This window comes from Nocardioides sp. zg-1230, assembly GCF_013155335.1.
Classification (GTDB): domain Bacteria; phylum Actinomycetota; class Actinomycetes; order Propionibacteriales; family Nocardioidaceae; genus Nocardioides.
Map to the genome: position 1 here is coordinate 397,885 of NZ_JABJQZ010000004.1, position 57,005 is coordinate 454,889.

Annotated in this window: 54 protein-coding genes (2 of these 54 only partly in view); 33 read left to right on the forward strand and 21 right to left on the reverse strand. The window is 72.8% G+C overall.

Features of this window, described 5'->3' with window-relative positions:
• Positions 1-833: the 3' portion of an ROK family protein gene (locus HOO61_RS13800; protein ID WP_367650172.1), read on the forward strand. The gene continues 121 nt to the left of window position 1, outside the view; the window shows 833 of its 954 coding nt (coding positions 122-954); the start codon falls outside the window, past its left edge; it ends in the stop codon at positions 831-833.
• Here the strand turns inward: HOO61_RS13800 and HOO61_RS13805 are convergent.
• From HOO61_RS13805 to HOO61_RS13815, 3 genes are all read right to left on the reverse strand, one after another.
• Positions 826-2,205 (reverse strand): hypothetical protein, encoded by a 1,380-nt coding sequence (locus HOO61_RS13805; protein ID WP_172259314.1) that lies wholly within the window; start codon positions 2,203-2,205, stop codon positions 826-828. The two genes, HOO61_RS13800 and HOO61_RS13805, sit on opposite strands and share 8 nt — an antisense overlap.
• 88 nt (positions 2,206-2,293) lie before the next feature.
• The gene (locus tag HOO61_RS13810) at positions 2,294-3,526 is read right to left on the reverse strand and encodes a TIGR00300 family protein (protein ID WP_172259316.1); all 1,233 of its coding nucleotides are present in this window, start codon (positions 3,524-3,526) and stop codon (positions 2,294-2,296) included.
• 39 nt (positions 3,527-3,565) lie between these two features.
• Positions 3,566-4,039 (reverse strand): hypothetical protein, encoded by a 474-nt coding sequence (locus HOO61_RS13815; RefSeq protein WP_172259318.1) that lies wholly within the window; start codon positions 4,037-4,039, stop codon positions 3,566-3,568.
• Between the two features lie 80 nt (positions 4,040-4,119).
• On the opposite strand from HOO61_RS13815, the gene HOO61_RS13820 reads away from it, so the two are divergent.
• Genes HOO61_RS13820 through HOO61_RS13840 form a run of 5 tightly spaced genes read left to right on the forward strand, consistent with a single transcriptional unit; the run spans position 4,120 to position 8,070 of the window.
• Positions 4,120-4,932, forward strand: coding sequence for an alpha/beta hydrolase (locus tag HOO61_RS13820; protein WP_367650173.1), 813 nt, complete (start codon positions 4,120-4,122; stop codon positions 4,930-4,932).
• A 9-nt stretch (positions 4,933-4,941) separates the two neighbouring features.
• Positions 4,942-5,724 (forward strand): lysophospholipid acyltransferase family protein, encoded by a 783-nt coding sequence (locus tag HOO61_RS13825; RefSeq protein ID WP_172259320.1) that lies wholly within the window; start codon positions 4,942-4,944, stop codon positions 5,722-5,724.
• Positions 5,725-5,729: 5 nt separating this feature from the next.
• A complete protein-coding gene (locus HOO61_RS13830) occupies positions 5,730-6,875 on the forward strand; it encodes a MacS family sensor histidine kinase (RefSeq protein ID WP_301539058.1) in 1,146 nt (381 codons plus the stop codon).
• Between the two features lie 4 nt (positions 6,876-6,879).
• The gene (locus tag HOO61_RS13835) at positions 6,880-7,386 is read left to right on the forward strand and encodes a flavin reductase family protein (RefSeq protein ID WP_172259322.1); all 507 of its coding nucleotides are present in this window, start codon (positions 6,880-6,882) and stop codon (positions 7,384-7,386) included.
• Positions 7,387-7,425: 39 nt separating this feature from the next.
• Entirely contained in the window at positions 7,426-8,070 is a 645-nt protein-coding gene (locus HOO61_RS13840; RefSeq protein ID WP_172259324.1) for a response regulator transcription factor, read from the forward strand.
• A 9-nt stretch (positions 8,071-8,079) separates the two neighbouring features.
• Here HOO61_RS13840 and HOO61_RS13845 read toward each other — a convergent pair whose 3' ends face one another.
• The 3 genes from HOO61_RS13845 to HOO61_RS13855 all read right to left on the reverse strand — a co-directional run bounded on the left by HOO61_RS13845 (position 8,080) and on the right by HOO61_RS13855 (position 10,603).
• Positions 8,080-8,610, reverse strand: a complete 531-nt coding sequence (locus tag HOO61_RS13845; protein WP_172259326.1) for a hypothetical protein — start codon at positions 8,608-8,610, stop codon at positions 8,080-8,082.
• 464 nt (positions 8,611-9,074) lie between these two features.
• Complete coding sequence (locus HOO61_RS13850) at positions 9,075-9,740, reverse strand: class F sortase (protein ID WP_172259328.1); 666 nt, start codon at positions 9,738-9,740, stop codon at positions 9,075-9,077.
• Entirely contained in the window at positions 9,737-10,603 is an 867-nt protein-coding gene (locus tag HOO61_RS13855; protein ID WP_172259330.1) for a DUF4397 domain-containing protein, read from the reverse strand. The genes HOO61_RS13850 and HOO61_RS13855 overlap by 4 nt, the downstream gene beginning before the upstream one ends.
• Before the next feature lie 155 nt (positions 10,604-10,758).
• Between HOO61_RS13855 and HOO61_RS13860 the strand changes: the two genes are divergently transcribed.
• On the forward strand, positions 10,759-11,208 hold the full coding sequence (locus tag HOO61_RS13860) for a GNAT family N-acetyltransferase (protein ID WP_172259332.1): 450 nt from the start codon (positions 10,759-10,761) through the stop codon (positions 11,206-11,208).
• A 9-nt stretch (positions 11,209-11,217) separates the two neighbouring features.
• Positions 11,218-12,117 (forward strand): hypothetical protein, encoded by a 900-nt coding sequence (locus HOO61_RS13865; RefSeq protein ID WP_172259334.1) that lies wholly within the window; start codon positions 11,218-11,220, stop codon positions 12,115-12,117.
• Here HOO61_RS13865 and glpK read toward each other — a convergent pair.
• Positions 12,114-13,592: a glycerol kinase GlpK gene (glpK, locus tag HOO61_RS13870; protein ID WP_172259336.1), complete on the reverse strand. Its 1,479-nt coding sequence runs from the start codon at positions 13,590-13,592 to the stop codon at positions 12,114-12,116. The genes HOO61_RS13865 and glpK overlap by 4 nt on opposite strands.
• Complete coding sequence (locus HOO61_RS13875) at positions 13,589-14,428, reverse strand: DUF1028 domain-containing protein (RefSeq protein ID WP_172259338.1); 840 nt, start codon at positions 14,426-14,428, stop codon at positions 13,589-13,591. The genes glpK and HOO61_RS13875 overlap by 4 nt, the downstream gene beginning before the upstream one ends.
• A gap of 54 nt (positions 14,429-14,482) precedes the next feature.
• Here HOO61_RS13875 and HOO61_RS13880 point away from each other — a divergent pair, with 54 nt between their 5' ends.
• Entirely contained in the window at positions 14,483-15,733 is a 1,251-nt protein-coding gene (locus tag HOO61_RS13880; RefSeq protein WP_216658898.1) for an MFS transporter, read from the forward strand.
• 3 nt (positions 15,734-15,736) lie between these two features.
• Here HOO61_RS13880 and HOO61_RS13885 read toward each other — a convergent pair whose 3' ends face one another.
• The gene (locus tag HOO61_RS13885) at positions 15,737-16,945 is read right to left on the reverse strand and encodes a pyrophosphate--fructose-6-phosphate 1-phosphotransferase (RefSeq protein WP_172259340.1); all 1,209 of its coding nucleotides are present in this window, start codon (positions 16,943-16,945) and stop codon (positions 15,737-15,739) included.
• A gap of 196 nt (positions 16,946-17,141) precedes the next feature.
• Here HOO61_RS13885 and HOO61_RS13890 point away from each other — a divergent pair, with 196 nt between their 5' ends.
• The 4 genes from HOO61_RS13890 to HOO61_RS13905 all read left to right on the forward strand — a co-directional run bounded on the left by HOO61_RS13890 (position 17,142) and on the right by HOO61_RS13905 (position 22,739).
• The gene (locus HOO61_RS13890; protein ID WP_172259342.1) at positions 17,142-18,590 is read left to right on the forward strand and encodes an APC family permease; all 1,449 of its coding nucleotides are present in this window, start codon (positions 17,142-17,144) and stop codon (positions 18,588-18,590) included.
• 67 nt (positions 18,591-18,657) lie between these two features.
• Positions 18,658-20,043 (forward strand): metallophosphoesterase, encoded by a 1,386-nt coding sequence (locus HOO61_RS13895; protein ID WP_172259344.1) that lies wholly within the window; start codon positions 18,658-18,660, stop codon positions 20,041-20,043.
• Positions 20,044-20,139: 96 nt separating this feature from the next.
• Positions 20,140-21,477, forward strand: a complete 1,338-nt coding sequence (locus HOO61_RS13900) for a class II 3-deoxy-7-phosphoheptulonate synthase (protein WP_172259346.1) — start codon at positions 20,140-20,142, stop codon at positions 21,475-21,477.
• A gap of 260 nt (positions 21,478-21,737) precedes the next feature.
• Positions 21,738-22,739, forward strand: coding sequence for a GntG family PLP-dependent aldolase (locus HOO61_RS13905; RefSeq protein WP_172259348.1), 1,002 nt, complete (start codon positions 21,738-21,740; stop codon positions 22,737-22,739).
• Here the strand turns inward: HOO61_RS13905 and HOO61_RS13910 are convergent.
• The 5 genes from HOO61_RS13910 to HOO61_RS13930 all read right to left on the reverse strand — a co-directional run bounded on the left by HOO61_RS13910 (position 22,717) and on the right by HOO61_RS13930 (position 28,799).
• Positions 22,717-23,805 carry a discoidin domain-containing protein gene (locus tag HOO61_RS13910; protein WP_172259350.1) on the reverse strand — a complete coding sequence of 363 codons (1,089 nt, stop codon included), beginning with the start codon at positions 23,803-23,805 and terminating at the stop codon, positions 22,717-22,719. The genes HOO61_RS13905 and HOO61_RS13910 overlap by 23 nt on opposite strands.
• 60 nt (positions 23,806-23,865) lie before the next feature.
• Positions 23,866-24,765, reverse strand: a complete 900-nt coding sequence (locus HOO61_RS13915; RefSeq protein WP_367650175.1) for a DMT family transporter — start codon at positions 24,763-24,765, stop codon at positions 23,866-23,868.
• A gap of 18 nt (positions 24,766-24,783) precedes the next feature.
• On the reverse strand, positions 24,784-26,940 hold the full coding sequence (gene pknB / locus HOO61_RS13920; protein WP_367650176.1) for a Stk1 family PASTA domain-containing Ser/Thr kinase: 2,157 nt from the start codon (positions 26,938-26,940) through the stop codon (positions 24,784-24,786).
• A 107-nt stretch (positions 26,941-27,047) separates the two neighbouring features.
• Positions 27,048-27,815 (reverse strand): transglycosylase SLT domain-containing protein, encoded by a 768-nt coding sequence (locus tag HOO61_RS13925; protein ID WP_172259352.1) that lies wholly within the window; start codon positions 27,813-27,815, stop codon positions 27,048-27,050.
• A gap of 183 nt (positions 27,816-27,998) precedes the next feature.
• Entirely contained in the window at positions 27,999-28,799 is an 801-nt protein-coding gene (locus HOO61_RS13930; protein ID WP_172259355.1) for a family 16 glycosylhydrolase, read from the reverse strand.
• 72 nt (positions 28,800-28,871) lie between these two features.
• Here HOO61_RS13930 and HOO61_RS13935 point away from each other — a divergent pair, with 72 nt between their 5' ends.
• Genes HOO61_RS13935 through HOO61_RS13945 form a run of 3 tightly spaced genes read left to right on the forward strand, consistent with a single transcriptional unit; the run spans position 28,872 to position 30,163 of the window.
• Entirely contained in the window at positions 28,872-29,243 is a 372-nt protein-coding gene (locus tag HOO61_RS13935; protein ID WP_172259357.1) for an Rv2175c family DNA-binding protein, read from the forward strand.
• Positions 29,243-29,722 carry a ribonuclease domain-containing protein gene (locus tag HOO61_RS13940; protein WP_172259359.1) on the forward strand — a complete coding sequence of 160 codons (480 nt, stop codon included), beginning with the start codon at positions 29,243-29,245 and terminating at the stop codon, positions 29,720-29,722. The genes HOO61_RS13935 and HOO61_RS13940 overlap by 1 nt, the downstream gene beginning before the upstream one ends.
• Positions 29,723-29,728: 6 nt before the next feature.
• Positions 29,729-30,163, forward strand: a complete 435-nt coding sequence (locus HOO61_RS13945; RefSeq protein ID WP_172259361.1) for a barstar family protein — start codon at positions 29,729-29,731, stop codon at positions 30,161-30,163.
• Positions 30,164-30,431: 268 nt separating this feature from the next.
• Here HOO61_RS13945 and HOO61_RS13950 read toward each other — a convergent pair whose 3' ends face one another.
• A complete protein-coding gene (locus HOO61_RS13950) occupies positions 30,432-31,496 on the reverse strand; it encodes a polyprenyl synthetase family protein (RefSeq protein WP_172259363.1) in 1,065 nt (354 codons plus the stop codon).
• A 63-nt stretch (positions 31,497-31,559) separates the two neighbouring features.
• Between HOO61_RS13950 and metF the strand changes: the two genes are divergently transcribed.
• Both metF and HOO61_RS13960 read left to right on the forward strand, forming a co-directional pair.
• Entirely contained in the window at positions 31,560-32,450 is an 891-nt protein-coding gene (gene metF, locus HOO61_RS13955) for a methylenetetrahydrofolate reductase [NAD(P)H] (RefSeq protein WP_172259365.1), read from the forward strand.
• A 7-nt stretch (positions 32,451-32,457) separates the two neighbouring features.
• Positions 32,458-33,066: an SIMPL domain-containing protein gene (locus tag HOO61_RS13960; protein WP_172259367.1), complete on the forward strand. Its 609-nt coding sequence runs from the start codon at positions 32,458-32,460 to the stop codon at positions 33,064-33,066.
• On the opposite strand, the gene HOO61_RS13965 is transcribed toward HOO61_RS13960, so the two are convergent.
• The 3 genes from HOO61_RS13965 to HOO61_RS13975 are packed head-to-tail and all read right to left on the reverse strand — an operon-like array spanning position 33,060 to position 35,495.
• Positions 33,060-34,382 (reverse strand): FAD-dependent oxidoreductase, encoded by a 1,323-nt coding sequence (locus HOO61_RS13965; RefSeq protein WP_172259369.1) that lies wholly within the window; start codon positions 34,380-34,382, stop codon positions 33,060-33,062. The two genes, HOO61_RS13960 and HOO61_RS13965, sit on opposite strands and share 7 nt — an antisense overlap.
• A gap of 20 nt (positions 34,383-34,402) precedes the next feature.
• Positions 34,403-35,008: a DUF4126 domain-containing protein gene (locus tag HOO61_RS13970; RefSeq protein ID WP_172259371.1), complete on the reverse strand. Its 606-nt coding sequence runs from the start codon at positions 35,006-35,008 to the stop codon at positions 34,403-34,405.
• Positions 35,009-35,021: 13 nt separating this feature from the next.
• Entirely contained in the window at positions 35,022-35,495 is a 474-nt protein-coding gene (locus HOO61_RS13975) for a YbaK/EbsC family protein (RefSeq protein ID WP_172259373.1), read from the reverse strand.
• Positions 35,496-35,541: 46 nt separating this feature from the next.
• Here HOO61_RS13975 and HOO61_RS13980 point away from each other — a divergent pair, with 46 nt between their 5' ends.
• From HOO61_RS13980 to HOO61_RS14010, 7 genes are all read left to right on the forward strand, one after another.
• Positions 35,542-36,009 carry a hypothetical protein gene (locus tag HOO61_RS13980; protein ID WP_172259375.1) on the forward strand — a complete coding sequence of 156 codons (468 nt, stop codon included), beginning with the start codon at positions 35,542-35,544 and terminating at the stop codon, positions 36,007-36,009.
• 200 nt (positions 36,010-36,209) lie between these two features.
• A complete protein-coding gene (locus HOO61_RS13985; RefSeq protein ID WP_172259377.1) occupies positions 36,210-36,518 on the forward strand; it encodes a DUF6504 family protein in 309 nt (102 codons plus the stop codon).
• An 11-nt stretch (positions 36,519-36,529) separates the two neighbouring features.
• Positions 36,530-36,970: an SAV_6107 family HEPN domain-containing protein gene (locus HOO61_RS13990; protein ID WP_172259379.1), complete on the forward strand. Its 441-nt coding sequence runs from the start codon at positions 36,530-36,532 to the stop codon at positions 36,968-36,970.
• 8 nt (positions 36,971-36,978) lie between these two features.
• Positions 36,979-40,875, forward strand: coding sequence for a DNA polymerase III subunit alpha (locus tag HOO61_RS13995; RefSeq protein WP_216658899.1), 3,897 nt, complete (start codon positions 36,979-36,981; stop codon positions 40,873-40,875).
• A 76-nt stretch (positions 40,876-40,951) separates the two neighbouring features.
• A complete protein-coding gene (locus tag HOO61_RS14000; protein ID WP_172259381.1) occupies positions 40,952-41,725 on the forward strand; it encodes a methyltransferase domain-containing protein in 774 nt (257 codons plus the stop codon).
• Between the two features lie 24 nt (positions 41,726-41,749).
• Positions 41,750-42,919: a DNA polymerase IV gene (gene dinB, locus HOO61_RS14005; protein WP_172259383.1), complete on the forward strand. Its 1,170-nt coding sequence runs from the start codon at positions 41,750-41,752 to the stop codon at positions 42,917-42,919.
• A gap of 94 nt (positions 42,920-43,013) precedes the next feature.
• A complete protein-coding gene (locus HOO61_RS14010; RefSeq protein ID WP_172259385.1) occupies positions 43,014-43,451 on the forward strand; it encodes a DUF3040 domain-containing protein in 438 nt (145 codons plus the stop codon).
• Positions 43,452-43,680: 229 nt separating this feature from the next.
• On the opposite strand, the gene HOO61_RS14015 is transcribed toward HOO61_RS14010, so the two are convergent.
• The 3 genes from HOO61_RS14015 to HOO61_RS14025 are packed head-to-tail and all read right to left on the reverse strand — an operon-like array spanning position 43,681 to position 48,309.
• Positions 43,681-46,044 carry a DUF3488 and transglutaminase-like domain-containing protein gene (locus HOO61_RS14015; RefSeq protein WP_172259387.1) on the reverse strand — a complete coding sequence of 788 codons (2,364 nt, stop codon included), beginning with the start codon at positions 46,042-46,044 and terminating at the stop codon, positions 43,681-43,683.
• On the reverse strand, positions 46,041-47,309 hold the full coding sequence (locus HOO61_RS14020) for a DUF58 domain-containing protein (protein WP_172259389.1): 1,269 nt from the start codon (positions 47,307-47,309) through the stop codon (positions 46,041-46,043). Before HOO61_RS14020 ends, HOO61_RS14015 begins: the two co-directional genes overlap by 4 nt.
• Positions 47,302-48,309, reverse strand: coding sequence for an AAA family ATPase (locus HOO61_RS14025; protein ID WP_367650177.1), 1,008 nt, complete (start codon positions 48,307-48,309; stop codon positions 47,302-47,304). The genes HOO61_RS14020 and HOO61_RS14025 overlap by 8 nt, the downstream gene beginning before the upstream one ends.
• 379 nt (positions 48,310-48,688) lie before the next feature.
• Here HOO61_RS14025 and mraZ point away from each other — a divergent pair, with 379 nt between their 5' ends.
• The 8 genes from mraZ to mraY form a co-directional block, all read left to right on the forward strand.
• Positions 48,689-49,117 carry a division/cell wall cluster transcriptional repressor MraZ gene (gene mraZ / locus HOO61_RS14030; RefSeq protein WP_056607086.1) on the forward strand — a complete coding sequence of 143 codons (429 nt, stop codon included), beginning with the start codon at positions 48,689-48,691 and terminating at the stop codon, positions 49,115-49,117.
• 264 nt (positions 49,118-49,381) lie between these two features.
• Entirely contained in the window at positions 49,382-49,543 is a 162-nt protein-coding gene (locus HOO61_RS14035; protein WP_172259393.1) for a hypothetical protein, read from the forward strand.
• A 4-nt stretch (positions 49,544-49,547) separates the two neighbouring features.
• Positions 49,548-50,525: a 16S rRNA (cytosine(1402)-N(4))-methyltransferase RsmH gene (gene rsmH, locus HOO61_RS14040; protein WP_172259395.1), complete on the forward strand. Its 978-nt coding sequence runs from the start codon at positions 49,548-49,550 to the stop codon at positions 50,523-50,525.
• The gene (locus HOO61_RS14045; protein ID WP_172259397.1) at positions 50,522-51,082 is read left to right on the forward strand and encodes a hypothetical protein; all 561 of its coding nucleotides are present in this window, start codon (positions 50,522-50,524) and stop codon (positions 51,080-51,082) included. Before rsmH ends, HOO61_RS14045 begins: the two co-directional genes overlap by 4 nt.
• A 92-nt stretch (positions 51,083-51,174) precedes the next feature.
• Positions 51,175-52,953, forward strand: coding sequence for a peptidoglycan D,D-transpeptidase FtsI family protein (locus tag HOO61_RS14050; protein WP_367650178.1), 1,779 nt, complete (start codon positions 51,175-51,177; stop codon positions 52,951-52,953).
• Positions 52,954-52,970: 17 nt separating this feature from the next.
• Positions 52,971-54,524: a UDP-N-acetylmuramoyl-L-alanyl-D-glutamate--2,6-diaminopimelate ligase gene (locus HOO61_RS14055; RefSeq protein WP_367650179.1), complete on the forward strand. Its 1,554-nt coding sequence runs from the start codon at positions 52,971-52,973 to the stop codon at positions 54,522-54,524.
• On the forward strand, positions 54,521-55,921 hold the full coding sequence (gene murF, locus HOO61_RS14060) for a UDP-N-acetylmuramoyl-tripeptide--D-alanyl-D-alanine ligase (protein ID WP_172259399.1): 1,401 nt from the start codon (positions 54,521-54,523) through the stop codon (positions 55,919-55,921). Before HOO61_RS14055 ends, murF begins: the two co-directional genes overlap by 4 nt.
• On the forward strand, positions 55,918-57,005 hold the 5' portion of the coding sequence (mraY, locus tag HOO61_RS14065; RefSeq protein WP_172259401.1) for a phospho-N-acetylmuramoyl-pentapeptide-transferase. The gene runs 25 nt beyond the window's last position; the window shows 1,088 of its 1,113 coding nt (coding positions 1-1,088); its start codon is at positions 55,918-55,920; the stop codon falls past the right edge of the window. The genes murF and mraY overlap by 4 nt, the downstream gene beginning before the upstream one ends.

Below are 57,005 nucleotides of genomic sequence, written 5' to 3' on the forward strand. Positions count from 1 at the left end.
TGACGAGCCAGGTCGAGGACGCGCTGGTGGCAGCCGTCCATGAGGTCGCGGATGGCCGGAGCCTTGCCGGCGTCGGCGTTGCAGCGGCGGGCTTCGTCGACCTTGCCAGCGAGCGCGTGATGTTCGCTCCTCACCTGCCGTGGCAGGGAGAGCCTCTGCGCGACCTCCTTGCCCAGCGGCTCGGTTGTCCTGTCGGCCTCGACAACGACGCCAACTGCGCTGCTCTGGCGGAGGCCCGTTACGGCGCAGCCAGCGGCGCGTCATCGGCGCTCATGATCACCATGGGCACCGGGATCGGGGGCGCCGTGCTCCTGAACGGCGGGGTCGTCCGCGGCGCCAACGGGATGGCGGGTGAGTTCGGGCACATGCAGGTCGTGCCCGACGGCGAGGCGTGCGAGTGCGGCCAGCGTGGGTGCTGGGAGCAGTACTCGTCTGGCAACGCCCTCGTCCGCAACGCACGCGCCCTCATGGCCGGTCAGCCATCCGTGCTGGTGGAGATGAGCGGCGGATCACCGGATCGGGTGACTGGTCCGATGGTCACCTCCGCCGCGGAGCAGGGTGACCTCGTGGCGAGACAGGCCTTCGCCATGGTGGGTGGCTGGCTCGGCGTCGGCACGGCCAACCTGGTAGCAGCGTTCGATCCCGAGATCGTCGTCATCGGTGGCGGACTGTCGGCGGCGGGTGACGGCCTGCTCCATCCAGCGCGTGCCGCCCTACGCCGCGCTGTCGTGGGGGCAGAGCACCGAGCCCTCCCCGACGTGGTCGCTGCTCGGCTGGGACCGCTCGCCGGGTTGGTGGGCGCCGCGCTGATCGCCCGCCAGCCCGTCAGCTGATCGAGCAGAAGGGCTTGTCGCCGAGGGGAATCGGCCTGAAGTGAAGAAGCTTGTACTGCCAGTAGGGCAGGGGTGCCAGATCGACTTGTCCCTCGCCTGGCCCGAACTCGACGGGTCGTCCTTCGACGATGCCGGCGACCGTGAGGTCGGGGTCGTCCTGAGCCATGCGCCGCAGCGCCAGCAGGGGGATCGCAAGGTCGTACTTCGTCGCGCCAGCCAGCACCGGATCGTTGGATCCCCGGATGGTCACGAGCTCCTCCTGCCACGTGGTGAGGTGTGACGTCGGCAGCAGGAGGTGGTTGGCCTGCTGGCCCTCGGTCTGCACGCCCGAGAACATGGTGAACACCCCGGTCGTGCGCAGCCCGAGGTACGGGCTCAGCCCCCACAGCACGGCCAGGACCAGGACGGGGACGTGCACCAGCATCGGCCGTCCGAACGGTCGACGCTGCGCAGGTCGCCGCCACGTCCAGAGTGCGGCGATGAGCACTGCGAGGAGGTAGAGCTGTGCGGCAACGAACACGAGGGCGGCCGCAAGGATCGGACTGGCGTAGCCGATGAATCCGAACACCGCGAACGCGAGGAATGCCGTGACCGGGGGCATGCGCCTCGCATCGCGTGCGATGGCCGACCTGGAAGCCACGGCGCGGAACACGGCGAGAACGCGATCCACCTCCTCGTCGGAGAGGAAGAGGACGAAGATCGCGAAGAGCGCGCTGGTGAAGTCGACGACCGAGAAGGCCGGACTGATGCTGAGGGTGAAGTGGAAGAGCATCGCCACTCGCACCCAGTGGCGCCGGGTGAGAGGCAGGGCCAGGAGCAGGGGGACGGACGTCTCCATCAGCAGGCTGGCGACCGGGAGCAGCAGCGTGTCCTGGACAGGGGCGGTCAGGCCGTAGCTCGCCCGGCCCGCGATGGCGTTGGCGCAGCTCGTGACGGGGTCCAAGAAGTGGGTGTTGTACTTCGAGAGCGCTGCGAAGCCGTATACGACGAGAGCGATCGCCCGTACTCCGGGGAAGGCTGCGGCGACTGCCTGAGGTCCGGTCGAGCGCCTGACGAGCATCGTGAGCCCGATGGCAAGGTTGACGAGGAGGATGAACGCCCAATGGTCCGGGCTGCCTGGCATCTCCGCGACGTAGTCAGCGGCCTGCGCGACCATCATCGCCAGGAAGAGTCGACCGTCCGGTCGCAGGACGACCACCACCGCAAGGCCGACCGTCGCGATGCTCCACGGCGTCGCGAGGGCGGAAGCATCGGCCGCCACGAGGTGGATGACGTGCGCGATGGCCCACATCCGCATGAAGAGCACAGTCGCCGTCGTGCCGGCCGGCGTGGCGACATCCGCCGCCGCGGGTCGCTCGAGCTTACTGGTCATCGTGTTCCGGTCCTGTCCGCGCGCACGGTCCCCTTAAGCGCGCGCCAGCGAGCGTAGGTCAGTCCGGTCCATCCGCGTGGCCGATTGCTCAACCTCGGCGGTAGTCGGCCACCAGCTCGAGCGCGAGCTGCTCGAGGAAGAGCCCGACGTCGGTGACGATGCCGCGGCCCTGACCGGTGCCTCGGTCGGCGAGTCGGGTGACGATGGCCGGGTTGAGGTCGACGCAGATCAGCGGCACGGACGCCGGCAGGAGGCTGCCGGTGGCGACGGCGTACAGCTGCGTCGCCATCATAAGGCAGTAGCCGATGTCGTGGATCTCGGCCCGCATCGCCCGCTGGCCCTCGACCACGTCGGTGTGCACCTCGGGGAGGGGTCCGTCGTCGCGGACCGACCCGACCAGGACGAACCGCTTGCGCTCGGTGACGAGCGCGCGCATCACACCGCTGGGAACGATGCCGCCGCGGACTGCGCGCTCGATCGAGCCGGCGCGACGGACGGCGTTGACCGCCCGGACCCGGTGCTCGTGACCGTGCTCGTGGCCCGGAGGTGCGCTGTCCGGGGTCGGGCCGTAGATCGCGGTCTCGATGTCGAGCGCGGCCATCGCGTTGCCGGCGAAGAGGACGTCGACCCACCCCGCTCGGACGAGGGCCACCATGGCCGGTACGCCGCCCGCGTGCACCACGCCCGGACCGGCCACCCACAGCAGCCGTCCGCCCGCGTCCCGGGCTTGCCGCATCCCGTCGGCCACCTGCCGGACCAGCACCGTCTGCGGACGCTCGGGTCCGTGCTCGCCCTCGAACGAGGCGACGGCCTCGGCCGCGGGGGCTGGGTTGGGCACGGTCACCTGGATCCCCGTCGCTCCCACCACCACGCGCATGCCGCGCACGACGTCCGACAGGGGAACCGTCCGCACCCGCAGGCCACCCGGCGCCGACCCCTCGACGACGAGCCCGCAGTCCATCTCGGGATGGTCGACGACGTACCACCGTCCACCGAGGCGTACCTGCGTCTCGAGGTTGGTGGTGGCGTAGAACCCGTCCGGCAGCACGCCGTCCTGGTCGGCGGTCGCAACCGCGGCGTCGCCCTGGGAGAGCTGGTTGACGCCGCGGGTCTGCAGGCGCATGAGAAGGCGCTGCAGCGACTCGTCGTCGGGAGCCTCGACGGTGATGCGGGCGCTGCTGGGGTCGTGGGCCTCGCGGCCGACGTCGAACTCCTCGATGACGAAGTCACCGCCGTACTCGCGGATGTCGTCGAGGACGCGCGACAGGATGCCGCTGTCCATGAGGTGGCCCGTCACCTCGACCGTCTCGCGTGCCCCCACCCGGCTGACACTACGCCTGCGAGCTGGCCGTCGGGCGGGTCAGATCCGGGAGCCGTCGTCCCAGGGGTCGCGGGGCGCCTTGGGCATCACGAACACGAGGTAGGCGAACCCGCCGACGAACCATCCGACGAGGGCCCAGCCGACGAGCGGGTGGACGTAGATCGAGAGCAGCCCGATGACGAGGGCGATCACCGGCGCCACGAAGATGCCGGCCCAGGCCAGGCCGCGCTCCCACGTGCGGGGGACCGGGAACGGGGGCGCCGGCGGCGGCTTGAAGCGCTCGGACTCGGCGATCGCCTGCTCGCGCCGCTCGACCTCGTCGTCGTCGCGGAGGTGCTCCGGCAGGTCGGTCGAGGAAGAGGCGGAAGGAGCGGCAGGCGGGGCGTCCTCGGCGGCGGTCGCCGACTCCCCTGAGGAGGTCGGTGCGTCGTCGAGGACCGGGCGCTCGCCGTAGTTCTCGACGATCTCGCGCCACGCGAGCTCGGTGCGGCTCTCGTCCTCCGGGCGACTCACGCAGACCACGGTAGCCGCAGGACGTGAACGGGGTCTCGTGGCGGCGGCCCAGGCGGCGGGTCCTGGTGCACACTGTGCCCGTGAGGATCCCGTTCCGCGGCGCGCAGGCCGCCCCCCTCGACCCGACGCTGGTCGCACCGATGTCCACGCCCGCGCGGCCCGAGCTGACCGACGGGCGGCGCATCGGCGTACTCGTCGTGCACGGCTTCACCGGTAGCCCCGCCTCGATGAGGCCGTGGGCCGAGGACCTGGCGGCGCGCGGGTACGCCGTCGAGATGCCGCTGCTGCCCGGCCACGGCACCCGCTGGCAGGACATGAACAAGGTGACCTGGGCAGACTGGACGGCGACCGTCGATGGCGCCTTCGACAAGCTGGCCGCGGAGAACGACGTGGTCGTCGCGGCCGGGTTGTCGATGGGGGCGTCGCTGTGTCTTCGTCTTGCCGCTGACCGTGGCGAGGAGCTCGCCGGTCTCGTCCTGGTCAATGCGGCCGTCGACACGCTTCGCAAGGACGCCGTACTGCTGCCGGCGCTGCAGCGGGTCGTTCCGGCGTTCCCCGGCATCCGCAACGACATCAAGAAGCCCGGAATGGACGAGATCGCCTACCCCGTCATGCCGCTGAAGGCCGCACACTCGATGTCCCGTGGCTGGGCCGAGCTGCGCCGCGACCTGCCTCGGATCACGATCCCGGTGCTCTACTTCCGCTCGGAGGAGGACCACGTCGCCGACATCTCGACGTCGAAGGCGCTCAACGCGGGCCTGTCCTCGAAGGACTTCGAGGAGCGGGTCCTGAAGGACAGCTACCACGTCGCCTGCCTGGACAACGACGCCCCGCGGATCTTCGCCGAGTCCGCCGAGTTCATCGAGCGGGTCACCGCCCAGCAGCAGGGATAGTCTCGGACCGTGCTCTATTGGTTCCTGAAGTGGATCGCCCTCGGGCCCGTCCTGCGACTCGTCTTCCGGCCCAAGGCCTACGGCATCGACCACGTGCCGGAGGAGGGTCCCGCGATCCTCGCCAGCAACCACCTGTCGTACGCCGACTGGCTGTTCATGCCGCTCACCCTCACCCGGCGCGTCACCTTCGTCGCCAAGGCGGAGTACTTCACGTCCCCCGGCATCAAGGGTTGGTTCCAGAAGAAGTTCTTCACCGGCGCCGGGCAGGTCCCGATCGACCGGTCGGGTGCCAACGCCGCCGAGGGCGCGATGAAGTCCGCGATGAAGATCCTCAGTGAGGGCGACCTCTTCGGCATCTACCCCGAGGGCACCCGCTCGCACGACGGCAAGCTCTACCGCGGCAAGACCGGCGTGGCCCGGCTCGCGCTGGAGAGCGGTGCCCCGGTGATCCCCTGCGCGGTCGTCGGCACCGACGTCGTCGCGCCCACCGGCAAGGTCTACGGCACGTGGACGCGTCCCGTCGTGCGCTTCGGCAAGCCGCTCGACTTCTCCCGCTACGCCGGCATGGAGAACGACCGCTACATCCTGCGCTCGATCACCGACGAGATCATGTACGAGATCATGCGGCTCTCCGGCCAGGAGTACGTCGACCTCTACGCCAGCAAGGCCAAGGAGCTCGCCAAGGAGAAGGCCCGCCAGGACGAGCGCGAGAAGGCCGAGCGGGAGAAGGCCGTGCGCGAGCAGGCGGCGCGCGACCAGGCCGGGGACGGGCCGGAGCAGAAGGCGTCCTGAACGCCCTGACGGACCCGCGGGCGCAGCACCCGCGGACCGACTCCGCCCTCGCCGTCGAGGACCGGCTCTACTCGGCGCTGGCCCTCGTGCGGGTGGTCGTCACGGTCAACATGGTGGGCCTCAACGCCTACCGGCGCGACAGCTACGCGCACCCGGATCTCGCGCTCGCGATCGTACTCGCGCTCGTGGTCTGGACCGGTGTCGCGATCTGGCTCTACAGCCGACGCTCGAGGCGCACGCCCGCCTTGCTCGTCGCCGACCTGCTGATCGCCGTCGCGGCGATCGCTGTCACCCCGTGGCTGAAGTCGGAAGACTTCCAGGCCACGCTTCCCGGCTTCTGGGTGATGGGCGCGCTGCTTGCCTGGGCGATCCACTGGCACTGGAAGGGCGGCCTCGTGGCCGCCGTCGCCCTGTCGTTGGCGGACCTCCTGCCGCGCCAGGAGATCGACCAGGGCAACTACGGCAACGTCTTCCTCGTGCTCATCGGGGGCCCGATCGTCGGCTTCATGTGCGAGTCGCTCCAGCGGATGGCGCGCGAGCGCGACGCGGCGGAGCGCGCGGCGGCGGCAGCCGAGGAGCGGACCCGGCTCGCCCGGGCCGTGCACGACGGTGTGCTGCAGGTGCTGGCCATGGTCCAGCGGCAGGGTGCCGCCGCGGGCGGCGAGTGGGCCGAGCTGGGCCGGCTGGCTGGCGAGCAGGAGCGCGGACTGCGCTCGCTGATCCGCCAGCAGGACACCGTGCCGACCGGATCCGGTGGCCGGGTCGATCTCGCCGGCGCGCTGGAAGCGATGGCGACCGCGCACCCAGTGCGCGTGGAGGTCGCGACACCCGGCGGTGCCGTCCTGGTGGACGAGCACGTGGCCACCGAGACGGTCGCCGCGGTCAGGGCCTGCCTCGACAACGTGCTCGCTCACGTGGGCCTCGGCGCCACCGCGTGGATCCTGGCCGAGGCTGCCCCCGACGCGATCACGGTCTCGGTGCGCGACGACGGCTCCGGCATGGCGGCGGGCCGGCTCGAGGAAGCCGCGGCACAGGGCCGTCTCGGCGTCGCGTCCTCGATCCGCGGACGCATCGAGGACCTGGGCGGCACCGCCACCGTCCAGAGCGGCGAGTGGGGCACCGAGTGGGAGCTGTCGGTGCCGATAGCGTGACCGCGTGACCATCCACAGCGGCCATCCGTTCCCGACGCCGGACGACCCCGTGCGCCGTCTGCGTGGGCGCGTCGGCGGGACGGTGTCGCTCTGGACGGCGGGCGACGAAGCGGAGCGGGCGGGGCTCACGGTCACGTCGTGGTTGGTGGCGGGGGGCGAGCCGGGCCGGGTGCTCGCGCTGCTCGACCCCGATGCCGACCTGACCGAGCTGCTGCTCGAGACCGGCCGCGGCGTCGTACAGCTGCTCTCGTGGACCGACCGAGACCTCGCGGACGCCTTCGCCGGCACCACCCCTGCCCCGGGCGGCCCGTGGCGGATGGCCGGGTGGGACGAGACGGCGTACGGCCCGCGGCTCGCAACGGCTGCCACGTGGGCTCTGGTGAGCGTCGAGACGTCCGTCGAGGTCGGCTGGTCACGGCTGGTGACGTGCACGCTCGACGAGCTCGTCGTGGGAGACGACCCCGAACCGCTCGTCCACCGCCGGGGGCGTTACGTCCCGCCGGGCGGCTGATCCGTCTACGCTGCGGTCCAACCTTGGGAGGGGAACCGCATGGTGAGGGTGATGGTGGTCGACGACCACCCGATGTGGCGTGACGCGGTCGAGCGCGACCTGCAGGCGGCCGGGCACGAGGTCGTGGCGGTGGCGTCCAACGGGCGCGAGGCGATGGCGCGCTTCCCGGCGGCGGCCCCGCAGGTGGTCGTGCTGGACCTCCAGCTGCCGGACAGCACGGGTGTGCAGGTCACCAGCATGATGCTGGAGCACGACCCGACCGCGCGCGTGCTGATCCTGTCGGCGAGCGGGGAGCAGGACGACGTCCTGGAGGCGATCAAGGCCGGCGCCACCGGCTACCTGGTGAAGTCGGCTTCCAGCGCCGAGCTCATCGACGCCGTGACGCGCGTGGCCGACGGCGACACGGTCTTCACGCCCGGGCTGGCCGGTCTGGTGCTGGGGGAGTTCCGGCGCATCGCCGACGGGCCGGCCGACGACCCGCGCGACCAGCTCACCGAGCGGGAGACCGAGATCCTCAAGATGGTCGCCACCGGCATGAGCTACAAGCAGATCGCCGCGCGCCTCGTCCTGTCGCACCGCACGGTGCAGAACCACGTGCAGAACACCCTGCGCAAGCTGCAGATGAACAACCGCGTGCAGCTGACCCGCTGGGCCATCGAGCACGGTCTCGACGACGACGCCTGACGTCGCGGTTCAGGACGGGACCGTCACGACGGCCAGCACCCGGCTGCCGGCGTCGGTCTCATCCAGCTCCACCCGCCACTGGTCGTCATCGTCCGACGAGCCGCAGGGCACGGGTTGCTCGTTCGGCGCGGCGCACGCCAGCGACAGCACCTCCTGCGACCGCACGACCCGGACGTCGCGCGCCTGCGTCGCGGTGACGTCGAGCGACGTCGTGGCGGCGAGGCCGCGACCGTCGGCGGACGAGCTGAGCTGCACCGCGCCGGACATCCGGTAGCGCACCTGGATGCGGGTCGCGTCGGAGAACGTGTACGTCGCCCCGCTCGGCATGACGACCCCGGGTCCGGGCGCCGGCCGGCCGTCGGCGGTGACCTCGACCTGGTTGGCCGTCACCCGCACGCCGTCGAGCTCGGGCAGGGTGACCTCGAGCTCGTCGAGGGGGCGGTCGGAGTGGATCCAGTGCGTGACGTCGAGGTCACCACCGGGCAGCACCTCGGTGACCGCTCGCGACTCCCCGGCGATCGGCCACCCGTCGATCGGCAACGACGCCGGTGGAGGCGACGGCTCGTCCGGTCCGACAAGCTGCCACGCCACGACCCCGCCGGCGAGCACCCCCACGAGGGCGGCCGCGACGAGCGCGACCGTCCGGCGCGTCCGTTGCTCGGACCGCTGGGGGGCGGGGTCCGGTGGCGGCGGGACGACCGACGGCGGAACCAGAGCAGGCTGCGTCGCTGGTGCGGCAACGGGCGTCGCAGCAGCGCCGGCCTCCGGCTCCGACGTACGGATGGGGCGAGGTGTCGGGTCCGGTCTCCGGGTCTCGGCCGGGGTCGACTCAGGAGCCGCCTCAGGAGCCGCCTCGGGCACCGAGGCCGGCGGCGGGACAACCGGCGGGGTGCGCCGCGCACGTGGGGGAGCGGGACGCGGTCGTACCGTCTCCTGCGCCGGAGCGCGGCGCGGTGCCGGGGGCAGGACGGTGGGAAGGCGTTTCTGGTAGGGCTTCTTCGGGCTCATGTCGCCTCCGGGGGGCCGAGGGGGACGGCCGTGACCACGGCGAGGTTCTGGTAGCCGCCGCGGGAGGCGTCGTACGGCGGCGCGCAGGTCACGAGGGCGAGCCGGAGGTCTCCCGACGCGTCGAAGATCCACCCGTCGTCGACGAGGCTGCCCTGCGCCACCAGCCGTCGCGACCCGATGCGGAAGTCCTGGCGCAGCCCGTCTCCCTCGAGGCGCACCCGCGCCCCCTCGCGGACCGTGAGGAGCTCGGCGAACGGTCCGAGGCCCTCGGCGTCCGAGTCCACGTGCGCAGCGACGAGGATCGAGCCGAACGGATCGCCGATGCGCGACCCACCGCGCCACCACCCCGCGACGTCGACGTCGTCCGGCACGTCGAGGACCCCGGAACCGGTGGTGCCGGCGGTGGTCACGCGCACGTCGCGTCCGCTCGGCAGCGTGGCCCGGGTGGGCCGTCTCGGGGTGACCACCGAACCGGCGCGCCGGGCCGGGGCGACCGGTTCGGCGGCCGAGGTGGAGGACGCGGGAGCGGACGGGGCCGAGGCCGAGGGCGGTACGACGCTGCTGCCGGCAGCCGGGCGGGTGGAGACGTCACCACTGGCGCATCCGGCGGTGACGACGACGAGGCAGGCGGACAGCATGAGTGCGCGCGGACGGGCGCTCATCCGGTCGGTGGCACGAGGGGCAGGCGCCGCCTTCGGATGGCCGCACCCAGGACCCCGAGCGCGGCAAGCCCCGCGACGCCCACCGCCGCCGGAGGCAGGGGCAGGCCCCGGTCACCCGGGGTCGGGCCGGTGAAGGTCGTCACCCGGTCGTCGGCCAGTCCTGCCGACCCGGTGTCGATGCGCGAGGGTCGTACGCTCCCGTCGGCGGCCAGGTCGACCGTGTGGGCGATGACGTTCATCGACTGGTCCCGCGGGTTGCCGTAGGCGTAGATCATCGACAGCGTGCGCGCCTCCAGGGCCACGTCGAGCGGGCCGAGAATGGGGTCGGCGCCTTCCGCGCCCGACGGCAGCAGCGCCACCTCGATCGAGCCCTCGGGGACATCTGCGTCGGCGAACTCGCCGTTGGCGATGTTGGTGAACACGGTCTGGCCGTCCACCTCGACGTCTGCGGGCGCGACGGTCGCGGTGTGGGCGAGCAGGACGCGGGCCTTGTCGGGACCGATCGGCCCGTCGGGGGCGGCGTAGGAGTGGACGACCGGCTCGCCCCCGACGTCGGCAGGCAGGTGCAGCACCACGTCACTGGTGTCGCCGGCGGCGACGTCGAGGGTCGACTCGACCCTGACGCCCTCGCCCCGGAACGAGATCTCGTGGCTGCCGGGCGCCATCTCGAAGGGCCCCAGCACGTCTCCGACGCCGGCGCCGTCGGCGACCCTGCGGCCGTCGACGGACACGTCGACGCTCGCCCCGGGGACGGCCTGCACGACGCTGACGCGCGCGGGCTGCGGAGCAGGTGGTTCGGCGTCGGCCGGGGCCCCGGTCACGAGTGGCAGGCAGATGGCCATCAGCACCCCACTCGCCAGCACTGCTCGAAGTCGACGCACTCCGACCACACCCCCACAGCCCCCGCTACGACGCCGTCCCGATCGAGACGCCGCCCTCACCTGAACACCCGGCGGTCCGGCTCCTCAACCCCGATGTGGGGTACGTCCGTCCGGTCGGACACCCCTAGGGTTGGGTCGTGCAGACGAGGGTGTGGCGGCGGGCCGGCGCCGACGACGCGGTCGCCCTGCGCGACCTCGAGCGCCTCGCCAGCCAGACGGGACTGGCGCACGTCTTCGGCGACCTGCCCTACCCCGACGACGACGTGCTGGCCCGTTGGGCGCTGCTCCTCGACGACCCGGGCGTGACGGTCGAGGTCGTCGAGGACGACCGCGGGCTGGTCGCCCTCACCGCCCACGACGGTTCCACCCTGCGGCACCTGGCCGTGCGGCCGGACCACTGGAGCGCCGGTCTGGGCCGTGAGGGCTTCGTCCGCGCGCAGGCCGCCGGGGCGCGGCGCCTGTGGGTGCTGGAGGCCAACTCGCGGGCGCGGCAGCTCTACGAGTCGTTCGGCTGGGCCCCCAGCGGCGTCACCCAGGAGTGCCCGTGGGCGCCCTACCCGACCGAGGTGGAGTACGCCGCTCCCTAGGATCAGGACATGCCGGACCCCGACCCGCTGCTGGAGATCGCCGACGACCTCTACGCCCTGCCCCTCGCGGACTTCACGCCCGCCCGCGACGCGCTGGTCAAGGAGCACAAGGCCGACAAGGCGCTCGCAGCCTCCATCAAGGGACTGCGCAAGGCGTCCGTCGCGGCCTGGGTGGTCAACCTGCTCGTCCGTCGCGACCCCGACCAGGTGGACCAGGTCCTGGCCGTGGGCGAGGCCCTGCGGGATGCCCAGGACAACCTCGACGCCACCCAGCTCCGCGAGTTCACCAAGCAACGCCGCCAGCTGACCGCGTCGGTGACGACGGCCGCCCGGCGGATGGCGCGCGAGGAGGGGGTCCGGACGACCGAGTCCGTCGCCGAGCAGGTGGAGGCCACCCTGACCGCGTCCATGCTCGAGCCGGACGCAGCCCGCGCCGTGCGGAGCGGGTTGCTCGTGACGTCGCTGTCCGCGACCGGGCTCGGCGACCTCGACCTCAGCGGTGCCGTGGCGCTGCCCGAGGCCCTCGGCTTCAGCGCCAAGGCCCGCCCGGCCGCTGCGCCCGACCCGACCCAGCGGCCCCAGCTCCATGTCGTACCCGACCCGGATGCCGACGCCAAGGCCCGCGCGGCCGCCGACGAGCGGCTCTCCGCCGCCCGCGCTGAGCTCAAGGAGCACGAGAAGGAGCACCGGGCCGCCCGCCGGGCGGTCGAGAAGCTCCAGGCGCGCACCCTGCAGGTCCAGTCCGAGATCGACGAGCTCCGCGGCCGGCTCGCCGCACTCGAGGACACCCTCGAGGAGGTCGACGAGGAGCTCGCGGAGGCCGAGGCGGCGCAGGCCGAGGTCGAGGAGGCCGTCGACGAGGCGCGGTCTGAGGTCGAGGCGGCGCGCGAGGCGCGCGAGCGGCTCTAGGAGCTCGCCCAGCCCTTCGAGCGCTGCACCGCGTCGGCCCAGCGGGCGTACGACGCGTCGAGCACGTCGCGGTCGCCACCGGGCTCGAAGCGCCGGTCGAGGGCCCACGTGTCGCGCAGGTCGTCGGTCGAGCCCCACACGCCGGTGCCGAGCCCGGCGAGGAAAGCGGCGCCCAGGGCCGTCGTCTCGACGATCTCCGGGCGCTCGACCGCGCGTCCGACCTGGTCGGCCTGCAGCTGGCAGAGGAAGTCGTTCTCCGCAGCACCGCCGTCGACGCGCAGGGTCGTTTGTCCCTGCCCGGGGAGCGTCTCGAGCACGTCACGGACCTCGAAGGCGATGCCCTCGAGGATGGCCCGGACGAGGTGGGCGCGGGTGGTGCCGCGGGTGATGCCGAGGATCGTGCCGCGCGCGTGGGGGTCCCAGTGGGGCGCGCCGAGCCCGGTGAGCGCCGGGACGAAGACCACTCCGTCGGTGTCGTCGACCGTGGCGGCGATGGCTGCTGTCTCCGCGGCGTTGCCGACGATCTGGAGGCCGTCGCGCAGCCACTGCACGGCCGCGCCGGTCACGAAGATCGCGCCCTCGAGGGCGTACGTGAGCTCACCGTCGGGGGAGCGCCACGCCGCGGTCGACAGCAGGCCGGCGTCGCTGCGCACCACCTGGTTCCCGGTGTTGGTGAGGATGAACGACCCGGTGCCGTAGGTGCACTTGGACTCTCCCTCCTCGAAGCACGTCTGCCCGAACAGCGCCGACTGCTGGTCGCCGGCGACGCCCGCGATGGGCAGCGACAGCCCGAGGAAGACGGTCGGGTCGGTCGGCGCGACCTCGCCCCAGTTGGGGACCAGGTCGGGCAGCGCGTCGCGCGGTACGCCGAAGAGCTCGCACAGCTCGTCGGACCAGTCGCCCGACTCGAGGTCGAGGAGCAGGGTGCGGCAGGCGTTGGAGACGTCGGTGACGTGCCACGTGCCGCGCGTCATCCGGGCGATGAGGTAGGAGTCCACGGTGCCGACGGCGTAGCGCCCCGACTCGACCAGCGCCCACGTGTGGGGCTCGTTCTCCGCGAGCCACATCAGCTTGGTGCCGGAGAAGTAGGGGTCGAGGCGCAGGCCCGTGAGCTCGGCGACCCGGTCCTCGTGCCCGTCGGCGCGCAGTCGGTCGCAGATGTCGGCCGTACGCCGGTCCTGCCACACGATCGCGCGGCGCGGGGAGCCGAGCGTCTCGCGGTCCCACAGCACGATCGTCTCGCGCTGGTTGGTGATCCCGACGGCCGTCAGCTCGGACTGGTCGACCTTGGTCAGCACGTCGCGGGTGGCCTCGAGGGTCGCCTGCCAGATCTCCTCCGCGGAGTGCTCCACCCAACCCGGCTGCGGGAAGTGCTGGCGGAACTCCTGGTAGCCCGTGGCCCGGATGCGCCCGTCGGGGGTGACGACGACAGCGGTCACGCCCGTGGTGCCGGCGTCGATGGCGAGGATGCTCACTTGGCGCCCCCACGGATGATGTCGAGGATGCGCTGGTCGATCCACTCCGGCCGCAGGCCGGGGGCGACCCGCATCTCGTAGTTCTCCGAGCCGACCCACTCCCGGAAGCTGTCCTTGCCCTCGCCCTTGGCCAGCGACTCGAGCTCGATCATCAGCGCGTCGTCGACCGTCACCTGCTCCTCGGGGGTCGAGGCCGTCAGGTAGAGCTCGTTCAGCTCGACCAGCCGCGCGAGCTCGGTGACCGGGTCGCTGTGGTCGTCGACGCGCAGGTCGACGGCGACGTCGTCGTGCCCGCCGTAGCCGGCCCCGTCGCGTACGACGAGCACGGCCGCCGCCTGCCGGCCGCGGCTGTCGCCTCCCGCACGGTCACCGGCGGTCAGGGCTGCCAGGAGCCGACGCTCGAGGGACAGGTCGCCGGACTCCTTCCACGCCTGTTCCATCGCCTCCACCACCTCGGGGCCGGTGAGGATGTTGCCCTGGATGGCGTAGCCGCCACGCTCGCCGCTGCGGCCGGTCGTCCCGCCCGCCCAGGCGAAGCACTCGCTGCCGGTGAAGGTGGCGGCGTTGCCGTCCGAGTCGACGATTCCGACCTGCCGGTGCTCGCGCCCGTCGTCCTCCTCGACCAGCCGGTCGAGGGCGACCTGGGCGGTGGCGCCGTCGTCGAGGTGGGCCAGTCCGAGGTACTTGAAGGCGAGGTTGGCGTCGGCCTGGGTGGCGATGGCACCCACGCCCGCCGCGGCCGCAGGGACCGCCGATCCGACCGCCAGGAACTTGGACGCGACGGCGACGCCCCACGACTCACCGTCGTCGGACCGGGCCACGATCGAGAAGGTCATGTGCCGAACATAGCCGGGAGCAGGACCGTCGGTGCGCGGTCCTAGTCTTGCTCCGTGCTGAGCCGTCTCGGATTCCCCCGCGTGGGGGAGCACCGCCGCTTCGTCGCGGCGATCGTCGCCGACACCGTCGGCAGCGGGCTGTTCATGCCGATCACGCTGCTCTACTTCCTCGCGATGACCGACCTGTCCCTCGTGCAGGTGGGGTCGGCGCTGTCGCTGTCGGCGGCGCTGACGATGCCGGGGGCGTTCGTGATCGGCAGTCTGGTCGACCGCTTCGGACCGCGCCGGATGATGCTGGTCGGCAACCTCGTCCAGGCCGCCGGCATGGTGGCCTACCTGTGGGCCGACTCGCTGCTCGCCGTCGCGCTGTGGACCGCGCTGCTCAACCTGGGCCGCCAGTCGTTCTGGGGGTCCTTCGGCAACGTCGTCACCGCGATCTCGGCGCCGGGGGAGCGCGAGATGTGGTTCGGCTTCCTGCAGGCGGTGCGCAACCTCGGCTACTCGATCGGCGGCGTGCTGGCCGGCCTCGCCCTGCAGGTCGGCACCGACCTCGCCTTCCAGTCGGTGGTGGTCGTCAACGCGGTGACCTTCGTGGTCGCCTTCGTCCTCCTGCTCGACGTGCCCGACCATCGGGCAGCCCATCCCTCCGACGCCCCGGTCGAGGGCTGGGGCGTGGTGCTGCGCGACACCGCCTACCTCCGCCTCGTGCTCGGGCAGTTCGGGTTCGTCGCCGGGATGATGGTGCTCAACTTCGCCCTGCCGGTCTACGTCGCCGAGACGATCGACCTCCCGGGCTGGGTGGTCGGCGCGATCTTCACCCTCAACACCGCGCTCGTCGGCCTGGGACAGGGGCTCGTCGTACGCCGCATGACCGGGCGCGTGCGAGCACGGATGATGGGGCTGGCCCAGCTGGCCTTCGTCGCGAGCTATGCGCTGTTCGTCGTCGCCGGGTGGCTACCGGTGTGGCTCGCCGTCGTGGTCATGCTCGTCGGCGCCGCGGTCTACACGGGCGGCGAGCTCACGGGCGGCCCGGTCTTCAGCGCGGCCGCCGCCGAGGCGGCGCCCGACCACCTGCGGGGTCGCTACCTCGGGCTGTTCCAGCTCAGCTGGGGCATCGGCGGGGCCGTGACGCCGGTGGCGTTCACCTGGCTCCTGGCCCACGGGCAGACGACGCTGTGGTGGGTGCTCGCGCTCGTCGCGCTCGCCAGCGCGGCGTACCTCCAACGCCTGCCGCGCGTCCTGCCAGCCGCGGGCCGACGGGTGACGAATCGCGTCGAGGAAGAGGCAGCGGCCGACCCCGCGTGAGCCTCAGAACCGGTCGGTGACCTGGCCGATCTCCGCGAGCAGGTCCGTGAACCAGCGCTGCCCGGCGTCGAACGGCTTGTGGCCGGCGATGCGCTCGAACTCGATCGCCCGCAGCTCGTCGTCCTGGTCCTCGTCGTGCCCGATGACGCCGGGCGTGCCGTCGAGGGCGCACGCGACGGCGAGCTCTGCCATCTCGCGGATCAGAGCGAGGTCGGTGTCGTTGGCGGGAGCGGAGCGGGAGAAGTAGCCCGACTTCTGCACCATCTTCTTCTCGGCGCCGATGGCCTCGGAGAAGCGGTCGGCGAAGTAGCGGCCGGGGTTGATGGTGTCGATCTTGACGTGCCCGAACGGGTCGCGCCCCACGGTCTCGCCCGACGCCTCGAGGTCGGCGACGATGTCGTCGATCCCGGCGCCCTCGGCGAGGAAGATGTTGACGCAGCCGATCTCGTCCATGACGGCCCGCAGCCGCTCGGCCTCGGCGGCGAGGTCGATGGCGAGCTCGGGGACGTAGACCGCGTGGATCGCCCACTTGCGGCCGTCGAGCCCGATGCCGGGCAGCCACTCCTGCTCGGCGTGCCAGGCCATGTAGTCGCGCGCGGCCGCGGCGGTCAGCCAGCCGCTGGCGCGACCCATGACCTCGTGGACGATCAGCATGCGCGGGTTGGACCCGTGCTCGGCCAGCACGTTCTGCGCGAACCGCGAGGCCTGCTGGGCCGCGGTCTGCGCGCCGAGGCTCTGGCGGATGGGGACGATGTCGTTGTCGATGGTCTTGGGGAGCCCGACGACCGTCAGCTCGGAGCCCTGTGTCGCGAGGTGCGCCGCGAGGTCGGCCGCCGCGGTGTTGGTGTCGTCGCCGCCGATGGTGTGGAGCACGTCGACGCCGTCCGCCTGCAGGCGACGGGCGGCCACCTCGAGGGCCGACTCGCCGTCGCCGATCAGGCCGCGCTTGCGGCAGTCGGCGTCGTTGGTGAGCTTGACCCGGCTGTTGCCGATCGGGCTGCCGCCGTAGCGGTGGAGCAGCCCGGCGCCCGCGCGCTCCTCGGCGCCGATCGTGATGCTGTTGCCGGTGAGCAGGCCGTGGTAGCCGTGCCGGTAGGCGATCAGCTCGATGGCGGGGTCGGTGGCGTCGTACGTCTCGATGAGCGCACCCACTGCGGAGGAGAGGCACGGGGCGTAACCGCCCGCGGTCAGGATCGCAACACGCTTCGGCATGGGGAGCAGGGTAGTTGGAACGTTCTAAGCCCGGAAGTGCGTCCAGTCCACCCCTGGGAGGCATCCGTCCGGGACCCGGGCGTGACCCGACGGCCGACACGACGTTGTCCGGGTGCCGCGGTGGTTGCCACACCCCCCTGGCAGGGCCATTGTGAGAAGACGCCGTGCGCTGCACGGGCTGATGAGGGGAGTCTCGATGAGCGCGACACAGGCCACGCAGCACGACGTCGACGGGCAGGGGGAGGGCGAGCTCAAGCGGGTCCTCGGACCCAAGCTGCTGCTGCTCTTCATCGTCGGCGACATCCTCGGTGCCGGTGTGTACGCCGTCACGGGTCGGCTCGCCGGCCAGGTCGGCGGCATCGCCTGGCTGCCGTTCCTGGTGGCGTTCGCGGTGGCCACGGTCACCGCCTTCAGCTACCTCGAGCTGGTCACGAAGTACCCCCAGGCCGCCGGCGCCGCGCTCTACACGCACAAGGCGTTCGGCATCCACTTCATCACCTTCCTGGTGGCGTTCACCGTGGTGTGCTCGGGCGTCACCAGCGCTTCCACGTCGTCCAACCTGCTGGCCGCCAATCTGCTCATCGGCTTCGGCAACGACGACCCGAGCTCGGCCGCGACCCTCACCACGGCGCTCGTGTTCATGGTGGTGCTCGCCCTCATCAACCTCCGGGGCGTGGGTGAGAGCGTGAAGTTCAACGTGCTCCTGACCCTCGTCGAGATGCTCGCGCTAGCCATCGTGATCGGCATCGGCATCTGGGTCATCGCCTCCGGTGACGGCGACCTGAGCCGGGTCACGGTGTTCGAGAGCCCGGACGACAAGGGTCTGTTCATGGCGGTCACCGTCGCCACCGCCATCGCGTTCTTCTCGATGGTCGGCTTCGAGGACTCGGTCAACATGGTCGAGGAGACCAAGGACCCGATGCGGATCTTCCCGCGCACGATGTTCACCGGCCTCGGCATCGCGGTGCTGATCTACATGCTCGTCGCGATCTCGGTCGTCGCCGTCATCCCGCCCGGGCAGATCGCCGAGCCCACCAACACCGAGGCCGGGATCCTGCTCGACGTGGTCAAGGTCGGTGCCCCCGACCTGCCCATCGACACGATCTTCCCGTTCCTGACCGTCTTCGCGGTGGCCAACACCGCCTTGATCAACATGCTGATGGCGAGCCGGCTGATCTACGGCATGGCCCGCCAGGACGTGCTCCCGCGCTCCCTCGGCAAGGTGCTCGCCGGCCGTCGCTCGCCCTGGACCGCGATCATCTTCACCACCCTCCTCGCGCTCGGCCTGATCACGGTGGTCACCCTCGACTCCGAGTCCTCGGTCGTCGCCGCCCTCTCCGGCACGACCGCGCTGCTGCTGCTCGCGGTCTTCACGATCGTCAACGTGGCGTGCCTGATCCTGCGGCGCGACCCCACGCCCGATGGCGCGTTCCGGGCGCCGTCCGCCCTGCCGGTGGTCGGCGCACTGTGCTGCGCGTACCTCCTCGGACCGTGGGCGCGGCTCGAAGCCGACATGATCCAGTACCGGATCGCCGCCGGCCTGCTCGGCGTCGGCGTGGTGCTGTGGGCACTGACCTGGCTGACCAACCGCGGCGTGCGTGCGAAGAAGACCGGCTTCCGCGACATCGACCACCTCGAGGAGTGAGGCGCTCGCAGCCGACACGGCGGGGTTCGGTACGCGCCCGTCGGTCCTGCCGTCTACGGTTGTCCGAGTGACGCGACGACGTGTGGGGCCCGTGCTGGCGGTGCTGGTGGCCGGAGCGCTCGGCTGCTCGACGGCCACGCCACCTGCGCCTCCCGCGAGCGCGACGCCTGCCTCCGACGACGGCGTACCGGCCAGCGTCCAGCCGACCGCCGACCCGAGCTCCGGTCGTACGTCGACCCACTTCCCGACGGCGTCCCTGCGCGGCCCGCGCGACCGGCCGTCCGTGCCGGCGGCTCCCGACCTGGCCGGGGCCTACCGCTTCGTCTCCGCGCCCGACTTCCTCAACCAGGACGTCGCCGACCTCGCCGCCGACGGCCGGCGGACCTATGTCGTCAAGGGCACCGGTGAGGTCGCCAACTCGACCAACGAGGCCTACGAGACCGCGCTCGACACCGTGATCGACGAGATGGCCTCCCACGGCACGCGCGACGTGCTCGTCCCCGGCGACCTCGTCGAGGGACGCTGGGGGCGCGACGACGCGCGGACTGGCGTCTTCGGACCGGTGCGGACGCAGGCCCAGCGCCTGCGCGCGTGGCGCCGGGCGGCCGACGTCTACTACCCCGCCTGGTTCGAGCGGTTCGACGACCACGGCCTGACGACGTATCCGGCGGTCGGCGACCACGAGATGGGCGACGACCCGTGGCGGGTCAAGCGGGGCCACGCGTGGGTCGACTTCAAGCGACGCCACATCCCGCAGTTCAAGCAGATCTTCGCCGACCAGGCGCTCTCGGGCAGCGACGGTCGCCCCCGGTTCGCCGAGCGCCCGGAGCGGGGCCCGGCCAGACACACGGCCTACTCGGTGCGGCTCGACCCCGACGTCCTCCTGGTGACGCTCGACGTCTTCGAGCGGCGCGACGGCGACGTGCACATCTCCGTGGACCGGGCGCAGCTGCGCTGGCTGCGCTCCGTGCTCCGCAAGGCCCGCAAGGACGACGTCCCGTGGGTGATGGTGCAGGCCCACACGCCGATGCCCGGCAAGGTCCGCGTGCGCAACTCGACCCACCTCGTCTACGAGAAGGGCCGCGCGTCCGAGCTGTGGCGCACCATGGTCGACGGCGGCGTCGACGTCTACCTCAGCGGCGAGGTGCACGACCAGACCGTCCGCAGCCGCGACGGCATCCTGGAGGTGTCGCACGGGTCGCTGTTCTACCGGGGCGAGGCGTCGTACCTCGTGGGCCAGGCCACTGCGGACCGCCTCGTGCTGGAGAACCACCAGTTCCGCGGCGAGGTCGGCTTCGAGGACCGGCTGTGGACCACGTCGCGCCAGGGCGCACCGGGCCACATCAGCTACCCCGACGCGTCGGTCGTCACCGGCACCCTCGCCGCCACCCGCACCCGCTCCGGGGGGCTGCGCGTCGACGACGCGGCGGGCGTGCTCACGCCGCGCGGCTGAGCGACCACGACGGGCACGTCGGACGTGCGCGGCGTCACGCGTTCAGGGGTCGGTCAGGGTTCGGGCGCCGCGGCCGGGTCGCCGTACCCTTGACAGGTGAACGCCATCCCCACCCTCGAGCAGTTGCACGCCCTCGGGCCCAAGCAGCAGCCGACCTATCCCGACTCCGGGGCGGTCGACGCTGCGGTCGCCCGACTGAGGACCGCGCCGCCGCTCGTCTTTGCGGGGGAGTGCGACGACCTCACCGACAAGATCGCCGCCGTCACGCGGGGGGAGGCGTTCCTGCTCCAGGGCGGCGACTGCGCCGAGACCTTCGCCGGCGTGACCGCCGACAACGTCCGCAACAAGCTGCGCGTGCTGCTGCAGATGGCCGTCGTGCTGACGTACGCCGCCTCGGTGCCCGTCGTGAAGCTCGGTCGGCTCGCCGGCCAGTACGCCAAGCCGCGCAGCTCCGACCTCGAGACCCGCGACGGCGTCACCCTGCCGGCCTACCGTGGCGACGCGGTCAACGGCTACGACTTCACCCCCGAGGCGCGGGTCCCTGACCCGCAGCGCCTCGTCGAGGTCTACAACTCCTCGGCCGCCACGCTCAACCTGGTCCGCGCCTTCGTGACCGGCGGTTACGCCGACCTGCGCCAGGTGCACACCTGGAACACCGACTTCGTGCAGAACTCGCCCTTCGGCCAGCGCTACGAGGCGATGGCCGACGAGATCGAGCGCGCGCTGACCTTCATGAAGGCGATCGGCGCCGACCCCGATGAGTTCCACCGCGTCGACTTCCACTCCAGCCACGAGGCGCTGCTGCTGGAGTACGAGCAGTCGCTGACCCGCATCGACTCGCGCACCGACCTGCCCTACAACGTGTCCGCGCACTTCGTGTGGATCGGTGAGCGCACCCGTCAGCTCGACGGCGCGCACGTCGAGCTGCTGTCGAAGATCAAGAACCCGATCGGCATCAAGCTCGGCCCGACGACGTCCCCGGACGACGCCCTCGCCTACGCCGCCCGCCTCAACCCGCAGAACACCCCGGGTCGGCTCACGTTCATCACCCGCTTCGGCGCCGGCAAGATCCGCGACGGGCTGCCCGCCCTCGTGGAGAAGGTCACCGCAGAGGGGCTCAACGTCGCGTGGGTCTGCGACCCCATGCACGGCAACACCTTCGAGGCGTCCTCGGGCTACAAGACCCGCCGCTTCGACGACGTCATCGACGAGGTGCAGGGCTTCTTCGACGTGCACCGCGGTCTCGGCACCTGGCCCGGCGGCGTCCACGTTGAGCTCACCGGCGACGACGTCACTGAGTGCGTCGGGGGCGGCGAGGAGATCGACGAGGTCGGCCTCTCCCACCGCTACGAGTCCGTCTGCGACCCCCGCCTCAACCGCGTCCAGTCCCTCGAGCTCGCCTTCCTCGTCGCCGAGATGCTGCGCAAGGCCTGACGCCCTCCCCGCGGCCCGCGTCGTACGAGCGGTGCGTGACGCAGGTTCCGCGGCGCCGGAACGTGTCTGGCGCATCGACGTCGGGTTGAGCGGTGGCTGAGCGACGTTCCGGACGCTTGGAATGTGGGTGGACCACCGCCGGGGGCGTGTCGTACGACGGCGCGCCGGGCGAGCGGTGGCTGAGCGACGTTCCGGACGCTTGGAATGTGGGTGGACCACCGCTAGGCCGAGGCCGGCGAGGGCCGTGATGGGATGAACCCGTGATCGACCTGCGCTCCGACACCCTGACCCGCCCGACCGACGCGATGCGCGAGGCGATGGCGCGTGCGGAGGTGGGCGACGACGTCTACGGCGAGGATCCGACGGTCGCGGCGCTCGAGGAGCGGGTGGCCGGGATGTACGGTCACGAGGCTGCGTTGTTCACCCCGACCGGCTCGATGGCCAACGTGCTCGCCGTCGCGAGCGTGGTCTCGCCCGGCGAGGAGGTGCTGTGCGAGTCCTCGGCCCACATCGCGCGCGCCGAGCTCGGTGCCCACGGTGCGATCACCGGGCTCACCATGCGCACCTGGACCAGGGAGCGCGGCCAGGTCGACCTGCCGGCGATCGAGGCGATGCACGCACCGGACATGGGCCCGTTCTTCGTGCGCACGGCCGCGGTGTCGGTCGAGAACACCCACAACTTCGCCGGGGGCGCCGTGCTGCCGATCGAAGACCTGCGCGCCCTGCGGACGTGGGCGGAGACGAACGACACCAAGCTGCACCTCGACGGCGCGCGGCTCTGGAACGCGCACGTCGCGACCGGGACGCCGCTCGCCGACTACGGCCGGATCGCCGACGTCCTCGCGGTCTGCCTGTCCAAGGGCCTCGGCGCGCCGATCGGGTCGCTCATGGTCGGCTCGGCCGACGCCGTCGCCGAGGCGCGGGTGCGGCGCAAGCGCATGGGCGGCGGGATGCGGCAGGTCGGCGTGCTCGCCGCGGCCGGTGCGTACGCCCTCGACCACCACGTCGAGCGACTGGCGGACGACCACACCAACGCCCGGCTCCTCGGCGAGGCCCTCGGCCTCGACCCGAAGGACGTCGACACCAACATCGTCGTCGTCGAGCGGCCCGACGCCATGGCGTTCGTCGAGCGCGCCGCGACGGAAGGGGTGCGCATCGCCGCGGTGGGACCGCGGACCGTACGACTGGTGACCCACCTCGACGTCTCGAGGTCCGATGCCGAGCGGGCGGCCGCCGTGCTCAGCCGGCTCGCCGCCCCGTGATGCTCACCTCGCTGATCGCGGTGTAGTCCCGGCCGAGGTTGCCGGCGCCGGGCGGGGTCACGGCGGTGAAGGTCAGGGTGACCGCGGCCGTCTCGACCGGCGGCACCTTGAGCCGCTGCATGCCGGGTCGCTCGGCGAACGTCTGCTCGACCGTCGTGCCGTCGTCGAAGCCCCAGGTGACCGCGACCGTGCGCCGGTTGTTGGGGTACCAGTCGACGCCGGCGACCTTCTTCGCGTAGCCGTTGACCAGGCCCACCCGGGTGACCACCCCGGGCTCGGGCAGCGTCACCGTGATCGTCTGGCCCGTCGCGTCGCCGGCCGTGCGCCAGGCCGTGGCGGGGTTGCCGTCACCCATCTGGCTGGCCACGTAGGCCACCAGGTTGCCGTCGAAGTCGGTCGTCGGCGGCGCCGTGCCGGGCACCTCGAAGGTGGCGCCCCGGGCCAGCTCGCGCACCTTGCCGACCCCGGCCGGCGCCTCCCCGTCGGAGGGTCCGTCGCCGGTCGAGCCGTCGCCGGACGACCCGGTGTCCGAGGAACCGGAGTCGGGCGGCGGTGCCTCAGCGCTGCTCGTCGCGCCGCTGGCGGGGTCGGTGGCGACCTCGTCGCCGGTGTCGAAGACCCGCAGCAGAACGAAGGCGAGACCCATCAGCAGTGCCGCGCCCAGGACCCAGCCGATCCACGCCTTGCCGCGGACCGGGAGGTCGGCGTCCAGGTCGTCGACCTCCTCGTAGGGCAGCAGGTCCTGACGCGGGTCCCAGGCCGTCCGCCGCGTCGCGACGGGTGCCGGCTCGTCGCGTACGTCGTCGTGCGTCACGTCGTCGCGCTCCGGGTCGACGGCCGACTCCGCAGGGACCGCGTCGGCCGGACGCCTGTCAGGCGTCGGACCGGAGGGATCGTCGGAAGCTTCCTTGAGCGCGGGAGCCGTTGTCGTCATGGTGGCCGACGGGGGAGCAGAGGCGGCCGACGGATCCGCGCGGACCGGTGCGGGCGCGCCGATGCGGTGCCCACAGTTGAGGCAGAACCGCCCCACCCCCAGCTCGGCGCCGCACGCCACGCACGTGTCCACGGGCCCCACGATAGGGGGACGGACCCACGTCGAGGTCCACCCGAGGGACGGGGCCGCGCCTCACACGGCGATGTGCGGGACCTCGCCCTCCACCACCCGCCGCGGGGCGAGCTCGACCATCAGCATCGCGGCGAGCACCATCGAACCGCCGACGAGCAGCCGGGTCGTCACGTCCTCGCCGCCGAGCCAGACCGCGAAGAACGAGGCGAAGACCGGCTCCATGCTCATGATGATCGCGCTGCGCGTCGGGGGCAGGTGTGCCTGCGCCCAGGTCTGCCCGAGCAGGCCGAGCGCTCCGACCACCACCGCCATGTAGACCACCGCCCACCAGTCGGCGGCCCGGTCGGGCAGCACGATGCCGTCGTGGACGGTCGCCATCGTGCACACGACGGCGATCACCACGATCTGCAGGATGGTCATGCCCACGGCGTCCTGCGCGGTCGACCACGCGCCGAGCCCGACGATGTGCAGTGCGTAGAGCACCGCCGACGCGAGGGTGATCAGCTCGCCGTAGCCGATGCTGAAGCCGTTGAGCGCGAGCACGCCCAGCCCCACGGTCGCGAGCACGACGGCCGCCCAGGTGATCGGCGGGATCCGCGTGCGGAGGATGGCCGCCGCGAGCAGCGGGGTGAACACGACGTACAGGCCGGTGACGAACCCGCTGATGCTAGCCGGGGTGTGGGCCAGCCCGGCGGTCTGCAGGATCTGGGCGATGCCGTAGAGGACGCCGAGCACGATCGCGTGGCGGCGTACGACGGGGGAGAGCCGGCCGAGGGCCTTCGGCGCGACCACCAGCAGCACGAGCGAGGCGATGGCGAACCGCACGGCCAGGAAGTCGAGCGTGGGGACCCGGTCGAGCAGGTCCTTGATCATGAAGAACGTCGAGCCCCAGCACGCCGCGATGGCGAGCAGCGCGAGCGCCGCCAGCACGGACGTACGACGGGTCTGCTCGGCGGGCACGGAGGGAAATCTAGGTCCTCAGACGAGGAACAACGTGATCGTCGATCCCTTCGGGACCTCGTCGCCGGCGCCGGGGTCGGAGCTGGCGACGTAGCCGAGGCCGAGGTAGGTGCTGGACTCCTCGGTCTCGACCACGAACCCGAGGCCCTCGAGCAGCTCGGTCGCGGCCTCGACGCCCATGGCCTGCACCCGCGGCACCTCGACCAGCTCGGGACCGAGGGAGACGACGAAGGACACCGTGTCGCCGCGGAAGAGGGTGGCCTCGGGCGGGTCCTGGGAGATGACGTCGCCCTCGTCGACCGAGTCGCTGTACTCCTCGCCGGTGACGCTCACCTGCAGCCCGCGCTTCTCGAGGGCCGCCGAGGCGTCGTCGAACGACTCGCCCGTCCAGTCCTTCACCTCGATCGGCTTGCGGCCGCGACTGAGCACGAGGTCGACGGTCGCGCCCGGCTTGAGGGTGGTGCCGGCCTTCGGCGAGGTGCGGATGACCTGTCCCTCGGGCACCGTCTCGCTCCACCGCCCCTTGCTCGCACCGAAGGCGAGGTTGGTCGCGGCGAGCGCGTCCTGGGCCTGGTCCTCGGTCTGCCCGACGAGGTCGGGCACGTCGTAGCGCTCCGGCCCGAGGGACAGGGTGAGGCTGACGGTGCCACCGTCGAGCACCTTGCCGCCCGGTCCGGGGTCGGTGGCGATGACCAGTCCGGGGGCGACGTTCTCGCTGTAGGCAGGCTCACCCGCCTCGGCCTCGAGGCCGGCGTCCTCCAGCTCGGCGGTCGCGGCGGCCTCGTCGAGTCCCAGGACGCCCGGCGTCGTGGTGTAGCGCTCCCAGCCGAACCACCAGGCTCCGGCCGCGACGCCGGTGACGAGCAGGAGGGACAGCAGCAGGACGAGGGGGCCCTTCATCGACCGACGACGCTCGGTGGTGTCGACGGGTGCCACCCGCGACGGTGCGCGTCCGGGACCGGGCCGTGTGCTCTGCGGTGGTGCCGGCAGGGTGGTCGTCGCGGCGGCCGCGGGTGCGACCGTCGTGCGCATCGGCTCGGTCACCGGACCGCCGGGAGGCGCAGGGTGCCGCTCGAGGGCGGTGGTGCGGTCCGGGCTGCCGTCGTCGACGAGCCCCGAGTCGCGCGGGTCCACCTCGGTGAGCAGCGCGAGCGCGCCGGCGTCGAACGGCTCGGGCGTGGTGTCGTCGGGCGACGCGGGCTCGTGGGACGCGGTCGCGGCGGGCCGCGGCAGGAGGTCGGCGGCCAGCTCGGCGTCGGCGTCGAGGCCGTCGCGCAGGGCCTGCTCGACCCGGTGCAGGTGGTGCAGCAGGACGGTCGCGTCGGCCGGGCGCTGGGCGCGGTCGCGCGAGGTCGCCCGGGCCACGAGGGCGTCGACGTAGTCGGGGATGCCGGGCTCGACCAGCGACGGCATCGGCACGTCGTGGTGGACGTGGCGGTAGGCCACCTGGATCGGCGACTCGCCCTCGTGGGGCTTGCTGCCGGTGAGCAGCTCGTAGAGCACGACGCCGGAGGCGTAGACGTCGGCGCGGGCGTCCGAGCGGCCGTCGATGACCAGCTCGGGGGCGAGGTAGGACACGGTGCCGATGAGCACGCCGCCGGTCGCGGTGTGCTGGGTGTCGGCGCTGACCGCCTTCGCCAGCCCGAAGTCGGCGACCTTCACGGTGCCGCCGTGTGCCTCGTCGGCGATCAGGACGTTCTCGGGCTTGACGTCGCGGTGGACCAGGCCCGCCCGGTGCGCGGCGGCGAGCGCGGACACGACGGGCTCGAGGAGGGCGAGGGCCCGCGCGGGCGCCATCGGCGCCTCCTTGCGCACCACGTCGCGCAGCGTGTGGCCGGGGACGTACTCCATCACCAGGAAGATCGTGTCCGTGCCGTCGGACGTGTCGTCGCCCTGGTCGTAGACGCCGACGACGTGCGGGTGGTTGAGGCGGGCCGCGGCCCGGGCCTCGCGCACGAAGCGCTGCGCGAACTCCTGGTCGTCGCCGAGCCCGGGGTGCATGACCTTCACGGCGACGGTGCGGTCGAGGCGGGTGTCGGTGGCCTCGTAGACACTGGCCATGCCACCGCGGGCCACCCGGGCGAGGATCCGGTAGCGGCCGTCCAGCAGCCGCCCGACCATGGGGTCGCCAGCGGCGCCGGGCGCGGCCGCGCGGGCGTGCTCGGATGGCTCCACTGGTCGACCTCCACGCCGGACCAAGGGTGGGACGGGGAAGGATCCGGCGCGCCCATCGTACGGAAGCAGCGCGCGAGCCCACGCTCAGGCGCGGCCCCGGCGTGGCGTCACGCCGGCGGGCGGCCCGACTCCAGCCGTTGCTTGATCGCCTCGACGTCGGCGACGTACGCCTTGGTCTCGTCGTAGAGCCCGTGCCGCCGGACCGCGCCGAGGCCTTGGTAGTAGGCGCCGATCTTGTGCGTACGACGCTGGGTGTGGCGGGACAGGACGTCGAGCAGCAGCACGCCGGCCCGGGCGTTGTCGCCGAGCCTGCGGAGGTCGAGCGGTCGGCCTGCGTAGTCCTCCATCCACTGTCCCGTCGAGGGCAGCACCTGCATCGCGCCGATCGCCCTGGCGTGCGAGACGACGCCCATCTGCCACCCGGACTCCTGCCACGACACCGCCAGTGCGAGCTGCGGGTCGACCCCGTGGTTGCGGGCCGCGCCCGCGACGACGCGACGGACCTTCTCGCGCTCCGGGTCGGGGTGCTGCCACATGGTGGTCGGCGACCCCCCGCCCGACCGCTTTCCGACGACCGGGATCTCGAGGCGCTGGCCGACCTGCAGCGCACCGGTGCTGCCCAGGTGGTTGTGGGCGACGATCTCGGCCGTCCAGGCGTGGTGCTCCACGGCGAGGGCGGAGACGGTGTCGCCCGGCTCGACGACGTACGGCACCAGGGTGCGGCCGGAGGGGAGCCGCTCGTGGTCCGCGTGGGCCGGGCCGGCGACGCTCGTGAGCGTCGTCGCGGCGAGCACGAGACCTGCGGCGCGCCGCGCGAGCCGGCGGAACGGCCTCGCTCGTCGGGCTGGTCGGGCTGGTCGGGGGTGTGGGCGCACGTGGTCACTCCTCACGTCCGCTGCGCCCGGGGGTCCGAGGCCCGCGGGAGGGAAACGCGCGAACGAGCAGTCGACGCTAGCCACTGACAGCCGGGGGACGCGAACGGCGGCCGGGCCGGGCGTGTCGCCCCGGACCGACCGCCGCGCGTGGTCGCTGGGTGGTGCCGCTCGATGGTGCCGAGGTCAGCAGGCGCCGTTGAAGGTGCTCAGCTCGAGCTGGGGAGCCTTGATGGACTTCTCGTTGGGGGCGCGCATCGACCAGTAGCGCATCCAGTCCATCTGCATCCGGGCCGGGTCCATCTTGGTGCCCTTCCGGGCGCGCAGCTCGAACTTCAGTTGCCGCGGCAGCGGGTCGAGCGCCCCGGCGCGTCGCTCGGTGTTGATGACGTGCCCGTCCACGAACCAGGAGACGTGGTCCTTCGCGACCTCGACGCCGTAGGTGTGCCAGCGGTCGTTGCGCAGGTGGCGGCCGAGGAACCCGCGGTAGGAGCTGTTGGGCAGCGTGTGGACGTAGGACTTCACGGTGTTGGTGCCGAGGGTGAAGTTCTCGATGCCGATGTCACGACCGCCGCAGTGCTGGTCCCGGGTGCCGCCGGGGACCAGCTCGGTGACCACCTTGAAGGGCTTGCCGCCCTTGACCTTCGACATGGTGCGCGCCCGCATGCGGATCTCCCACCGACCGTAGGCGTGACCCTTGAGGTCGAGCGTGGCCGACACGCTGCCGCGCCGGGTGCTCATCAGCGTCAACATGCCGTTCTGCGTGCGGACGACACCGCGCCCCTTGGCCTTCCAGAAGCCGGGCTTGGGTCCGACGAACTCCTGCCGGAACACCCCGTGCTGGTACCAGCCGAACGTGTTGCCGGCGTGGACCGGGCCGGGCGCCCCGTCGTAGTGGTCGGCCGAGGCGGGGGAGACGACGGGGGCGAGCGTGAGCGCCAGCAGGCCCACGAGGGCTGCGGCGACGGCAGATCTGAGGAGGCGCATCCACGGCACGCTACGGATCACCCGCCGGGGTGACAACTCGGCTCCACGCCCCTGCTCACCTAGGCTGCCGACATGAGTGACGTCCCCCTGGCCGACCGTGACCTGTCCGCCCTCGTCCCCGAGTGGCTCGACTGGGACCAGGTCGCCGAGCTGCTCGGCGTCTCGCCCGGCAAGGTGCGCACGATGATCCGCGAGCACGAGCTGGCGGCCGCGGTGCCCGAGCCGGGCGCCGGACCGCGGGTGCCGGCGGACTTCATCCAGGACGGCCTGGTGGTCAAGGGGCTCCCCGGCCTGCTGACGCTCCTGCACGACCGCCGGTTCGACGACCGCGAGTGCATCGCGTGGCTCTTCACCGACGACGACCTCCCGGGCCGCCCGATCGACGCCCTGCGCGAGAACCGCGGCAGCGAGGTCAAGCGCCGGGCCCAGGTGCTGGAGTACTGATGGCCCCGGCCGCGTCGACCGGCAGGCAGCGCTACCGCTGGCTGCTGCTGCTCGTCGCGGCGGTGCTGCTCGTCGCCTGGCTGGTCGGCGGGGGCGGGCAGGGCGACCCCGAGCCCGCCGGCACCGGCGGGTCGACGTCCACGTCCACGCCGGTGTCCTCGCCGACGAGGGACGGCGACTCGACCGATCCCGCGAGCGGCCTGCCCGTCGTACGGCTTGCCACCCTGCCGCCCGAGGCCGCGCGGACCGTGGAGCTGATCGAGGCCGGCGGCCCGTTCCCGGAGCCCGAGCACGACGGCGGCACGTTCGGCAACCGCGAGGAGCTGCTGCCCGACCGGCCGATGGGCTACTACCGTGAGTACACGGTCCCGACGCCTGGCCTCGACCACCGCGGCGCGCGCCGCATCGTCGCGGGCGAGCAAGACGAGCTCTACTGGACCGCGGACCACTACAGCTCCTTCGCTCGCATCAGGAGGTAGGACGCCATGAGCGGACTGGCAGCAGTGCTGGCGGGGCACGAGCCCCCCGGCATCCACCTGTGGCACGGCGCCTTCGACGCCGCCGATGTGCGCCACACGGTCGAGCACGCCGGCTGGGGCTTCGGCTGGGTCGACGGCTGGACCGGTGCCGACACCAAGCCCGCGTTCCTCGCGGCGGTGGGGGAGGCGCTGGACTTCCCGGACCACTACGGGCAGAACTTCGACGCCCTCGCCGACTGCCTTCACGACATCGGGAGCGGCCGCGACGGGGTCGTCCTGCTGTGGGACGGCTGGGCGACCCTTGCCCGGGCCGACGACAAGGCGTTCAGCATCGCGCTCAGCGTGCTGGGCTCGCGCGTCAACGACGACCGGGGCGTGCCCTTCACGGTGCTGCTGCGGGGTGAGGGCCCGGTCCTGCCGGGGGTCACCAGCCTGGACTGAGGCCCCGACGCGCGGGTGCCGCGTGACGCGGCGGTGCTCGGCGTAGTCCAGTGGCCACTGGTCGTGAATCTGCACCCTGACGAGCCAGAACGCACTGAGCTACGTCGTCGGGCAGCGCCTTCCCACTGGACTTGCCCGAGCCCCGCACCGTGCCGGCTACGCCGCGGACACCGCGATAGGGGGATGAGCACCGACCAGGGGTGGCGGCAGATTGCAGGCGGATCAGTGCCGGCGGTGCGCTGTGCCGCCACCACGGGCCGGCGGGTGCTCAGACCGAGCGCTGGGTGGCGGCCGCCGCCAGCTCGACGAGCACGTCGCGGGCGTGCCCGTCGACGTCGGCCGCGCGCAGTGCCTCGACGGCGTGGTCGGAGAGCTGGCCGATGACCGCCTCCACCTGGGCGCGCGCTCCCGACTCCTCGATGATCGCCCGCAGCTCGTCAACGTCGGCGTCGGTGAGCGGCGTGCCGAGGGCGGCGTCGAGGCGCTTGGCAGCGGCACGCGGGGCGGCGTCGAGCGCGAGGGCGACGAGCACCGTGCGCTTGCCCTCGACCAGGTCGTCGCCGGCCGGCTTGCCCGTCTCCTCGGGGTCGCCGAAGACGCCGAGCAGGTCGTCGCGCAGCTGGAACGCCTCACCGAGGGGCAGGCCGAACCGGCCGAGCTGCTCGAGCTGGTCGGGGGTGGCCCCGCCGAGGGCGGCGCCGATGTGGATCGGGCGCTCGATGGAGTACTTCGCGGACTTGTAGCGCAGCACCGTCATGGCCGTGTCGACGTCAGCGCGACCGCGCGCCTGCACGGACACGTCGAGGAACTGGCCTGCGATGACCTCGTTGCGGCACTGCTCGAAGAGGGCCAGCCCGGGTGCGATCTCGTCGGGCGGGAAGCCGCTGCGGCGCAGCATGTCCTCGGCCCAGCCCAGCAGGAGGTCGCCGAGGAGGATCGCGGCGGCCGCGCCGTACTGCTCGGGGTCGCCGCGCCAGCCGGCGGCACGGTGCTCGGCCTCGAACGCGCGGTGCGTCGCGGGCCTGCCGCGTCGGGTGTCGGAGGCGTCCATGAAGTCGTCGTGGACGAGCGCGCTGGCGTGCAGCACCTCCAGGGAGGCGCAGGCGCGGGCGAGCGCGGCGTCGTCGTCCACCGACGGTCGGACCGCGCGGTGTCCCCAGTGGCAGAAGGCTGCTCGGAACCGCTTGCCCCCGCTCACCGCCGTACGCGCCTCGGCGATCAGCCGTCCCGCGTCGGGACCGAGCGCGGCGAGCTCGGAGGCGCGGTCGTCGAGGAAGGCGTCGAGCACCTCCTGGACCCGGTCGCGGAAGTCGGCGGGGTCCCAGGTCGTCACCTATTCAGCCTAAACACTGGACAGGGCGCGGCGTACGGCGCGGTCCTCCGTAGGCTGTTGCGCATGACGCACGGACGGGGACTGAGCATGCGCGAGCGGCTCGCGCGCGGAGACCGATCCTTCTCCTTCGAGTTCTTCCCTCCGAAGGACGAGGCGGGCGAGCAGCAGCTGTGGCAGGCGATCACCGAGCTCGAGCCCTACGGCCCGACCTTCGTGTCGGTCACCTACGGCGCAGGCGGCACCACGCGTGACCGCACCGTGGCGATCACCGAGCGGATCGCCCGCGAGACCAGCCTGCTCCCGGTCGCGCACCTGACCTGCGTCGGGCACACCACCGACGAGCTCACGGCGATCCTCGACGACCTCGCGCGTGCGGGTGTCGACCACGTGATGGCTCTCCGGGGTGACCCGCCCGGCGGCCCCGGCACCCCGTGGACACCGACGGAGGGCGGGCTGACCTACGCCAACGAGCTGGTGGCGTTGATCCGCGAGCGCGCCGACATGCGCATCGGTGTGGCCGCCTTCCCCGAGGGGCACGTCGAGGCCACCGACCTCGCCCAGGACGCCCGGGTGCTGAAGGCGAAGCACGACGCTGGCGCCGAGTTCGCCGTCACCGACATGGTGCTGCGGGCCTCCGACTACGTCGCGCTCGTCGAGCGCGCCCGAGCCGTCGGAGCCGACCTGCCGATCATCCCGGGCATCATGCCGATCCTGAACCTCCGTTCGATGGAGCGGATGGTCGAGCTCTCCCGCCGACAGCTTCCGGAGGAGATCACGGCCCGCCTGACGCCGTACGCCGACGACCCGGCAGGTCTGCGCGCGGAGGGCATCGCGATCGCGACCGAGCTGTGCGAGACGCTGCTCCGGGCCGGCGCGCCGGGCCTGCACTTCTACACGCTGAACCGGTCCAAGGCGACGCGCGAGATCTTCGCCAACCTGCAGATCACCGTCTGAGGCGGGCGTGCAGACCGTCACCGTGACCGGGACCGGCGTCGTCACCGTCGTCCCGGACAGTGCGGTGGTGAGGCTCGCGGCGTTCGCCCGGGGGAGCGGCGTCGCCGAGGCGTACGCCGCCATGTCCGGCGCAGCCGCCACGGTCGTCGAGGTCGCGCACCGGCACACCGAGGAGCGCCGCGTCGCCTCGACCGGCATCTCGGTGTGGCCCGCACGCGACCACGAGGGCCGCGAGACCGGCTACGAGGCCCGCCACTCCTACGCCGTCACGTGCCCCGACCTGGCGACCGCCGGTGCCCTGCTGGACGAGCTGGCCGGGCAGGTCGGCGACGCGCTCGCGGTCGACGGCGTGGCGCTCGAGGTCACCGAGGACCACGGTGCCGGGGACCGGGCCCGGGAGGCGGCCTTCCAGGACGCACGCGAACGCGCCGCCCAGCTCGCCCGGATGGCCGGTGCCGGGCTCGGTGCCGTCCAGACGATCGTCGAGGGCGACCCCGGCCGCGGGCCGTCGCCGATGCCGCGGATGGCGCTCGCCAGCGCGTCGGCGGCCGGCCTCGAGCCGGGCGAGGCCTCGGTGACCACCACCGTCACCGTGGTGTGGGAGCTCGCCTACTGACCTGAGGTCCGGCGTGGCGCCCGGCCGACCATCTCGGCCACCAGCGCGGCGCTGAGGCCGGCGAAGGGCAGCCCCGAGCCGGTCGTGGCGTGGGCACCCGCGGCCAGCACGCCGGCGACGGGCGTCCGCGGTCCCAGCCTCGCTCGGGCCGTGCGCGGGCCCTGCCACAGCACGCCGTGCGGGGACCCGCCCCATGCGTCGACGAGGTCGCGCGGGGTGCGGTCGACGCGGGCGACGACCTGTGCGCGCACGTCGAGGCCGTGACGTGCCAGCGCGGTCAGGAGGTCCTCGGCGATGCGGCCGCGGCCCAGCACCGTCCACGCCGCAGCGCCGTCGGGGGCCCGACCCCCGGTGCGCACGACCAGCAGGGGGTCGCCGTGCAGCACGACCTCGTGGGGCAGGTCGGGGACGTCGCCCTCGAGCCCGACGTGGCACACGACCGGAGGGAAGGCCGGCATCGTGCGCCGGACGTACGACGCGAGAGCCGGCAGGCGGCGGGGGTCGACGGCGACGACCACCTGGTCCGCGTCGACCTCGCCGCCCGGGGTCCGCACCGCGGTGACCCGGCCCTCGCGCACGACGAGGTCGGTGGCCGGGGTGCCGGTGAGCACGGTCACGCCGCGCAGCGCGAGCCGGTCGGCCATCGCCGTGCCGAGGGCGGCGAGCCCCCCGGGGACGGTCCACGCCCCGAAGCGCTGCTCGAGGTAGACGTCGACGCCGGCCAGGACGGGAGCCTGCCGCAGGTCGTGGCCGTCCATGACGAGGCGGTGGCCGGCGACCAGCCGCAGCCGGTCGTCACGCAGTGACTGGCGCAGCCGCTTGTGGAGCGACTCGCGCCGCCCGAGCAGGGTCATCAGCTCGCGGGGCGCGACGTCGGGGTCGAAGGGGCGCTCGTACCACTCCTTGCGCAGCAGCTCCCACGTCTCGCCGTACGACGCGACGTGGTCGACCCACTGCCGGCCCAGGCCCGTACCGAGGGCGTCGAACGCCGCGAGCTGGGCGGCCCGCGACCCTCCGGGCAGCTGCATCGCCGAGCCGTCGTCGAAGCGGTGCTCGCGAACCACGTCGAGCGGCTGGAGGTCGAGCTCGCGCTCGAGCGGTCGGCCCGACTTGCGGAACAGGTCGCGCACGACGGCCGGCAGGAGCGTGCTGGTCGGTCCGGCGTCCCACGCGAAGTCGCCGTGCCGCACCGTGGTGAGCGCGCCGCCCAGCTGCTCGGAGCGCTCGAGGAGCGTGACCTCGTGCCCGAGCCTGGCCAGCCGCGCGGCGGCCGCCATGCCGCCGAAGCCGCCGCCGACCACCACCACACGAGCCACGGGTGAACCCTAGGCGCCACCTAGGAGACGTCGCGGACGGGCTCCTGCTCCTTCCAGTCACGCTTCTTCCACCGACGCCAGCCGCGGCGCGCCAACCGGCCCAGGACGAGCAGCAGGACGAGGCCGACCACGAGCAGCACGCCGGCGATCGCTGCGGCCGCCTGCGGGTGCTCGAGGGAGAACCACACCACCCCGAGCACGAGCGCGTCCTCGGTGAGGCTCGCCGCGACGTTGGTCACCGGCTCCGGCGAGGAGTTGATGGCCAGCCGACCGCCCGCCTTGGCGAGGTGGCTCAGCAGGGCGGTCCCGCCGCCCACCACGCCGAGCACGGCCTGCTCGAGGGAGGAGGCGTCGCCGGCGAGCAGGACGCCGATCACCGCGCCCGCGGTGGGCCGGACGGCGGTGGAGATCGCGTCCCAGGTCGAGTCGATGTAGGGGATCTTGTCGGCGACGAACTCCATCGCGAACATGAAGCCGGCAGCGGCCAGGACGTCCCACCGGCCCAGCACGTCGGGGATCTCGGCGACCGACCCGACCCGGTCCGCGATGCCCAGCACGAGCACCACGAGGTAGGCGTTGATGCCGCTCGCCCACCCGCTGGAGAAGGTCATGGCCAGGGCGTCCATCAGCGGCCCTCCATCACTCCACCTCGACCTCGACCGCGCCGGTCATCGCCACCAGCTCGTCGTAGGACGTCGAGAACACCGCGGCGGGGTGGCCGGCCGCCGCCCACACGACCTCGTGCCTGCGCAGCCACGGGTCGATCCACGTGCGGATCGGCGCCGGGTGGTCGATGGGGGAGACGCCCCCGATCACCTGCCCGGTGTGCTGACGGACGAAGTCGGGGTCGGCCCGCCGCAGCCGGGCGACTCCGATGCGCGCGGCCACGGCCGCCGTGTCGACCCGGTGGGCGCCCGAGGTGAGGATCAGGACGGGCTCGCCGTCGCCGTCGAAGAGCAGGCTGTTGGCGATGGCGCCGACCTCGCACCCCAACGCCGCCGCGGCGAGTGCTGCCGTGTGGGCGCTGTCGGGCAGGATGACCACGTCACCGGCGCCGCCGCGTCGGGTGAGGTCGCCTCGAAATGAGGTGATCGATGCATGCTCGGACGACATGATGCGAGCCTAGCGACCAACGACGACGAGCCTCAGGGGAGTTTGGATGGCGCGCGACCTGCCGGGATCCGTGGTCAACAGCATGCGAGTGCTGGGGCTGATCGTCGCCACGTCGGGGGTGATCACGCTGCTGACCTGGCTGATGCGCGACGAGGTGATCCTCGGGTGGGCCGAGGGCAACCCGTCGGCGCAGGAGATCCTCGCCCAGGGCGGGATCGAGCAGCTGCGCGAGAGCCCCATCGTCCCCGGCTTCGTCGCCCTGTCGGTGGTCGCGTTCGTCGGCTTCGCCCTGCTGGTCCTCGTGCTGGGCTCGTTCTTCGTCGGCGGGCACGGCTGGACCCGTCCCGTCCTCACGGCCACGGCCGGGGTCGGCGTGCTGGTCGGCGTGGTGTGCCTCGACGCCCACCTGCCGACCATCTTCGTGGTGCTCTCCGCGCTGGTCATCGTCGAGGGCCTGGTGCTCTCGTTCTTCCTCTGGCGGCGCGAGACCAGCGCCTACCTGCGTCGCACCTGAGGCGCCAGCGCACGTCGCCGTCAGGGTCCTGACGGTCGGGTCCTCCCCAGCCGGCGCGCGGGTCTTGACGGCCTGTCGGTGGGGGGGAGTACCGTTCTGGGTGTTCGAACACGTGTTCGATGCGATCCGGGTGGCGGTGACCTCGACCCCCACCGTCACCCGGGTCGGCCCCGGGGTCGACGACTGTGCGAGGAGGCGCGATGAGGCAGTACGACGACCCCGTCGAGGTGCGGCGAGGCGAGGCGCAGGACCCCGACCAGTTCCTGTGGCGGGGCCGGTTGTGGAAGGTGCGTGCCGTGGTCGCGCACTGGGTGGAGACGGGCCCGTGGTGGCAGGGCGACTCCGGTGCGGTCGCCGACCTCGTCGCCGAGCGCGAGCTGTGGCGGGTGGAGGCCGGCCGGGGCATGCCCGGAGGACGGCAGGCGAGCGACCCGTCGTCCTACGGCGTCTTCGACCTCTCCTTCGACTGGACCGACGGGCGCTGGCAGCTCGTCGGGTGCCTGGACTGAGGGGCATGGTCATGACCTCACCCAGCTCCCGTCGAGGGCCCGTGCCCGTCCCCGGACCGCACCTGCTGCCGGCCAGCGCCCACTCCTACCTCGCGCGCTCGGCGACCTCGTTGCGCGACGCGATCACCGCCCGTGACGTGCCGACCCGCTACGCCTGTGCCCACGTGGCCGCCCTCTGCGCGGCCGCCGCGCTGCTCGCGGCCCGGGCCCGACCGGCGCCGCGGGGTCGCCGGCAGAAGAACGCCTGGGTGCTCCTCGCCGAGGTGGCTCCCGAGCTGTCGGAGTGGGCGAGCTTCTTCGCCGCCGGGGCCGCCAAGCGCGCGGCCGCCGAGGCCGGGTCGACGAGGGCCGTGACCGAGCGGGAGGCCGACGACCTCGTGCGCGACGCGGACCGCTTCCTGGCCGTGGTCGAGCAGGCGCTCGGCCTGGTCCCGCACGCCAGCGTCGCCTGAGGGGCTGGGTGCAGGTGTCGCCCGACCCGTTCGTCCACCTCCACGTCGCCTCCGGGTTCTCCCTGCGATACGGCGCCTCCCACCCCGACGCCCTCGTCGAGCGGGCGGCCGAGCACGGCATGGACACGCTGGCCCTCACCGACCGTGACGGCACCTACGGTGCGGTGAAGTTCGTGCGCGCCGCTCGCCGCGCCGGCGTCCGACCGGTGCTCGGCGTCGACCTCGCGGTCGCCCCGACCATGGGTGCGGCTGCGGGCGGGAGGATGGGCGGGAGCATCGCGGGGCCCGCGCCACGTCGTCGTACGCCGGTGCGGGGCGGGGTCGCCCGCGACGTGTCGGTGCAGCTGGGCGGCAGCGCACGCGTCACCTTCCTCGCCCTCGGCAGGTCCGGGTGGGCGGCGCTGTGCCGGATGGTGTCCGCGGTCCACCTGTCCGGCGAGCGCGGGCGTCCGGTCGGCACGCTCGACCTGCTGGCGCCGCACCTCGCCGGCGGTGACGTGCTGGTGCTGCTCGGACCGTCCTCCGAGCTCGGGGCCGTCGCGACCCGGCGGCGCGACGACCTGGCTCCGGTCGCGCTCGCGCCGTGGCTCGAGGTGGTGCCGCGACACCACCTCGTCGTCGAGCTGGTGTCCCACCGGCTCGGCGGTCGCGGGGGCGACTGGGGCCCGGGGACCTCGGCGCACGCTGCCCGCTTGACCGGCCTCGCCCGTCGCGCCGGCCTGACCACCGTTCTCACCAACGCGGTCCGCTACGCCGACCGCCTCGACGCGCCGACCGTCGACGTCCTCGATGCCGCCAGGCGCCTGGTGCCGCTCGGCTCGGCCGGGCTCCGCGACGTCGGCCCGGACGGCGCTCGCGGCAACGCCGAGGGGTTCCTCAAGTCCGGCAAGCAGATGCACGAGGTGGCCGACGAGATCTGCCGGCTCGCCGGGCTGGGCGACAGCGAGCGGGAGGCGAGGCGGCTGCTCGCGCGCACGAGGACGGTGGCCGACCGGTGCGCCCTCGACCCCCGCGCCGACCTGGGCATCGGCGAGGTGCACTTCCCCGAGCTCGACCTGGCCGACGCGTCCTCCCACCGCACCGCCGACGCGGTGCTGCGGGCCCGGTGCGAGGCGGCGATCGGCTGGCGGTACGGCACGGGCCCGATGATGCGGGTCTGGAAGCGGCTCGACGACGAGCTCGAGACCATCCGCACCCTGGGCTACGCGTCCTACTTCCTCACCGTGGCTGACGTCACCGACCTGATCGGCGACATGGGCATCCGTCGTGCCGCGCGGGGGTCCGGCGCCGGCAGCATCGTCAACTACCTGCTCGGCATCTCGGGGGTCGACCCGATCCGCCACGGTCTGTTGATGGAGCGGTTCCTCTCGCCGCTGCGCGCGTCGCTGCCCGACATCGACGTCGACGTGGAGTCGGCGCGGCGCGAGGAGGTCTACCGCGCGATCCTCGACCGCTTCGGCGGCGAGCGGTGCGTCACCGTCTCGATGATGGACACCTACCGCGTCCGCCACGCCGTCCGTGATGTCGGCGCCGCCCTCGGCATGCCGCCGGGCGAGGTCGACGCGATCGCCAAGGCGTTCCCCCACGTGCGGGCGCGCGATGCCCGCTCCGCGCTGCGCGACCTGCCCGAGCTGCGGGCCAGCGGGCTCGGCGACGGCGGGCTCGACCGGTTCTTCGGCCTGGTCGAGCGGCTCGACGGGCTGCCCCGGCACATCGCGATGCATCCCTGCGGCGTGCTGCTGTCCGACCTGACCCTGCTCGACCGCACACCCGTCGAGGCATCCCACGCAGGCTTTCCGATGAGCCAGTTCGACAAGGACGACGTCGAGGAGCTCGGCCTGCTCAAGCTCGACGTGCTCGGCATCAGGATGCAGTCCGCGATGGCCCACGCCATCGCGGAGGTGCGTCGCGTCGACGGGGTGCAGGTCGACCTCGACGACGAGGCCCAGGTGCCCTTCGACGACGCCACGACCTACGACCTCATCAGCAGCGCCCGGACGCTGGGCGTCTTCCAGATCGAGTCGCCGGGCCAGCGTGAGCTCGTCGGCAAGTCCGGCATCGAGACCTTCGACGACATCATCACCGACATCTCCCTCTTCCGTCCCGGACCGGTCAAGAGCGACATGATCACCCCCTACCTCGAGGCCAAGCACGGGTGGCGTGACGTCCACTACCTCCACGACGACCTGCGCCCGATCCTCGAGGGCACCCGCGGCGTCGTCGTCTTCCACGAGCAGGTGATCGAGATGATCGCCCGGTTCGGTGGCGTCTCCTACGCCGAGGCCGACGAGAAGCGCCGTGCCGTCGGGAGCCGCGACGCGATGGCGGCCACCCGGGCGTGGTTCTTCCCACGCGCGCTGGCCCAGGGCTACGAGCCTCTGCTGGTGAAGCGCATCTGGGCGGTGCTGGAGGCCTTCGCCTCCTTCGGGTTCTGCAAGGCCCATGCCGCCGCGTTCGCGCTGCCGACCTACCAGTCGGCCTGGCTCAAGGCCCACTGGCCGGCGCACTTCCTTGCCGGGGTCCTGACCCACGACCCGGGCATGTACCCCAAGCGCCTCATCCTCGACGACGCCCGCCAGGTCGGGGTCGGCGTGCGCGGGCTCGACGTCAACGCCAGCGCGTCGACCTACGTCGTCGAACCTGTCGACCCTTCCGGGTACTCGATCCGGCTCTCGCTGTCCGACGTCAAGGGGATCAGCGCGGCGGAGGTCGCCCGCATCGTCGAGGCACGCCAGGGGGGCCGCTACGCGTCGCTGTCCGACTTCTTCCACCGCGCCCGGGTCTCGCGACCGACGCTGGAGCGGTTGGTGCTGGCCGGTGGTTTCGACGACGTCTACGGCATCTCGACCGGGGAGCAGGCGGTGGACCGGCGCGGCCGGGTGACGCGACGCGACCTGCTGCTGCAGGTCGCCGAGCTCGACCTGCACGCCCGCCTGCTCGACCGGGCCTCGCGGGCGCGTGGTCGCGGGCAGGCCAGCCGGAACGCCACCCCGCCGGCGCTCGCCGCCGCGACCGAAGCGGCGGCCCGCAACAGCACCGACCCCGCGGTGCGGGCCGGGTCGGCGTCGACGGAGCGGCACGCGCTGGCCGACGCCGGCGTCTGGGCCCGCGCCTCCGCGCAGTCGCGCGCCGCGCGGCCGGTCGTCGACGCCGAGTCGGTTCAGCTCACACTCGCGCTGGGAGACGAACCGGGGCGACCGGGGGAGCGACCGACCGGCCTGCCGGAGATGACCAGGCTCGAGCGGATGCGCGCCGAGCTGGAGATCCTCGGCCTCGACGTGAGCCAGCACGCGATCACCCCCTACGCCTCGCTCCTCGAGGCACTCGAGGTGACCCGCAGCCGTGACCTGCTGCGTCGGCGCAGTCGCGCCGAGCTGCTCGTGGCCGGGGTGAAGGTCGCGACCCAGACGCCGCCGATCAGGTCCGGGCGGCGGGTCGTGTTCCTGACGCTCGACGACGGCACCGGCCCGGTCGACGCGACGTTCTTCGACGACGCCCAGGGCCCCTACGCCGCGACCGTGTTCTCGTCCTGGCTGCTCCTGGTGCGCGGCGAGCTCCGGCGTACCGGTCGCCGGGGCGTCTCCCTGCGCGCGACCGGAGCCTGGGAGCTGCCCGGGTTGCACGCCCTCTGGCAGGGTGCCCGCACCACCGACGAGGCCCTCGAGCGGGTGCGCGCCGAGCTCTCGCGGCGGCCCGAGCCGGACGCGACGGGACCGGACGAGCCCTCGACGAGGCGCGTCCTCGTCCACTCCAGCGGCTTCCGGCTCTCGCCCTACGCCGACGTCGACCCCGCCGGCGACTCGCCCCGCGACGTCGGCCGCAAGCTCGCGACCGACCCGACCCACCCGACCGACCGACCGCCGTCCCGTGCCCTGTGGCACCGCAGCCCCGGGAGCCCGGGATGAACGCCGCCACCGCACCGACCCTCCACGCCCGCGGCTCGACGAGGACGCCGGCCGACGAGCCACTAGGGTGGCGCCCATGGCCCAGCCGACCGCGAGCTCCTCTGCCAGCGAGCGACGCCAGTCCGTCCGCACCGGCGTGGCTTGGGACGGCGTGCGCCGCCTCCTCGACGCAGCAGCCGCCGACGGTCACCAGGCCCGCATCGTCGACATCGGCGGCGGCACCGGCGGCTTCGCCGTCCCGCTGGCCGAGCTCGGACACACCGTGCAGGTCATCGACCCGAGCCCCGACGCCCTCGCCTCGCTCGACCGGCGTGCTCGTGAGCGCGGCGTCGCCGACCGCGTCACCGGCCAGCAGGGCGACCTGTCCGACCTGTCCGACCTGGTCGACGAGGCCGACCTCGTCCTCTGCCACGGCGTGCTCGAGATGGTCGAGGACCCCGCCGCGTCCCTCGCCTCGATCGCCGGCGTGCTGCGTCCCGGCGGACACCTCAGCCTGCTCGTGGCCCAGCGACATGCTGCCGTGGTGGCGCGAGCCATGGCCGGTCACTTCCAGGCCGCGCGCGAGCTGCTCGACGACGTACCCCACCGACCGGAAGGCGGCTCGCCCGGTCCGGCCGGGCGCAGCGGCCGTCGCTTCACCCACGACGAGATCGTCGACCTCCTCGTCGGGGCCGGCCTCAGCCCCGAGTCGGTCCACGCCGTCCGCGTCTTCGCCGACCTCGTCCCGGGCAGCCTCCTCGACCTCGAGCCGGGCGCGACCGCGGCGCTGGTCGAGCTCGAGAAGGCCGTGGCCACGCGCCCGGAGTACCTCCCCCTCGCTGCCCAGCTCCACGTCGTCGCGCGCCGCTGACCGTCGCCCCCGCGGGGGTCGGCGATGACCGACACCCCGTTGCTGCACGTCGACATGGACGCGTTCTACGCCTCCGTCGCGCTCCGGGAGCGCCCCGACCTGGTCGACCAGCCCGTCGTGGTGGGCGGGAGCGGACGCGGTGTCGTGCTGGCCGCCAACTACGTCGCCCGCCGCTACGGCATCAGGTCGGCCCTCCCGATGACCCGAGCCCGGCGGCTGTGCCCGCACGTCGTGGTGCTCGCGCCCGACTACTCCACGTTCACGAGCGTCTCGGCGTCGGTGATGGAGACGTTCCGCGACGTCACCCCGGTGGTGGAGGCGATGTCGCTCGACGAGGCGTTCCTCGACGTGCGGGGCGCCACGCGGCGACTCGGCACCCCCGGCGAGATCGCCGAGCGGCTCCGGGCGACCATCCACGACGAGCAGGGCATCACGTGCTCCGTCGGCGTCGCCGCGTCGGTGTCGGTCGCCAAGGTCGCGAGCAGGCGGGCCAAGCCCGACGGCGTGGTCGTGGTGCCCCCGTCCGAGGTCACCTCCTTCCTGCACCCGCTCGACGTCGGCGAGCTCTACGGCGTGGGGGAGAAGACGCAGGTACTCCTGCACCGCTTCGGCCTGCTCACCGTGGGCGACGTCGCCCACACCCCGCTGCAGACCCTCCAGCGAGCCCTCGGCGACCACCTCGGTCGTCACCTCCACCACCTCGCGTGGGGCACCGACCGACGCGACCTCTCGCCGACCGCCGGCCCGCACGAACCGGAGCGGTCGATGGGAGCCGACGAGACCTTCGCGCGTGACACCGACGACCGCGACGTCATCGTCCGCGAGCTGCTGCGGCTCTCCGCCCGGGTCACCGGGCGCATGCGGGCGGCCGGGGTGGCCGGGCGCACCCTCACCCTGAAGGTCCGCTTCGCCGACTTCACCACGATCACCCGCTCGCGCACGATGCCCGAGGCCACCGACGTGACCGTCGAGGTGCACCGCGCGGTGACCCACCTCTACGACGCCCTGGGGCTGCAACGCGCGCGCGTGCGGCTGGTCGGCGTACGGGTGGAGGGGCTGGTGCCGCGAGCGACGGTGCACCGCCAGCTCGTGCTGGGGGAGCCCACGCACGGGTGGGCCGAGGCCGACCGTGCGGTGGACCGCGCGACGCGACGGTTCGGGGCCGCGGCCGTGCGACCGGCGAGCCTCGTGTGACGAACAGCCCCTGCGTCGGGGTGGAATTTTCCGGGGACGCCTACCGTAGGTGGGGGCGGGTGCCTAGACTTGCACCAGAAGGTGAGGAGGAACCGTGGAGCTCTCCGAGGAAGAACTGCGAATGCTCGAGCAGATGGAGCGCGCCCTCGTCGAAGAAGACCCCAAGCTCGCCTCCACGCTTCGCGGCACGTCGTTCCAGCGCGCCGCGCGTCGCCGGATGATCCTGGGCGGGGCGATCCTCCTCGTCGGCATCGGTCTCCTGATCGTCGCCGTGCTCCTCGACCTCACCGCCGTGCTCCAGACGATCGTCGGTGTCCTCGGCTTCGTGGTCATGCTCGTCGGCGCGATCCTGGCCCTCACGTCGGCGCGCAGCCCGGGTCACGCGACGCCCAAGGTGCGTGCCTCCGGCCGCACCGGGTTCGGTGTCGTCGACGGCGGCCGGCCGCACCGGCCTCGCCGGCAGCGCTCCGGCAGCCCGTTCATGGAGCGCATGGAGGAGCGGTGGCGCCGCCGCCGCGAACGCGGCTTCTGACCGCAACTCCTGTCGCACCCCTGATCGCACCCCACCGCCCGGTCCTCGGACCGGGCGTTCGTGCGTGTGCACTCCGCGCCACAACCCCACCGACCGGGCACTTCGCCGCGCCCCAACCCCACCGACCGGGCACGTCCTCGCGGTCGCGCGGACGCCTTGCGCGAGGAAGTGCCCGCTCTGCCCGTCCCAGCGCGAGGAAGTGCCCGCTCGGCCCGTCGCCCGTCGGCCGTCAGCCGACGAGCTCGTCGACCGTCCGGGCGGACTCGTGGTCGGGGGTCGTGGTCGAGGCCCGGCCGGACCTGCCGCGCAGGCGCCAGGACGTACGACGTCCCACGACCGACGCGGGCCACCACTCGGCGCGGCGCGCCTCGCGTGACGTCACCCCGGCGGTGAGGGACTCCTCGACGAGGGCGAGGTCGCCGGCCAGGCGCTCGGCGGTGAAGGTCTCCGGGTCGCGGGCGTAGCGGCTGCGCTCGAGGGACGCGACGAGCCGGTCGAGGGCCTGCGCCGCCTCGGGAGCCTGCTCGCGTCCGCGGCGCGGACGGTCGGGCCGCGAGTCGTGGACGGGGGTGGCCAGGAGGTGCCCGAGCCAGTCGCCGACCCGTCGGGGCGAACGACCCTCCGGCCACGCGTGGCCCAGGTCGCGGGCCACGTCGCGCAGCTCGAGCCAGAGGTCCTCGACGTCGCCGTCGAGGCGGCGCCGGCGCCGGGAGGCACGGACCAGTCGGGGCGTCAGCAGCAGCAGGACCACCAGGGCGAGGCCGACCAGGCCGGCGAGGATCGGGACCCAGGGGATGGACGAGCCGGTCGCGTCGTCGGCGGCTGCCTCGGCATCGGCCTGCTCGCCGCGGTCGGGCAGCTCATCGGCGGGTTGTCCGGCGCTGGGCGTCGGGGTCGGGACGACCGGCTCGAACTCGGCCTCCGTGTAGCCCGGCGGCTGGCTGGCGCGCGACTGGGGGGTGGGCTCGAAGCGCACCCAGCCCGAGCCGGGGAAGTAGAGCTCGGGCCACGCGTGGAAGTCGTGCGCGGAGAACTCCCACGCGCCCCTGGTCGACTTCTCGGGCTCGAGGAAGCCGATCGCGACCCGGCTCGGGATGCCGAGGACGCGGGCCATGATCGCCATCGACGCAGCGAACTGTGTGCAGTAACCGGACCGCTCGTCGAGGAACGCGAGCAGGTCGGCGTCGCCACGGCCCGCCGAGGCGGCCTGCGCCTGGTCGTAGCGGAACCCGCCGTCCTCGCGGAACCACTGCTGCAGCACCTGGGCCTTCTGGAAGCGGGTGGGGGCGTCGGCGGTGACGCTCGCCGCGAGCCGCCGGACCTCGTTGCTCAGGCTGCTGGGCACGTCGGTGAAGGTCGCTGCCACCGATCCGGCACCGGAGACGGCCCGGTCCATGTCCTTCGGGTCGTAGGTCAGCTCGGCGGCGGTGAAGTCGTAGGTGAGGTCGGCCGTGGTGAGACCGTCACGCGCGGCGATGAAGTCGCGGGTACTGAGGTCGTAGCGCCAGTCGGACCCGGCGGCGATCCGCGTGGTCTGCGCGGCCGTGGGCAGCCAGGTGGAGTCGAGGTCCGGCCCCACACGGACGTCGTACTTGAACTGCCGACGGGACACGTCGACGCCCACCCCGTCGAGGGGGGGCAGTGAGCCGGTCGCTGCCTGCGACTCCGGGATCTCGCGGTCGCCGGGGGTCCACGCGGTGCCGGTGAAGTTGGTGAGGACCGCCAGACGCATGTAGGTCGGGCGCGGTCCGGAGGTGGTCACCCACAGCATCGGGACGTCCTCGCCGCGGCTCAGGTTGCGTTCCAGGTCGAGCAAGGGGTCCTTCACCTCGACCTCACGGGTCCCGGGGCCGTTGCCGTCCAGGACGCTCATGCTCATCGTGGGCACGGCGGCCGGTACGACGACCGCGAGCGCGATCGCGCTCGCGCCGAGGGCCAGCGCGGTGTTGCCGATGGCGCCGGTGCGCACCGAGAAGGAGCCCTTCTCGCCGTCAGGCGCGCGTCCCCAGCTGGTGACGTGGTCGCTGTGCTGGATGAAGACCAGGGTGAGGAAGAAGGCGGCGATCACCGCGAAGAGCCACCACGACACGGCGTCGCCGGTGACCGCGACGGGCAACGTGTAGGCGGCGAGCAGCACGAGGCCGGCCACCGGGGCCCGGCGCAGGGTGCAGGCGATCAGGTCGACCAGCAGGACGATCAGCACCCCGCCGATGAGCAGCAACGGGTGCACGGGCGGTACGCCGTTCTGGACCGGAGCTGCGTAGCTGCGCGAGGTCTCGAGCGCGTCATCGATCGCGGCCCGGAAGGCGTCGACGTTGTCCGGGGTCGGGATGGGAGAGCCGGTCGTGGTGCCGAGCACCAGCAGTGCGCCGAGGACCACCTGACCGGTGATGATCACGACGACCGGGAGGCGGTTCCAGCGGGCCAGGGCGCCCGCCCCGGCCAGGACGACGCCGATGAGGAGCAGGGGGATGGCGACCTCGGCGAAGCCCTCGGTCAGGACGCGCCACGACAGCACCGTGGTCCACGAGGCCAGCAGAGCGATGCCGGCGATGCGCAGCTGGTGCGGGAGCGTGCTCCACGTGGACCTCATCGTGCGACTCCCGACGAGGCCGTGGCCCGGCTCTGCATCAGGCCCAGCTCCTGCCAGGCGGTGTCGAGGCGGTCGCGCGGGCCGAGGGTGATCGAGCGCCACCCGGTGGACGTGAGGTGGGCGGCCGCGCCGGGACCGGGCTGGACCGGCAGGTGGGGCGCCCACGCGTCGACGTCGAGGGCGATCGCGAGGCTCGACGACGCGTGGTGCTGCAGGCGACGGAGGAACGGCAGGTCGGGGTCGCCGAGACCTCCGAAGATCCCGATGGTGAGACCGCCGTGGCCGGGCTCGGCCAGCCACTGCGTGTCGGGCGCGGGGGAGTGGTCGAGCTGGACGACGGCGAGCGCCTCGAGGAGCGGGATGGTGCTGGCCTCGGCGGTGTGGGAGTGCCACTCGGTCTCGCGGCTGTCGCCGGAGGCGGTGACCAGCCGGACGGTGTAGCCATGGTGGGCCAGGTGGATGGCGATCGAGGCGGCCGCGGACACGGCACCCTCGAGCGAGCTGGCGGCCCCCTGCCCGCGGTGGGCGATGCCCCGGTTGTCGAGGAAGACGGTCGCGCGCGACTGCCACGGCTGCTCCTCGCGGCGCACCATCAGCTCGCCGACGCGCGCCGAGCTGCGCCAGTGGACGCGCCGCAGGTCGTCGCCGCGTCGGTACTCGCGGACGGTGACGTCCTCCGCGCTGCCGGTCGCGAAGGCGCGGGGGCGGTTGTCGCCCGAGCCGGTCCATGCCCCGCCCAGCGGGATGCTCGGCAGGGAGATGGTGCGCGGGGTGACGGTCAGCCGGGTGGTGGCGTGGAAGGTGCGACCCAGCTCGACCAGGCCGAACGGGTCGGTCACGCGCACCGACATGGGCCCGATGTCGAACTGGCCGCGCAGCTCCGAGCGCACCTGGTAGGTCGCGTGCCGACGCCACCCGTGGCCGAGTCCCTCGAGCACGAAGCGCGGCCGGGTGCCCAGCACGTAGGGGAGACGCTCCTCGAGCAGCAGCACGCCCGTGGGCGTGCGGGACTCGTTGGAGACGGTGAGCTCGACGGTGGCGGGCTGACCGGCGACCACGAGCTGGGGGGAGACCGTACGCACGAGCGAGAGGCGGTAGCGGGAACGGCCGACCCACCAGGCGGTGAGCAGCGGCAGCACCGCCACGAGGACGCCGATGCGCACCACCGAGGAGTGGCCCACGACGATCGCGGCCACGACGGTGGTGATGCCGGCGGCCAGGAACGCCCGTCCGCGGACGGTCAGCGCAGCGAGCGCCTCACGCACGGCTGCCGCGTGTGATCGACGTGGAGTCGGACGCCGCGGGCACCGGCACCGACTCGACGATCCCCGACAGGATCGCGGCGGTGGTGCGCCCGCTCATCGTCGCCTCCACGTTGGGCAGCAGCCGGTGGGCGAGGACCGGAGAGGTGATGCCGTGGATGTCGTCGGGGAGCACGTAGTCGCGTCCCTGCGTGGCGGCGACGGCCTTGGCGGCCCGCACGAGGTGGAGCGTCGCGCGGGGTGAGGCACCGAGGTGCAGGTCGTTGCTGGCGCGGGTGGCGGTGGTGAGGGCCACGGCGTAGCGCTGCACGGCCGGCGACACGTGCACCCGGCCGACGATCTCGATGACCTTGCGGATCTCCCCGGCGTCGGTGACCGGCTCGAGGTCGTCGAGCGGGTTGTGCGCGGTGTGCCCCTCCAGCATCGCGATCTCCGCGGACTCGACCGGGTAGCCGACCGAGACGCGCGCCATGAAGCGGTCGCGCTGCGCCTCCGGGAGGGCGTAGGTGCCCTCCATCTCGATGGGGTTCTGCGTGGCGATGACCATGAAGGGCTTTTCGAGCTGGTAGGTCGCGTTGTCGACGGTGACCTGGCGCTCCTCCATGCACTCGAGCAGCGCCGACTGCGTCTTGGGCGACGCGCGGTTGATCTCGTCGCCGACGACGATGTTGGCGAAGACGCCGCCGGGCCGGAACTCGAACTCCCGGGTGTCCTGGTTGAACACCGAGACGCCGGTGACGTCGGAGGGCAGCAGGTCCGGGGTGAACTGGATGCGGCGCACGGTCGAGTCGATGCTGCGCGCGAGGGCCTTGCTCAGCTGGGTCTTGCCCACGCCGGGGACGTCCTCGATGAGGAGGTGGCCCTCGGCGAGCAGGACGACGAGGGCGGCGTTGACGACGTCGGGCTTGCCCGCGATCACGCGCTCGATGTTCTGGCGTACGGCGCCGGTGACCCGCCGCACGGTGTCCAGGTCGGGCGCCTGCCCGGAAGACCCAGTCGTCACGTTGTCGTCCATCCCCTCGTGCGTGCTCCTCCACCACGGTATGTGGTGCGCGCAACATACCCGCCCGGCCGGGCGTGCGCTGCTGCCCTCGAGGGACGTCCCCCACCCGGGCGACGCGCCGTCCCCCACTTCGCTCCACCACCCGGGTCCCGTCCTTCCCACCGGCGCTCCACCAAGCCTGTCCTGAGCGTGGATCGCGCCTGTCCACGCGGGATCCGGCCGTTGCGGCACGGGGATCCGAGGACGTGCGGGCGCGACGGGACGGGCGAAATTCGTGCGTGAAACACGCGCGATCTGGTTGACGGTGGAGCGAAGTGGAGTACTGTGGGGCGAAGTGGGGGACAGGGTCGATCTGCCCGCCGAGCAGGGGAGGTGCCGGATGTTCTTCGGCACCTACACGCCCAAGCTCGACGAGAAGGGCCGGCTCTTCCTCCCGGCGAAGTTCAGGGACGAGCTGACGGAGGGACTCGTGGTGACCAGGGGGCAGGAGCGCTGCCTCACCGTCTGGTCGCTGGAGGACTTCGGGAGGCTCACCGACCGGCTCCGCGAGGCGCCGGTCACGCAGAAGAACACCCGTGACTACGTCCGCATGCTGTTCGCCGCCGCCAGCCAGGAGGTGCCGGACAAGCAGGGACGGATCAACATCCCGGCACCACTGCGGGAGTACGCCTCGCTCCGCAAGGAGTGCGTCGTCATCGGATCGATGAACCGGATCGAGATCTGGGACCCGACCGCCTGGGCGACCTACTCCGAGGAGCAGGAGCAGAAGTTCTCCGAGCTCAGCGACGAGGTCTTCCCCGGCATCTGAGCAGCGACCACCAGCACCACCCGACAACTCCACAGCTGACATCGCGACCCGTATCACCAGGTCTCGAGCCCGCTCCTCGCGTGGCCATCTGGGGCACTTCCCCGGCACCAGAGGGCTTCCTTTCCCCATCAGGGGAGCGGGCAGGGACCTGGTGCGGCGGCTCGCCCCGTGCCACCTGGCGGGGAGTGTCAGCCGCACCGCCAACCCAGAAGAACCCAGCAGCAGCACCAGTCAGCATCCGCAGCAACCAGTGGGGTCGAGACCATGAGCACCACCCAGCCCGTGGGGCGCGCAGCAGCGGCACCGCCGCTGCGGGTGCGCGACCAGGCGCGCGAGGCGGCTGCCCTGATCGCGTTCTCGGCCGCCACGGCGTGCGGCCTGGCACTGGCCCTGCTGCTGCTGACCCGCCTGGGCTCCCAGGGCTGAGCAGATGACGACTCCTCGCCACGCCCCGGTGCTCCTCGACCGGGTCGTCGCCCTGCTGGCCCCTGCTCTCGAGGCACCCGGCTCGGTCTACGTCGACTGCACGCTCGGCCTCGGAGGCCACAGCGAGGCGGTCCTCGAGCGCCTCCCGCAGGCCCGGGTCATCGGCATCGACCGCGACCCGACCGCCCTCGAGATGTCCCGCGAGCGGCTCGCGCCGCACGGCGACCGCTTCACCGCCGTGCACGCCGTGTACGACGAGCTGCCCGAGGTGATCGGCTCACTGGGCCTCGACCACGTCGACGCCGTGTTCTTCGACCTCGGGGTCTCCTCGATGCAGCTCGACGTCCGTGACCGGGGCTTCGCCTACGCCGAGGACGCACCGCTCGACATGCGGATGGACCCGACCACCGGTCGGACAGCGGCCGACCTGCTCAACACGGCCACCGCCCAGGAGCTGACCCGCATCCTGCGCGAGTACGGCGAGGAGAAGTTCGCCAGCAGGATCGCCCGCGAGATCGTCCGCCGGCGCGAGGCCACGCCCTTCTCCACCAGCGCCGACCTCGTCGAGCTGCTCTACGCGACGATCCCCGCGCCGGCGCGGCGTACGGGCGGGCACCCGGCCAAGCGCACGTTCCAGGCCCTGCGGATGGCGGTCAACGACGAGCTCGCCGTCCTGCGGCGGGCCATCCCGGCCTCCATCGAGTCCATCGGGGTCGGGGGCCGCGTGGTGGTGGAGTCGTACCACTCGCTCGAGGACCGTCTGGTCAAGCGGGCGTTCGCCGACGCCACCCGGCTCGACGTGCCGCCGGACCTGCCGTTCGTCCCGGAGGGCGCCGAGCCCGCCCTGCGGCTCGTCACCCGCGGGGCCGAGCAGGCCGACGAGCACGAGATCGCCGAGAACCCCCGAGCTGCCTCCGTCCGCCTGCGCGCCGTGGAGCGCGTCCTCCCGTCCTCTCCCTCTTCCCCAGGAGTCGCCCGATGAGCAGTCCCGCCCTGCAACCCCGGACCCGGGTCACGCGCATCGCCCAGGAGGCAGTCGACAAGGCGCGCCTCACCGTGGTCCCCAGGGTGCGGACCCGCGCGCCGCGTGTGCCGTTCATGACGCTCGTGAGCCTGGTCCTCGTCGGCGGCATCGTCGGGCTCCTGCTCTTCAACACCTCCATGCAGCAGGCGTCGTTCACCGCGTCGGCGCTCGAGACCGAGGCCGACACCCTCGCCGCCCGCGAGCAGACGCTGCGGATGGAGCTCGACGAGCTCCGTAACCCGCAGCGCGTGGCCACCGAGGCGCAGGCCATGGGCATGGTGATCCCGTCGGCGCCGGTGTTCCTCGACCTCGAGACCGGCAAGACGGTCGGGGTCCGGACGCCGGCCACCCGGGAGAACGCCATCCAGCTGCAGCCGCCGGCGCCGATCAAGCCGGCGGTCCTCGCGCCCGAGCCGACGTACGTCGAGGTGCCCGCCGCACCCACCGTCGAGGAGCAGCCGGTGACGGACCCCGGGGCGACGAGCGCCAAGCCGCGGAAGAACCGCAACCGCTGACGGCGCGGTCACGCCGTTCCACGACGTCGCACACCTAGATTGTCGAGCAGGTCGGGCCCAGCAGGGGACCGTCCGGAAAACGAGGGACACCAGTGCCGAGCACCCGCGCCACCGGCAAGCGCGGCGCCTCACGGGGCGCACCGATGCTGCGACTGCGCATCGGGTTCGTCCTCATCGCGATGGTCCTCTCCTTCTTCGGCGCCCGGCTCGTCCAGCTCCAGGGCGTCGACCCGCGCTCCTACGCCGTCCGCGCGGCTGCCGAGGGTGCGGTGCGGCTCCCCCTCGTCGCCGAGCGGGGCGACATCCTCGACCGCAACGGCGTGCCCCTCGCCGACTCCGTCAAGGGCAAGATGGTCATCGCCGACCCCGACCTGACGGCCGACCGGGCGCCCGAGCTCGCCCGCCTGCTCTCCGACCGGCTCTCGGTCGACTACTTCAAGACCCTCACGGCGCTGCGCGGGCGCAAGGAGGGCAGCCGCTACGAGTACGTCGCCCGGCGGGTGCCCAGCACCCTGGCCGGCGACACGCTCGCGGCCCTCGAGGAGGCCGGCTTCACGGGCATCAGCCTCCAGGACGACCCGATCCGCTCCTACCCCTCGGGTGACGTCGCCGCGAACCTGCTCGGCTACATGGGCACCGACGAGCCGCTCGGCGGCTTCGAGCGCACCTTCGACGAGCAGCTGGCCGGCGTCGACGGCGAGGCGACCTGGCAGTCCAACTCCGGCAAGGGCGTCCGGATCCCGCTGCGCGAGAGCACGCTCAAGGCCGCGCAGAACGGCGCGCCGCTGCGCACCACCATCGACCGCGACCTCCAGTGGTTCACCCAGAAGGTGCTCGCCCAGTCGGTGCGGCAGTACCGCGCCGAGAGCGGCGCCGCGGCGGTCATGGACACCCGCACCGGGGAGATCCTCGCGCTCGCCGACGTGCCGACCTTCGACGCCAACGCGCCGACCGAGGCCGACCAGGACGACCTCGGCTCGCGTGCGATGAGCGACACCTACGAGCCCGGCTCGGTGGAGAAGGTGCTCACCGCGGCCTCGCTCATCGACGCCGGCAAGGCGTTCCCGCGCCAGCGGTTCAAGGTGCCGCCCAACCTCGCGCGCCAGGACCGGGTGATCGGCGACTGGTTCGACCACGGCACCATCCGGCTCACGCTGGCGGGCATCATCGCCAAGTCGTCCAACATCGGCACCGTGCTCGCCGCCGACGCGTTCTCGCCGGTCGAGCTGGTGACCTACCTGCAGAAGTTCGGCCTCGGCCAGCGCACCGACGTCGGCGTGCGTGGCGAGACCCCGGGCATCCTCACGCCGGGCGAGGCGATGACCTCGCAGACCAAGGACCGCGTCGCCTTCGGCCAGTCCCTGTCGGTCAACGTCGCCCAGATGACGGCGGCCGTCAACACGATCGCCAACGGCGGCGTGCGGGTCTCCCCGAGCCTCGTCTCCGGGTCGGCCGTCACCGACGACGGGGTCACCGTCGGCACCGATGTGGCCACCCGCACGCGGGTCGTCAGCAAGCAGGCAGCCCGCGCGACCGCGCGGATGATGGAGAAGGTCGTCGACCCGGAGGACGGCGTCGCGCCCCGTGCGCAGGTGCCCGGCTACCTCGTCGCGGGCAAGACCGGCACCGCCCAGCGCGTCGCCAGCGACGGCTCGGGCTACGACGGCAGCACCTCGGTGTCCTTCGGCGGGTTCGCGCCGGCCGACGACGCCCGGTTCACCGTCTACGTCGTGGTCCACGCACCCAAGGTCGACGGGGGCGGTGGCTCGATCGCCGGTCCCGTCTTCTCCCGGATCATGGGCTACGTCCTGGGCCGCTACGGCGTCGAGCCGACCAACGGCACGCCGTCCCGCCTGCCCGTCGAGTGGTGACTCGATACGCTCGGCCGGTGCACGAGCCTGTGAGTGCGACGCGGCCGCAGCGGCCCCCGTCGACCCCGGCGACCGAGCTCGCCCAGTGGCTCTCGGCCGTCACCGAGGTGACCGTGCGGGGCGACCTCGGCGTCGCCGTCTCCGGCATCTCGCTGAGCACCGCACGTGTCCGTCCCGGTGACCTGTACGCCGCCCTGCCCGGCGCGCGCGCCCACGGTGCGGACTTCGCGGCGCAGGCCGTCGCGGCCGGCGCCGTCGCCGTGCTGACCGACCAGGCAGGCCTCGACCGCCTGCCCGAGGGCACCCCCGCCGTCGTGGTGCCCGACCCCCGCCGCGTGCTCGGTCGCCTCGCCGCGCGGATCTACGGAGAGCCGGCGACCGGCCTGCGCGTCGTCGGCGTCACCGGCACCCAGGGCAAGACGACCACCACCCGCGTGCTGGAGCAGGGACTCACCGAGGCCGGGATCACCTCGGCCGTCATCGGCACGGTCGGCACCCGGATCGCGGGGGAGGACGTGAAGACCCAGCTCACGACGCCGGAGGCGCCCGACCTGCACGGCCTGTTCGCGGTGATGCGCGAGCGGGGTGTCGACACGTGCGCGATGGAGGTCTCCAGCCACGCCCTCGTGCTCGGCCGGGTCGACGGCGTGGTCTTCGACGTCGCGACCTTCCTCAACCTCGGTCGTGACCACCTCGACTTCCACACGGACCTCGACGACTACTTCGCTGCCAAGGCGAGCCTCTTCACCCCGGAGCGCGCGCGGGTCGGGCTGACCAACGTCGATGACGAGTTCGGCCGGCGCCTGCTCGACGTCGCCGGCATCCCGATGTCGACGTACTCCTCGCGCGGCGCCGACGCCGACTGGCGGGCGGTGGACGTCGACCTCACCGCGGGTGGCGCGACGTTCACGGTCCTGGGGCCCGGCGTCGAGCTGCGGGCCGAGGTCCACGTCCCGGGCGAGTTCAACGTCTCCAACGCGCTGGCCGCGATCGCCTCGGCCGCCCTCGCCGGGCTCGACGCCCGGCAGGTGGCCGACGGCATCGCCCGCGTGGGCGGGGTGCCCGGCCGGCTGGAGCAGGTCTCCGCCGGGCAGGACTTCACCGTGGTCGTCGACTACGCCCACAAGCCCGACGCGCTCGAGGCCGTGCTCGCCACCCTGCGCCCGCTCACCGCCGGCCAGGTCGTGGTCGTGGTGGGCGCGGGCGGTGACCGCGACACCGTGAAGCGTCCGGTGATGGGTGAGATCGCCGCGCGGCTGGCCGACGTCGTGGTGGTCACCGACGACAACCCCCGCACGGAGGATCCCGCGTCGATCCGCGCCGCCGTCCTGGCCGGCGCGCGTGGCCCCGCAGAGGTCGTCGAGGTCGGCGACCGGCGGCTCGCCATCCGTGAGGCCCTGCGTCGGGCGCGGCCCGGCGACGTCGTGCTGATCGCCGGCAAGGGTCACGAGTCCGGCCAGGAGGTCGGCGACGTCGTCCACCCCTTCGACGACCGGGTCGTCGCAGCGGAGGAGGTCGCGACGCTGGCCGCGGGACACGACGGAGCGGACCGGTCCGGGAGCAGCGCATGATCGAGATGACCCTCGACGAGATCGCCGCCGTGGTCGGCGGCACCGCCCACGGCGAGGCGGTGGTCAGCGGGGGCGCATTCGTCGACACCCGTACGCCGGAGGAGGGCGGGCTGTTCGTCGCGATCGCCGGCGAGCGCGTCGACGGCCACGACCTCGCAGCCGCCGCCGGCGCGGCCGGTGCTGCCGCGGTGCTGGGCAGCCGACCCACCGACCTGCCCACCGTCGTGGTCGCGGACGCCACCGCGGCGCTGGGGCTGCTCGCCCGCCACGTCATCGACCGGCTGCCCGACACGGTGGTGCTCGCGATGACCGGTTCCCAGGGCAAGACGGGCACCAAGGACTACCTCGCCCACGTGCTGTCGGAGGCCGGGCCGACGATCGCCACGCGCGGCAACTTCAACAACGAGCTCGGCGTGCCGCTGACCGTGCTGCGGGCGACGCCCGACACCCGTTACCTCGTCGTCGAGATGGGCGCGCGCGGCGTGGGCCACGTCGCCGAGCTCTGCGCGATCGCGCCGCCGCGCGTCGCCGCGGTGCTCAACGTCGGCACGGCGCACATCGGCGAGTTCGGCAGCCGCGAGGCGATCGCAGTGGCCAAGGGCGAGATCGTCGAGGCGCTCCCCGCCGACGGCACCGCCGTGCTCAACGCCGATGACGACCTCGTGGCCGCGATGGCCCCGCGCACCGTCGCGCAGGTGGTCACCTTCGGGGAGGCCACGGACGCTCGCACTCCCGACGTCGCCGTCAGCGAGGTCACCACCGACGAGCTGGGCCGCCAGTCCTTCGAGCTGGCCCATCGCGGCTCCGGCGCCACCGTCCACCTCGCCCAGGTCGGCGCCTTCCAGTGGCGCAACGCCGCCGCTGCCGCCGCCATGGCCCTCGCGGCCGGGCTCGACCTCGACACCGTCGCCGACTCGCTCGCCGACGCCGTCCCGGCGAGCCGCTGGCGCATGGAGCTGGCCGAGCGCCCCGACGGTCTCGTCGTGCTCAACGACGCCTACAACGCCAATCCCGAGTCGATGTGCGCCGCGCTCGAGACGCTCGCGGGCATCGGCGCGCGCACAGGACGGCGTACGGTCGCCGTGCTGGGCCAGATGCTCGAGCTCGGCGACGGCGCGGCCGAGGCCCATCGCTCGGTCGGGGCCTACGCCGCCCGCGCGGGCGTCGACGTGCTGCTCGCCGTGGGCGACGACGCGGCGGGGATTGCCGAGGGCTTCGACGCTGTCGGGAGTGGGGGAGTGAGCACCACCACGGCGGGGCGTGACGAAGCCGCTGAGTGGCTGCGGCACAATGTCTCGGCTGCTGATGTCGTCCTGGTGAAGGCATCGCGGGGGGCGGCGCTGGAACTGATCGCCGACGACCTCACCGGGAGCGGCAAGGAAGGAAGCACCGCATGAGAGCCATCCTGTTCGGAGGAGGACTCTCCCTGCTGATCTCCCTGCTCGGCACGCGCTACGCGATCAGGTTCTTCACCCGGCAGGGATTCGGCCAGCCGATCCGCGACGACGGTCCCACCACCCACCACGTCAAGCGCGGCACGCCCACCATGGGCGGGGCGGTGATCATCCTCGCCACGGTGATCGGCTACTTCGCGGCCAAGCTGATCACCCAGACGGCACCGACCGCCTCGGCGCTGCTGCTGCTGTTCCTGCTGGTGGGCATCGGTGCGGTGGGCTTCCTCGACGACTTCCTCAAGGTCAGCCGACAGCACAACCTCGGCCTGCGCAGTCGCGCCAAGATGATCGGCCAGACCGTCGTCGGGCTGGTCTTCGGGTTCCTCGCGCTGTCCCCGGCCCTCGAGGACGACCGCGGGTGGCGACCGGCGTCCAACCACCTGTCCTTCATCCGCGACTACGAGGGCTTCGCGCTCCCGACCGGCCTGGCGATCCTGCTCATCTGGCTCATCGTCACCGGGGCCAGCAACGCGGTGAACCTCGCCGACGGGCTCGACGGACTCGCAGCGGGCGCCTCGATCCTCGTCTTCGCCGCCTACACGCTGGTCAACATCTGGCAGAACAGCCAGTCGTGCGCGCTGGAGGCCGGGCCCAAGTGCTACGAGGTCCGCGACCCGCTCGACCTCGCCGTCGTCGCCGCGGCGATCACCGGCGCCTGCTTCGGTTTCCTGTGGTGGAACGCCTCGCCCGCCCAGATCATGATGGGCGACACCGGGTCACTCGCGCTGGGCGCAGCCATGGCCGGCTTCGCGATCATGACGCGCACCGAGCTGCTGCTGGTGATCATCGGCGGCCTGTTCGTCGCGATCACCCTCTCGGTGATGATCCAGGTCTCCGTCTTCAAGCTCAGCCGCGCGAGCGGACTGGTGCGGTCGGTCTTCAAGATCCAGCCCGGGCACCGCGTCTTCCGGATGACGCCGCTGCACCACCACTTCGAGATGCTCGGCTGGGAGCAGGTGACGATCGTGATCCGCTTCTGGATCGTCACCGGTCTCGCCGTCGCCACCGGCCTCGGCATCTTCTACGC

What these genes read in the sequence shown, in the direction of transcription:
- HOO61_RS13805 (WP_172259314.1), bottom strand. Translation starts at nt 2,205, where the DNA reads ATGACCAGTAAGCTCGAGCGACCCGCGGCGGCGGATGTCGCCACGCCG.
- HOO61_RS13840 (WP_172259324.1), top strand. Translation starts at nt 7,426, where the DNA reads ATGGTGAGGGTGATGGTGGTCGACGACCACCCGATGTGGCGTGACGCG.
- HOO61_RS13850 (WP_172259328.1), bottom strand. Translation starts at nt 9,740, where the DNA reads ATGAGCGCCCGTCCGCGCGCACTCATGCTGTCCGCCTGCCTCGTCGTC.
- HOO61_RS13865 (WP_172259334.1), top strand. Translation starts at nt 11,218, where the DNA reads ATGCCGGACCCCGACCCGCTGCTGGAGATCGCCGACGACCTCTACGCC.
- HOO61_RS13875 (WP_172259338.1), bottom strand. Translation starts at nt 14,428, where the DNA reads ATGACCTTCTCGATCGTGGCCCGGTCCGACGACGGTGAGTCGTGGGGC.
- HOO61_RS13885 (WP_172259340.1), bottom strand. Translation starts at nt 16,945, where the DNA reads ATGCCGAAGCGTGTTGCGATCCTGACCGCGGGCGGTTACGCCCCGTGC.
- HOO61_RS13890 (WP_172259342.1), top strand. Translation starts at nt 17,142, where the DNA reads ATGAGCGCGACACAGGCCACGCAGCACGACGTCGACGGGCAGGGGGAG.
- HOO61_RS13930 (WP_172259355.1), bottom strand. Translation starts at nt 28,799, where the DNA reads ATGCGCCTCCTCAGATCTGCCGTCGCCGCAGCCCTCGTGGGCCTGCTG.
- HOO61_RS13935 (WP_172259357.1), top strand. Translation starts at nt 28,872, where the DNA reads ATGAGTGACGTCCCCCTGGCCGACCGTGACCTGTCCGCCCTCGTCCCC.
- HOO61_RS13940 (WP_172259359.1), top strand. Translation starts at nt 29,243, where the DNA reads ATGGCCCCGGCCGCGTCGACCGGCAGGCAGCGCTACCGCTGGCTGCTG.
- HOO61_RS13945 (WP_172259361.1), top strand. Translation starts at nt 29,729, where the DNA reads ATGAGCGGACTGGCAGCAGTGCTGGCGGGGCACGAGCCCCCCGGCATC.
- metF (WP_172259365.1), top strand. Translation starts at nt 31,560, where the DNA reads ATGACGCACGGACGGGGACTGAGCATGCGCGAGCGGCTCGCGCGCGGA.
- HOO61_RS13970 (WP_172259371.1), bottom strand. Translation starts at nt 35,008, where the DNA reads ATGGACGCCCTGGCCATGACCTTCTCCAGCGGGTGGGCGAGCGGCATC.
- HOO61_RS13975 (WP_172259373.1), bottom strand. Translation starts at nt 35,495, where the DNA reads ATGTCGTCCGAGCATGCATCGATCACCTCATTTCGAGGCGACCTCACC.
- HOO61_RS13980 (WP_172259375.1), top strand. Translation starts at nt 35,542, where the DNA reads ATGGCGCGCGACCTGCCGGGATCCGTGGTCAACAGCATGCGAGTGCTG.
- HOO61_RS13985 (WP_172259377.1), top strand. Translation starts at nt 36,210, where the DNA reads ATGAGGCAGTACGACGACCCCGTCGAGGTGCGGCGAGGCGAGGCGCAG.
- HOO61_RS13990 (WP_172259379.1), top strand. Translation starts at nt 36,530, where the DNA reads ATGACCTCACCCAGCTCCCGTCGAGGGCCCGTGCCCGTCCCCGGACCG.
- HOO61_RS14000 (WP_172259381.1), top strand. Translation starts at nt 40,952, where the DNA reads ATGGCCCAGCCGACCGCGAGCTCCTCTGCCAGCGAGCGACGCCAGTCC.
- dinB (WP_172259383.1), top strand. Translation starts at nt 41,750, where the DNA reads ATGACCGACACCCCGTTGCTGCACGTCGACATGGACGCGTTCTACGCC.
- HOO61_RS14015 (WP_172259387.1), bottom strand. Translation starts at nt 46,044, where the DNA reads ATGAGGTCCACGTGGAGCACGCTCCCGCACCAGCTGCGCATCGCCGGC.
- mraZ (WP_056607086.1), top strand. Translation starts at nt 48,689, where the DNA reads ATGTTCTTCGGCACCTACACGCCCAAGCTCGACGAGAAGGGCCGGCTC.
- HOO61_RS14035 (WP_172259393.1), top strand. Translation starts at nt 49,382, where the DNA reads ATGAGCACCACCCAGCCCGTGGGGCGCGCAGCAGCGGCACCGCCGCTG.
- rsmH (WP_172259395.1), top strand. Translation starts at nt 49,548, where the DNA reads ATGACGACTCCTCGCCACGCCCCGGTGCTCCTCGACCGGGTCGTCGCC.
- HOO61_RS14045 (WP_172259397.1), top strand. Translation starts at nt 50,522, where the DNA reads ATGAGCAGTCCCGCCCTGCAACCCCGGACCCGGGTCACGCGCATCGCC.
- murF (WP_172259399.1), top strand. Translation starts at nt 54,521, where the DNA reads ATGATCGAGATGACCCTCGACGAGATCGCCGCCGTGGTCGGCGGCACC.